At 40.1% G+C, this 43,432-nt stretch carries 31 protein-coding genes and 5 tRNA genes; 30 read left to right on the top strand and 6 right to left on the bottom strand.

The features are described 5' to 3' along the window. Positions 1-78 precede the first annotated feature (78 nt). The 8 genes from FC32_RS03310 to FC32_RS03275 all read left to right on the top strand — a co-directional run bounded on the left by FC32_RS03310 (position 79) and on the right by FC32_RS03275 (position 5,241). Positions 79-150 (top strand) — tRNA-Glu (locus FC32_RS03310). Between the two features lie 9 nt (positions 151-159). Continuing rightward, positions 160-232: transfer RNA gene (locus FC32_RS03305), tRNA-Thr, on the top strand. 357 nt (positions 233-589) lie between these two features. Continuing rightward, positions 590-2,059, top strand: coding sequence for a peptide MFS transporter (locus FC32_RS03300; protein ID WP_056957259.1), 1,470 nt, complete (start codon positions 590-592; stop codon positions 2,057-2,059). A 199-nt stretch (positions 2,060-2,258) separates the two neighbouring features. After that, positions 2,259-2,344, top strand: a tRNA-Tyr gene (locus FC32_RS03295). Between the two features lie 3 nt (positions 2,345-2,347). After that, positions 2,348-2,419 (top strand) — tRNA-Gln (locus FC32_RS03290). A 68-nt stretch (positions 2,420-2,487) separates the two neighbouring features. Further along, positions 2,488-3,291: a pyrroline-5-carboxylate reductase gene (gene proC, locus FC32_RS03285; RefSeq protein WP_025087745.1), complete on the top strand. Its 804-nt coding sequence runs from the start codon at positions 2,488-2,490 to the stop codon at positions 3,289-3,291. A 77-nt stretch (positions 3,292-3,368) separates the two neighbouring features. Beyond that, entirely contained in the window at positions 3,369-4,514 is a 1,146-nt protein-coding gene (gene nagA / locus FC32_RS03280; RefSeq protein ID WP_025087744.1) for an N-acetylglucosamine-6-phosphate deacetylase, read from the top strand. 28 nt (positions 4,515-4,542) lie between these two features. Beyond that, positions 4,543-5,241: a GntR family transcriptional regulator gene (locus tag FC32_RS03275; RefSeq protein WP_025087743.1), complete on the top strand. Its 699-nt coding sequence runs from the start codon at positions 4,543-4,545 to the stop codon at positions 5,239-5,241. A 56-nt stretch (positions 5,242-5,297) separates the two neighbouring features. On the opposite strand, the gene FC32_RS03270 is transcribed toward FC32_RS03275, so the two are convergent. After that, positions 5,298-6,032, bottom strand: a complete 735-nt coding sequence (locus FC32_RS03270) for a WecB/TagA/CpsF family glycosyltransferase (protein WP_025087742.1) — start codon at positions 6,030-6,032, stop codon at positions 5,298-5,300. A 146-nt stretch (positions 6,033-6,178) separates the two neighbouring features. Between FC32_RS03270 and FC32_RS03265 the strand changes: the two genes are divergently transcribed. Further along, positions 6,179-7,648 carry a nicotinate phosphoribosyltransferase gene (locus FC32_RS03265; protein WP_025087741.1) on the top strand — a complete coding sequence of 490 codons (1,470 nt, stop codon included), beginning with the start codon at positions 6,179-6,181 and terminating at the stop codon, positions 7,646-7,648. Between the two features lie 13 nt (positions 7,649-7,661). Next, positions 7,662-8,489, top strand: coding sequence for an ammonia-dependent NAD(+) synthetase (gene nadE, locus FC32_RS03260; protein WP_025087740.1), 828 nt, complete (start codon positions 7,662-7,664; stop codon positions 8,487-8,489). A gap of 22 nt (positions 8,490-8,511) precedes the next feature. On the opposite strand, the gene recQ is transcribed toward nadE, so the two are convergent. Then, positions 8,512-10,287 (bottom strand): DNA helicase RecQ, encoded by a 1,776-nt coding sequence (gene recQ / locus FC32_RS03255; RefSeq protein ID WP_025087739.1) that lies wholly within the window; start codon positions 10,285-10,287, stop codon positions 8,512-8,514. 127 nt (positions 10,288-10,414) lie between these two features. Here recQ and FC32_RS03250 point away from each other — a divergent pair, with 127 nt between their 5' ends. From FC32_RS03250 to FC32_RS03220, 7 genes are all read left to right on the top strand, one after another. After that, positions 10,415-12,601 (top strand): Tex family protein, encoded by a 2,187-nt coding sequence (locus FC32_RS03250; RefSeq protein ID WP_025087738.1) that lies wholly within the window; start codon positions 10,415-10,417, stop codon positions 12,599-12,601. Beyond that, complete coding sequence (locus FC32_RS03245; protein ID WP_025087737.1) at positions 12,594-13,040, top strand: SprT family protein; 447 nt, start codon at positions 12,594-12,596, stop codon at positions 13,038-13,040. The genes FC32_RS03250 and FC32_RS03245 overlap by 8 nt, the downstream gene beginning before the upstream one ends. 48 nt (positions 13,041-13,088) lie before the next feature. After that, positions 13,089-13,174 (top strand) — tRNA-Leu (locus FC32_RS03240). 111 nt (positions 13,175-13,285) lie between these two features. Further along, on the top strand, positions 13,286-14,269 hold the full coding sequence (locus tag FC32_RS03235; protein ID WP_025087736.1) for a beta-ketoacyl-ACP synthase III: 984 nt from the start codon (positions 13,286-13,288) through the stop codon (positions 14,267-14,269). Positions 14,270-14,388: 119 nt separating this feature from the next. Then, positions 14,389-14,610 (top strand): helix-turn-helix transcriptional regulator, encoded by a 222-nt coding sequence (locus FC32_RS03230; protein WP_155891495.1) that lies wholly within the window; start codon positions 14,389-14,391, stop codon positions 14,608-14,610. Between the two features lies 1 nt (position 14,611). Next, the gene (locus tag FC32_RS03225; RefSeq protein WP_025087735.1) at positions 14,612-14,917 is read left to right on the top strand and encodes a hypothetical protein; all 306 of its coding nucleotides are present in this window, start codon (positions 14,612-14,614) and stop codon (positions 14,915-14,917) included. A gap of 391 nt (positions 14,918-15,308) precedes the next feature. After that, positions 15,309-15,650, top strand: a complete 342-nt coding sequence (locus tag FC32_RS03220) for a hypothetical protein (RefSeq protein WP_155891494.1) — start codon at positions 15,309-15,311, stop codon at positions 15,648-15,650. A 118-nt stretch (positions 15,651-15,768) separates the two neighbouring features. Here FC32_RS03220 and FC32_RS03215 read toward each other — a convergent pair whose 3' ends face one another. Beyond that, positions 15,769-17,004: an LCP family glycopolymer transferase gene (locus tag FC32_RS03215; RefSeq protein ID WP_025087733.1), complete on the bottom strand. Its 1,236-nt coding sequence runs from the start codon at positions 17,002-17,004 to the stop codon at positions 15,769-15,771. Between the two features lie 231 nt (positions 17,005-17,235). Between FC32_RS03215 and FC32_RS03210 the strand changes: the two genes are divergently transcribed. From FC32_RS03210 to FC32_RS03200, 3 genes are all read left to right on the top strand, one after another. Then, positions 17,236-18,603, top strand: a complete 1,368-nt coding sequence (locus tag FC32_RS03210; RefSeq protein WP_025087732.1) for a threonine/serine exporter family protein — start codon at positions 17,236-17,238, stop codon at positions 18,601-18,603. A gap of 174 nt (positions 18,604-18,777) precedes the next feature. Then, positions 18,778-19,953, top strand: a complete 1,176-nt coding sequence (locus tag FC32_RS03205; protein WP_025087731.1) for a C40 family peptidase — start codon at positions 18,778-18,780, stop codon at positions 19,951-19,953. 121 nt (positions 19,954-20,074) lie between these two features. Continuing rightward, a complete protein-coding gene (locus FC32_RS03200) occupies positions 20,075-20,746 on the top strand; it encodes a 2,3-bisphosphoglycerate-dependent phosphoglycerate mutase (protein WP_025087730.1) in 672 nt (223 codons plus the stop codon). Between the two features lie 58 nt (positions 20,747-20,804). On the opposite strand, the gene FC32_RS03195 is transcribed toward FC32_RS03200, so the two are convergent. The 3 genes from FC32_RS03195 to FC32_RS03185 all read right to left on the bottom strand — a co-directional run bounded on the left by FC32_RS03195 (position 20,805) and on the right by FC32_RS03185 (position 23,333). After that, positions 20,805-22,139 carry a C1 family peptidase gene (locus FC32_RS03195; protein WP_025087729.1) on the bottom strand — a complete coding sequence of 445 codons (1,335 nt, stop codon included), beginning with the start codon at positions 22,137-22,139 and terminating at the stop codon, positions 20,805-20,807. Between the two features lie 187 nt (positions 22,140-22,326). Continuing rightward, on the bottom strand, positions 22,327-23,013 hold the full coding sequence (gene rpiA, locus FC32_RS03190; RefSeq protein WP_025087728.1) for a ribose-5-phosphate isomerase RpiA: 687 nt from the start codon (positions 23,011-23,013) through the stop codon (positions 22,327-22,329). Positions 23,014-23,045: 32 nt separating this feature from the next. After that, positions 23,046-23,333 carry a GNAT family N-acetyltransferase gene (locus tag FC32_RS03185; protein ID WP_025087727.1) on the bottom strand — a complete coding sequence of 96 codons (288 nt, stop codon included), beginning with the start codon at positions 23,331-23,333 and terminating at the stop codon, positions 23,046-23,048. A 134-nt stretch (positions 23,334-23,467) separates the two neighbouring features. Here FC32_RS03185 and FC32_RS03180 point away from each other — a divergent pair, with 134 nt between their 5' ends. From FC32_RS03180 to FC32_RS03135, 10 genes are all read left to right on the top strand, one after another. Next, positions 23,468-24,004 carry a dCTP deaminase/dUTPase family protein gene (locus FC32_RS03180; RefSeq protein ID WP_025087726.1) on the top strand — a complete coding sequence of 179 codons (537 nt, stop codon included), beginning with the start codon at positions 23,468-23,470 and terminating at the stop codon, positions 24,002-24,004. A gap of 88 nt (positions 24,005-24,092) precedes the next feature. After that, complete coding sequence (radA, locus tag FC32_RS03175) at positions 24,093-25,463, top strand: DNA repair protein RadA (RefSeq protein ID WP_025087725.1); 1,371 nt, start codon at positions 24,093-24,095, stop codon at positions 25,461-25,463. Between the two features lie 23 nt (positions 25,464-25,486). Continuing rightward, the gene (locus FC32_RS03170; RefSeq protein ID WP_025087724.1) at positions 25,487-26,596 is read left to right on the top strand and encodes a PIN/TRAM domain-containing protein; all 1,110 of its coding nucleotides are present in this window, start codon (positions 25,487-25,489) and stop codon (positions 26,594-26,596) included. A 122-nt stretch (positions 26,597-26,718) separates the two neighbouring features. After that, a complete protein-coding gene (gltX, locus tag FC32_RS03165; RefSeq protein ID WP_025087723.1) occupies positions 26,719-28,209 on the top strand; it encodes a glutamate--tRNA ligase in 1,491 nt (496 codons plus the stop codon). A 131-nt stretch (positions 28,210-28,340) separates the two neighbouring features. Further along, a complete protein-coding gene (cysS, locus tag FC32_RS03160) occupies positions 28,341-29,750 on the top strand; it encodes a cysteine--tRNA ligase (RefSeq protein WP_025087722.1) in 1,410 nt (469 codons plus the stop codon). A 1-nt stretch (position 29,751) separates the two neighbouring features. Further along, positions 29,752-30,150: a Mini-ribonuclease 3 gene (locus FC32_RS03155; protein WP_025087721.1), complete on the top strand. Its 399-nt coding sequence runs from the start codon at positions 29,752-29,754 to the stop codon at positions 30,148-30,150. After that, positions 30,150-30,890 (top strand): 23S rRNA (guanosine(2251)-2'-O)-methyltransferase RlmB, encoded by a 741-nt coding sequence (rlmB, locus tag FC32_RS03150; RefSeq protein ID WP_035460129.1) that lies wholly within the window; start codon positions 30,150-30,152, stop codon positions 30,888-30,890. Before FC32_RS03155 ends, rlmB begins: the two co-directional genes overlap by 1 nt. A 1-nt stretch (position 30,891) precedes the next feature. Next, on the top strand, positions 30,892-31,413 hold the full coding sequence (locus tag FC32_RS03145) for an NYN domain-containing protein (RefSeq protein WP_025087719.1): 522 nt from the start codon (positions 30,892-30,894) through the stop codon (positions 31,411-31,413). Positions 31,414-31,705: 292 nt separating this feature from the next. Further along, positions 31,706-41,083: a mucin-binding protein gene (locus FC32_RS03140; protein ID WP_025087718.1), complete on the top strand. Its 9,378-nt coding sequence runs from the start codon at positions 31,706-31,708 to the stop codon at positions 41,081-41,083. 436 nt (positions 41,084-41,519) lie between these two features. Beyond that, positions 41,520-43,432, top strand: a 1,913-nt coding sequence (locus FC32_RS03135) for a pectate lyase-like adhesive domain-containing protein (RefSeq protein ID WP_156399004.1), incomplete at its 3' end; no start/stop codon positions are given.

Raw genomic sequence — 43,432 nt, 5'->3', positions numbered from 1 at the left:
TAGAGCACCTGACTGTTAATCAGGCTGTCGACGGTTCGAGTCCGCCTGCCGGAGTTTTTTGATTTAAACAAAAATCATGGCCCGTTGGTCAAGTGGTTAAGACACCGCCCTTTCACGGCGGTAACATGGGTTCAAATCCCGTACGGGTCATCTTTTTTCGCCGGTTTAGCTCAGTTGGTAGAGCATCGGTATCGTAAACCGAGGGTCACAGGTTCGAATCCTGCAACCGGCAGTAGGTTTTATGCGTGAGATAAAGAGCTTTAGGTAGGTCCTAAAGCTCTTTTTTTGTATATTAACATTAATTTTTTAGATAATTATCAAAAAATATTTTATGACTATTTATACATAAAATGTGCAATTAATCCAGTTTTAATACAAAAAATATTGGATAAAAGAGTATTTAATGGGAATAATATGTTATAATTATTAATAAATCATTATATACTAAGAGAATAATTTAATATTAATTTGACGTCTCATTCTTTAAAACTTATAATAGTAGTGTTATGCATTGCATTTTTCTTATTAATTATTCAATGTATTGTAACAAACAATTGAATGTGTTTTGGCACTGTTTGGAGGAATATAAATGACAGATAAAACACAGGAGCCCACATTTTTAGGGCATCCACGCGGTTTATCCACGCTTTTTTTCACTGAAATGTGGGAAAGATTTAGTTACTATGGTATGCGTGCTATCTTACTTTACTATATGTACTATTCTGTTTCTCAAGGTGGTTTAGGATTTGATAAAACTACCGCTGCTTCGATCATGTCGATTTACGGTTCACTCGTATATTTATCCAGTGTGATCGGCGGCTTTGTCAGTGACCGTTTATGGGGTAGTCGTAAGACCGTTTTTGTCGGTGGGGTTTTGATCATGTTAGGGCATATCGTCTTAGCAACTCCATTTGGTAGAATGGCACTCTTTATCTCGATCGCTTTGATCGTGATCGGGACTGGGTTGCTCAAACCAAACGTTTCTGAAATGGTCGGTGGTCTTTATGGACCCGATGATCCTAGACGTGATGCAGGTTTTAGTATTTTTGTTTTTGGTATCAATATGGGGGCCTTTATTGCTCCACTTACTGTTGGTTGGTTAGGTCAGCAAGTTAACTTCCATTTAGGATTCTCACTTGCAGCTATTGGGATGTTCTTTGGTTTAGTTCAATATACGATCGACGGACGTAAGTATCTTTCAAAAGATAGCTTATATCCAACTGATCCGCTTGAACCGGAAGAAATGCATCGTTTGATCAGACAAACAACAGTCTGGACTGTTTTATTTGCCTTGATCATCGTTTTAATGTACTTATTCAACATGTTTACGATCATGAACTTTATCAATCTTTTGACGATCGTAGCTGTGGTGATCCCTGTTTATTACTTTGTTAAGATCTTATCTAGCAACAAGATCAATAAAGTTGAACGTTCTCGTGTTTGGGCATATATCCCATTGTTTATCGCTTCGGTTCTTTTCTGGTCGATCGAAGAACAAGGCTCTGTTGTCTTAGCTTTATTTGCTAATGAACAAACCAGACTTTCGATCTTTGGCTTTAGCTTCCCATCCAGTTGGTTCCAAAGTATGAATCCACTCTTCATTATGTTGTATGTGCCATTCTTTGCTAAGCTTTGGACAAAATTAGGTAAGAAGCAACCATCTTCACCAGCCAAGTTCTCTTATGGGTTATTCTTTGCTGGGGCTTCATTCTTATGGATGATGTTACCAGGATTACTCTTTGGTACAAGTGCTAAAGTTAGTCCATTATGGTTGATCATGAGTTGGGCTCTTGTTATCGTAGGTGAAATGTTGATCTCACCAATTGGTCTTTCTGTAACGACTAAATTAGCTCCACGTGCATTCCAAGCACAAATGATGAGTATTTGGTTCTTAGGTGATGCGGTGGCTCAAGCATTTAATGCCCAGATCGTTCGTTTCTACGACAACGGTACCGAAGTAACTTACTTTGGTGTGATCGGGATTGTAACTGTGGTCTTTGGTGTATTACTTCTAGTCTTAACACCACGTATCAAAAAACTAATGGAAAATGTAAATTAGTTATTACTACTTATTAACTGTAATGTTGAATGATTCAGCATTACAGTTTTTTTGTGTCAAAAACAATTAGGAAAAAGAATAAAAATATGTCAGAAAAAAATTATTAAAAAAGTTTCGAAAAAGGGTTGCATTTTATCCAGTAACAGGGTATTATAATTAAGTCGGATGCGTTAAGTCATCTGATATGAGTTATGGATATGGAAGGGTAGCGAAGTCTGGCTAAACGCGGCGGACTGTAAATCCGCTCCTTCGGGTTCGGTGGTTCGAATCCACTCCCTTCCACCATATTGGGCTATAGCCAAGCGGTAAGGCAACGGTTTTTGGTACCGTCATGCGCTGGTTCGAATCCAGCTAGCCCAATGACTGATAGGTCGCGACTTTAACGGTCGCGACCTTTTTTAGTACTTTAAACAAAGTGGGTGAAATTGATGAATTTAGGTTTTATTGGAGCCGGTAATATGGCCCGGGCAATTATCAATGGTTGGCAGACAAAGGAACTAGACGCAGAAATTTATTTGCATAGTGCACATAAAACAAGTTATGAACCTTATGCAAAGGAAAAGGGCCTTAAGACTTGTGAAACTAACTCTGAAGTAGTTTTACAAGCTGATTACGTTTTTTTAGCAGTTAAGCCAATTATTTTAGGTGAAGTTTTAACGGAGATCAAAGCAGCAGTTAAACGACAAAAACCAGTCATTGTTTCGATGGTAACTGGTGTTTCTGTAGCTGAGATCGCTGAGCACCTTGAATTAGCAGAAAATGAAGTTGAGATCGTGCGAATCATGCCTAATGTCAATGCTGAGATCGCTGAAGCTATGACAGCTTTACATGCCAATCAAGCAGTGACGCCGGCTCATTTTGAAATTGTGCAACAATTATTTGAATTGATCGGTAAGACAGAGATCATGGCGGAACGTGACTTTAGTACATTTGTAGCGTTAGCAGGTAGTTCCCCAGCTTATGTTTATTTCTTTATTGATGCAATGGCCCGTGCTGGGGTCAAATATGGGTTGAAAAAAGAGCAAGCAACTAAGATCGCAGCGCAAGCCGTTTTAGGAAGTGCCAAGAAAGTTTTAAGTGATGAAAAGACACCAATGCAACTCGTTGATGATGTATGCTCTCCTGGTGGAACGACGATCGCTGGGCTTTTAGCCTTAGAAGAAGCCGGCTTTATGACTGCAGTAGTTAAAGGAATGGATGCAACGATCAATAAAGATCAAGGTAAAGCTTAAGTGTAAGTGCTTGTAATTTTGGTCTATACCTATTACTATTAAAGTGTATTCAAAATATGAGAAAGCGGGTTCAAACCATGAGTAAAGTTATCAAGCATGCGACTGTTTATACTGGAGAAGAGAAGATTTCTGATGCATATATTCGTTTTGATGAGCAGATTAAAGCCATTGGACCAATGAGTGAATATCAAGTTTTACCGGAAGATGAAGAAATTATTGATGCTACTGAAAAATTGATCATTCCTGGCTTTATTGACGTTCACAGCCATGGTGGCTATAATTTTGATGCGATGGATGGCAACGCTGAAGAATTGAGTGAAATGGTCAACGATATGGTCTATGAAGGGGTCACAACTTATTTTCCAACGACGATGACTCAATCCCCAGAAAATATCGCTAAGGCTATGGTTGCGATCAAAGAAGCTGCCACAAAAAATCCTGTGATCAAGGGGATTCACTTGGAAGGCCCATTTGTTTCTCCCGTCTTTAAGGGAGCACAACCAGAAGAATATATTCAAGCACCAGATACAAAATTATTTGATCATTGGAATAGCTTATCAGGCAACATGATCAAGTTAGTGACCTATGCTCCTGAACATGAAACTTCCCCTGAATTTGAACAATACTGTCTTGAACGTGGGATCGTTCCTTCAGTTGGGCATAGTAACGCTACCCGTGAACAAATGAAGCATTCGCGCGCAAGTCACGTAACGCATCTTTACAATGCTCAACGTGAATTTAAGCATCGTGAACCAGGTGTCACTGGTCATGCTTTGCTAGAAGATAACATTTACTGTGAATTGATCGCCGATGGATTCCACGTTTGTCCTGATATGATCAAATTGGCTTATGAGTTAAAAGGCCCCGATAGAATCGAATTAGTTACTGATTCAATGCGAGCAAAAGGAATGCCAGAAGGTGAATCAGAACTTGGGGGTCAAAAAGTTATCGTTAAAGATAAACAAGCTCGCCTTGAAAGTGGTAATTTAGCTGGCAGTGTTTTAAATTATCAAGATGCATTTGTTAATATTATGAAATTTACCGGTTGCTCGATCGAAGACGCAATCAAGATGACTTCATTAAATCAAGCTAAGGAATTTGGCTTAGATACCAAAGGAACGCTTGCTGTCGGCAAGGATGCTGATTTTAACGTCTTAGGGCGTGACTTTGAATTAGAAGAGACGTACAGTTACGGACGGTGCTTTAATAAAAATAAGCGCTAGGCACTAATCTATGGAAGGAAAAATAGGCATGAGCTCACCCATTTATATCCAAATCCACAATAAAATCAAACAAGAAATCGAAGATAACCGTTGGGCAGTTGGGGATCGAATCCCTTCTGAGCGTGATTTAGCGCTCCAATTTGGTGTTAGTCGGATGACTTTACGGCAAGCGATTCAAACACTGGTCGATGAAGGGATCTTGGAACGTCAAATTGGTTCAGGGACATTTGTGGCACGTAAAAAGGTGCAAGAAAAAATGTCTGGGGTCACAAGTTTTACCGAATTGACGGAAGCTCAAGGCAAGACGCCTTCAAGTAAGACGGTCTCGTATTTAGTAACGTCAGCTTCGATCAGTGAAAGTGAGCATCTTGCCCTTAAAGCAGGGGAAAAGGTCTTACGAATGGAACGGATCCGGTACGCTGATGATGTGCCGATCTGTTTTGAAGTTGCTACGGTACCGTATGAATTGATCAAGCACTATAATCGTAAACAGATCACAAGTTCGTTATATCGTACGTTAGAAGAACATGGGCTCAAAATTGGCCATGCGCAACAGACGGTCAGTTCAATGTTAGCTTCGGAAAAAATCGCCGAATATTTGGAACTAAAACGCGGAGCTGCGATTTTACGCTTGCGTCAGATCACGCGGTTAGGTGATGGTCGGCCCTTTGAATATGTGCGGACGCAATATGCGGGCGAAAGATTTGAATTTTATTTAGAAAAATAATAAAAAATGCTCAGTACTATGGTTTAGTAGGACTGGGCATTTTTAGTGGCCGATAATTATTTATTAAAAAACTTTTTGCGATAGACGAGCAATAAATATTTGGGTAAAGCCAACATGCGGATAAAGCGGGATGGTTCTTTGACTAAACGGTAGCCCCACTCAAGATGATGGTCGATCCACCACTTAGGTGCACGTTTGGTCATACCAGAAAAAACATCAAAGCTACCGCCGACACCCATCCAAATTGCGGGGGTAAGCTCGCGGTGTTTAGCGATGAAAAATTCTTGTTTGGGAAAGCCCAAAGCAGCAAAGACAAAATCAGGGTGAGCCTCTTTGATCAACTGCGCCACTTTATTTTCGTCTTTAAAATAACCATCACAACTGCCTGCGATTTTTAAGGTTGGGTACTTTTCTTTAGCTTTAGTTAGGACCTTTTGTAAAACTTCTGGCTTAGCCCCTAAAAAGAAGATACTTTTATCGTTTTTAGCCGCCCAGGCGATCAAAGCCTCCATAGTGTCATAGCCAGTCACGCGCTCCGGTAAGGGTTCGCCTAAGATTTTAGCCCCTTTAATGATCCCGATCCCATCGGCAGTGATATAATCTGCGGTTGCTAGGGTTTGCGCGTATTTAGGGTCGTCTTTAGCCGCCAAAACGATCTCAGGATTAGCGGTGACAACGAAGCGATTTTTATGTGCTAATGAATCTTGGGTGAGTTGGGATAAAAATTGTGCTTGAGTTGCTTTGATAAAATCAAGCCCCAAGACATTAACGGTTTCAAATTTTTTTTGCATAACAGGCCTCTTTTTAATTTCAAACTATTTTTTCTTATTATATCAGTTAATTGGTGTTTTGGCGTAAACGTGATAAAATTATACGCATATGGTCAAGTTCGGAAGCTTTTTTCGGAAAAAATAATTGACCGATGAAGAGGAATGAAATGGTTAAATTATATCCAGACGACAGTTATACATTGCACACAGATGCTTATCAGATCAATATGATGCAGACATATTGGCGCCAAGGATTGGCAGATCGTAAAGCAATTTTTGAAGTTTATTTTCGGACGCTGCCGTTTCAAAATGGGTATGCGATCTTTGCAGGTTTAGAACGAATCGTTGATTATATCAATAATCTTAAGTTTACCGAAACTGATCTCGCATATTTAAAAGAAGTTGGGGGCTATCCAGCTGATTTTATTGAGTATTTGCGTAATTTCAAATTTACGGCAACACTTCGTTCAACGGTTGAAGGTGAAGTTGTCTTTAATAATGAACCTTTGATCCAAGTTGAAGGTCCTTTAGTCGATTGCCAATTGATCGAAACGGCACTTTTAAATATTGTAAATTATCAAACGTTGATCGCCACTAAGGCAGCTCGAGTTCGTTCAGCGTGTGGGGATGATGCCTTGCTTGAATTTGGAACGCGTCGTGCGCAAGAATTTGATGCAGCTTTATGGGGCACAAGAGCAGCTTATATTGGTGGTTTTGATGCCACAAGTAACGTCCGTGCAGCTAAGATCTTTGGGATCCCAGCGAGCGGGACGCATGCACATGCCTTAGTGCAAGCTTATCGCAACGATTACGATGCCTTTAAGGCTTATGCTTCAACGCATAAAGATTGCGTCTTTTTAGTTGATACTTATGATACTTTACGTTCAGGTGTTCCTAATGCGATTCGGGTCGCTAAGGAAATGGGTGACCAGATCAATTTCTTAGGTGTCCGGATCGATTCCGGGGATATGGCTTATATTTCTAAGCGTGTCCGCGAACAATTAGATGAAGCAGGCTTTACTGAAGCTAAGATTTATGCTTCAAATGATTTAGATGAAAAAACGATCACTAACTTGAAGATGCAAGGCGCTAAGATCGATGTTTGGGGTGTCGGGACGAAGTTGATCACGGCTTATGACCAGCCAGCATTGGGCGCGGTTTACAAAATGGTAGCGATTGAAAATGAAGATGGGGTCTTAGAAGATACGATCAAGATCTCAAGTAACGCAGAAAAAGTTTCCACGCCAGGGCGTAAGCAAGTTTGGCGGATCACTAAAAAAGCCGATGGTAAATCAGAAGGTGACTACATTACGATCGCCGATGAAGACCCGCGGACAAGTGACACACTTTATATGTTCCATCCACAATACACCTATATCAATAAAAATGTGACCGATTTTGAGGCACGGCCTTTATTAGTGGATATTTTTGATAAAGGAAAACAAGTGTATGATTTGCCTAGTCTAGCTGAGATCAAGGAATATTCGAAAACCCACTTAGATAGTTTGTGGGAAGAATATAAACGGGACTTAAATCCACAAGATTACCCAGTCGATCTGTCACAAAAATGTTACGATAATAAGATGAAGATCATTAAAGAAGTGCGTGAAAGCATCACGCAAAAACTTGAAAAATAAGAAGGTCAAAAGTATGCGAAAATTACAACAAGAAATTATTGCAGAACTTAAAGTACAACCAGAAATCGATCCAACAGCAGAAATCAGACGCTCAGTCGATTTTATTAAGAGCTATTTGCGCAAGCATCCATTTTTAAAGACCCTTGTGCTCGGAATTTCGGGAGGCCAAGACTCAACATTATGTGGTAAATTGTGCCAAATGGCAATCAGTGAGTTACGCACCGAAACCGGTGATGACACTTACCAATTTATTGCGGTACGTTTGCCATACGGAGAACAAGCTGACGAACAAGATGCGATGGATGCGATCGCTTTTATACAAGCTGATCAAACTGCGCGTGTTAATATCAAGCCCGCCTCCGATGCAATGGTTCAAGCAGTAAGTGAAAATGGTGTGACTGTGAGTGATTTTAATAAAGGTAACATTAAAGCGCGCCAACGCATGATCGCACAATATGCGATCGCGGGCGCAAATTCCGGGGCAGTTGTTGGAACTGACCATGCTGCTGAAGCAATCACGGGCTTTTATACTAAGTTTGGTGATGGTGGTGCTGATATTATGCCACTATGGCGCTTAAACAAACGCCAAGGACGCAAAATGTTAGCCGTATTGGATGCACCAAAACATCTCTACGAAAAGACACCAACTGCGGATCTTGAAGAAGATCGCCCAGCCTTACCAGATGAAGTGGCTTTAGGCGTGACCTATGATGACATCGATGATTACCTTGAAGGGCGCGAAGTCCGCACAGATGCCGCTGAAAAGATCGAAAATTGGTTTATGAAGACGCAACATAAACGTCATTTACCGATTACGGTTTACGATACATTTTGGAAATAAAAAATAAGGAAGGTATCCATTTTTAGATATCTTCCTTATTTTTTTCGTATTCTTTGATCTCGTCTAAAAAGATTTGACCATATTTTTCTAACTTGCTGTGGCCTACACCTTTGACTTCGAGAAATTCGAACTCATTTTGGGGTAAGAGCACGCACATATCGTGGAGTGATTGATCAGAAAAAATCACAAATGGTGGCACATGTTGAGCTTCAGCCAGTTGACGCCGTAATTTGCGTAAATGTTCAAATAAACCACTGTCGGTAACGGTTTGTTCTTTTTTCGTAACTTTTTCACTCCGAGCATAGACAGAAGCGTTGCCTCGAAGTACATCATAGCCCTTAGTGGTGACGTGAAGCGTTGGAAATTGTCCACTACTTGTCGTTAAATAACCACTGGCGGTCAAAAAGTCGATCGTAGTTTCGATCTCTTTTGTTTTTTGACGCATGATCCCATAAGTTGAGAGTTGATCAAATTCTAATTCTAAGATCCGTTTAGCTTTAGAGCCCGCTAAAACTTGGGCGACGATCTTTTTGCCAAAATTACTGCGGACGCGGATAACACAAGATAAGATCATTTGAGCTTCTTTAGTGATATCTTGTTTTTCACGGGTATCAGTACAGTTCGTACAATGCCCACAAGCAGCACAGTCTTGACCAAAGTATTGGACTAAAAAGCGCTGAAGGCATTCTTCAGTATTAGCATAGCGAGTTAGTGCTTGTAATTTTTGGTAATCGTGTTCGCGGTGCGCTTCATCGGCGGATGAATTGTCGATAAAGAAACGTTGGATCTGCAAATCAGCATCCTTATAAAATAAAATAGCTTCACTTTCTAGTCCATCGCGCCCGGCCCGCCCAGCTTCTTGATAGTAAGCTTCCAGACTACCAGGAACTTGGGCGTGGATGACAAAGCGCACATTACTTTTATCGATCCCCATTCCAAAGGCATTTGTCGCCACCATAACAGGGGTTCGATCGTAAAGAAAGTCTTCTTGTTTTTGTTTACGCACCTCTTCGGAAAGCCCAGCATGATAGATTCCAGCTTTGATACCCATTTTAGTTAATAAAGCTCCTAGTTGTTCGACTTTCTTACGGGTCGAAGCGTAAATGATCCCCGAATCATGGGGATTTTGTTGTAAATAGGTCAATAAATAATGCTCAAAATCACTACCTTTGACCAATTTAAAGCTCAAATTAGGACGCGCAAAGCTTGTTTTGACCTCGTTTTCAAGGGGAATGTGTAATAATTGCTTAATATCATGGGCAACTTGAGGCGTGGCAGTCGCAGTCAAAGCAATGACAGTCGGTGAAGTGGTGAGGTTTTGCAATAATTCGGGTAATTTTAAATAACTAGGGCGAAAATCATGGCCCCACTGAGAAATGCAGTGGGCTTCATCGACCGCCACTAAAGAGACCCGGAGCGTTTGTAAAAGCTCTAAGAAAAATTGATTTTCTAAGCGTTCCGGAGCAATGTAGAGCAGTTTTAATTCATGGTTACGTGCTTTGGCTAACACAGCGTTAGTTGTCGCAAGATCTTGTGAACTATTGAGATAAGCCGCTTTGATCCCATTTTGTTGCAAACTATCGACTTGATCTTTCATCAGCGAGATCAACGGAGAGATCACGAGGGTCAAGTCTGGAGCTAATAAGGCGGGAATTTGGTAACATAAAGATTTTCCCCCACCAGTAGGCAATAAGGCTAAGGTATTTTGTTGGGCTAAAACCAGGTCAATGATCTGCTTTTGCCCTACTTTGAAGGTGTTATAACCAAAATAATGATTTAAAGCTTCGGTTGGAGTCACACTAAGTCGCCGCCTTTCTTTTTTACAATATTTATCTTAGCGGTTTATGTCTTGAAGCGCAAACTTGTCCCACGACAAAAAAATCTCTAAAATAGAGGTAAAAGATTAGAGAAGGAAGGCACCGAGTGTGGAAGAACAATATTTAAAATTAGTTGAAAAACAATTACCGTATCGGTCCAAACAGATCGCTCAAGCGTTAACGCTCTTAGATGAAGGCAATACGATTCCGTTTATTGCACGTTATCGTAAAGAAGCGACTGGAAGTTTAGATGAAGTACAATTGCGCACGATCGCTGAAACTTATCAACAAGTAGAAAAACTAGAAAAAAGGCGCCATGATGTGAGTGAAAAAATTGCCGAACAAGGTAAACTAACGGCTAAATTAAAGCAAATGATCGCTCAAGCCCAAACTTTGCAACAATTAGAAGATATTTATCTACCTTTCAAACAAAAACGTCAAACTAAGGCGCAAGTGGCCAAAAAGCGGGGTCTTGAAGGCTTAGCCAAGTTTTTACTAGCTTTTGGTGCCCAAGATGTGGTCGCGGAGGCAAACAAATATGTTGATCCTGCTAAGGAAGTCATGACCAGTGAAGAGGCTTTGACTGGGGCACATGAGATCTTAGCTGAAGCTTTTGGCGAAAATGCCAGCTTGCGTGATTGGGTCAGAAAACAAGCTCAAACAAAAGGCAAGATCACCGCTAAAGTTAAGGATGAAACGCTTGATGAAAAAGGAATCTATCAAGATTACTATGATTTTAGCGAACCGGTCAAAAATATTTTAGACCACCGCATTTTAGCGCTTGATCGAGGCGAAAAAGAAAAGATCTTACGGGTGAAACTTGAACTGGATGATGATTATGTCTTGCGCTATTTTCATATGCGGATCATCGGGCAAAAACAAAGCCCTAGTGAAAGTTACGTTGAAGCGGCGTATAAAGATGCTTACAAGCGTTTCATCAAACCAGCGATCGAACGCGAGATCCGTAAAGAATTGACCAATCGGGCCGTGCAAAGTGCGATCAACGTTTTTGGGGATAATTTATATCATCTCTTAATGCAAGCACCATTAAAAGGTAAGACTGTTTTAGGGTTAGATCCAGCGTTTCGGACGGGCTGTAAATTAGCTGTCGTTGATCCTACGGGAAAATTTTTAGCTAAAGCAGTAATTTATCCTCACGAAAAAGCAAAGGGCAAAAAGCCTGATCCGGCTAAGCGTAAACAAGCCAAAGAAACACTTTTGGCGTTGATCGAGAAGTATCATGTTGAAATGATCGCGATCGGTAATGGGACTGCTAGCCGTGAATCTGAGAGCTTTGTAGCTGAGATCTTAGGTGAATTAACACAAAAGACTTACTATGTAATTGTTAATGAAGCTGGGGCCTCGGTTTATTCGGCCAGTCAAGCAGCCCGTGATGAATTCCCTGATTTTAATGTTGAAGAACGTTCAGCGATAAGTATTGCTCGGCGCCTGCAAGATCCTTTGGCAGAATTGATCAAGATCGACCCTAAAGCGATCGGGGTCGGCCAATACCAACACGACCTACCTGAAAAAGAACTCGATGAAACACTTTTGACCGTCATTGAAACTGGAGTAAACCAAGCCGGGGTGAATTTAAATACGGCTAGTCCGGCTTTACTAGAACATATTTCCGGGTTAAATAAAACGACCGCTAAAAATATTGTGGCTTATCGGGATGAAAATGGGCGCTTTATTTCGCGGACGCAGTTGAAAAAAGTTGCGCGTCTAGGACAAAAGGCTTATGAACAAGCAGCGGGCTTTTTGCGGATCATTGACGGCAAAAATGTCTTTGATAATACCGATATCCACCCTGAAAGTTATCCGTTAGCAACTAAGATCTTAGCCGAAGTGGGGATCACCCAAGATGAAATCGGTACTCCACAAGCTGAGGTCAAGTTAGCTGATTTTAATGCTAAGGAGTTTGCTTTGCGGGAAAATGCTGGGCTAGAAACGGTTCAAGATATTGTGGCAAGCTTACAAAAACCGGGTAAAACGCTACGTGATTCAATGCCAGCGCCACTTTTAAAAGCTGATGTCTTGCACTTAGAAGACTTGAAAAAAGGGATGAAACTTCAAGGAACTGTCCGTAATGTCGTGGACTTTGGCGCCTTTGTCGACATTGGTGTCAAACAAGATGGTTTAGTGCATATTTCACAGATGAGTAATAAATATATCAAACACCCCAGCCAAGTTGTAGCGGTTGGTGATATTGTGGATGTGTATGTGTTAGACGTTGATCTTAAACGAACACGGATCCAATTGAGTATGTTACCTGTAAAAGAAAATGATGAGTAATGAACAGTTACAAGCACTAGTTGAACAAATTTCCCAGGAATTTTTTGGGCATCCGTTTACGCACCGTGCTTATTTTAATAATCGCTTAAAGACAACGGGCGGGCGCTATTTGTTAGCTAGTCATGATATTGAACTAAACCAAAAGATGCTGACCGAACATGGGTTAGAGACCTTGATTGGGACGATCAAACATGAATTATGCCATTATCATTTGCATCTTACTGGTCGGGGATATCGGCACCGCGATCGTGAGTTTAAAGCGCTCCTAGCACAAGTCGGTGGCTTACGTTTTGCTCCGGCTAGTCAAAAAAGGGCAAAGTACTGTTATCGCTGTGAAAAGTGCCAGACAGTGTACCAGCGCCAGCGTCGGATAAATTTGCAGAAATTTGTTTGTGGGCGGTGTCGCGGGAAATTGGTTTTTGTCGAAAAAAATTTATAAAAGTAGTTGCGTGCTTTAAATATGTCTGCTATAATTAACTCTGTTGTCGCGGGTATGGCGGAATTGGCAGACGCGTCAGACTAAGGATCTGGTGAGCAATTGAGCTCGTGATGGTTCGAATCCATTTACCCGCATCGAATAAAAGGGCTGTGAATTATTCGCAGCTCTTTTTTTATTTTTAGTGAAAAAATTCACTTTTTGATATAGTAAAGATATCAGAATCAACTGGAAAAGAGGTCAATAAAATGACAGCTGTTAAGTTTATTGCAAGTGCAGGTTATTTGCCAAACAGAATTGTAACTAACGAAGAATTGAGCCAATTTTTAGAAACATCAGATGAATGGATCGTTTCGCATACTGGAATCAAACAAAGGCATTACGCAATTGATGAAAATACTTCTGATCTGGCCACTAGAGTAGCTGAAAAGCTGTTGCAACAAGCTAACTTAAAAGCGACAGAGCTTGATTTGATCATTGTTTCTACGATCACACCCGATGCGCTTACACCAGCAACAGCAGCGATCGTTCAACGTAATATTGGCGCAACTGATGCGTTTGCTTACGATTTGTCGGCTGCTTGTGCGGGGTTTATTTTTGCGCTAGCGACGGCGCATAAATTTATCAGCAGTGGTGCTTATCGCCGTGCCATGGTGATCAGTGCGGAAACCAATTCTAAGATGATGGATTTTACCGACCGGACTTCAACGGTCTTTTTTGGGGATGGAGCTGCCGGTGTGATCATTGAAGCAAACGCTGACTCAGCCAAAGATGCCTTTTTGGCTGAAAAACTTTGTACACTTGGCAACGCAGAAGTGATCCACAGTGGTCGGGTTGTGCCTTTAAGCGAAGTCAAAGCAACAAATTACCCTAAATTAGACGCATTTTACCAAGATGGTCGTGCAGTTTATAATTTTGTGACTGATGAAGTGACGGCGCATATTGACCAATTTTTAGCTGAAAATGAAATCAAACCAACTGAACTAGATCTTGTGATCACTCATCAAGCTAACTTACGACTGATCGAAAAAATTGCAGCTCATCTAGGTTTAGGGATGGATAAATTTATGATCGATGTTGATGAAGTTGGTAATACGTCCTCAGCGGGAATTCCATTATGTTTAGCTAAAGCTTTACAACAAGGCAAACGCCCACAAAAAGTGCTCTTAACTGGCTTTGGCGCCGGGTTAGCTTACGGTAGTATTTTATTAGATCTAAGTAATTTTGCTTAAATTACCGAGCGCACTCGAATTTCTAACCGAGATTTGGGTGCATTTTTTTAGTCTGTCAATGTAAAGTTTGCTTGACAAATAGAAAAACTAGCTTTACTATTATGGTGGGAGTGTTGATGATGACAAGTAACAAAGACGTTGTAGTAAATAAATTGTATGAATATCGGGTGTTGGCAAAATTATCACAAGAGAAGCTAGGTGAGCTGATCGGTGTGTCTAGACAAACAATCAATTCGATCGAAAAGAGCAAGTATATCCCTTCATTGCCAGTAGCATTGAAGTTGGCCAGTTTTTTTAAGGTAAAAGTAGAAGATATTTTTCAACTAAAGGAGGATCAGTAAAATGACACAGGTAATTGAACTTTTAGCAACACCGCTAGCTCAAGGTATTTTAGGTGGTTTAGCCTTCTTAGCAGGTGCACTCATGTTGTATCTAAGTAATAAAATGGGAAAAAGAGACGAGCGGATCAAGTTTCTTGAACTAAAGGGAACCAATGTAGTTTTAGGGGCATTTTGTAGCGTGATCTTGCTCTTATTTTTGTTAAATCCAAATGATGTTTTGCTTTATCGTCAAACGATACTAAGTGCGTTGTACATTGCAATGATCGTTGGTGGTAGTTATTCGATCTATCAATATAAAAAATATTAAATATTAAGCCAGTTATTTAAATTATTGGCTAAAAAGAACATTAACAATTTTACTTTTGTTAATAATGTTGGATACAATAATTGTGAAAGGGTATTTCAAATGTAACTATTATTCTGTTACAAAATATACTTTGTAAGTACAAAAAAGCTATACAAACATAGAAAGGCTGTCATAAACACAGTTGGATTAATTTCAGTTAGAATAGTAGCTAATCAAGTAGATAGATATTATGGAGCCATGTAAATGTTCTAAAAGCTTTACTGAAATGGAGTGAAGTTCTAGCAAAAGCAGGTTATGATTCTGTATATAGAAACGTTAAAAATGCTAGGACTTCCAATAGTGTTGCTACTAAGGTGGCTCTTGCAATCGGAGAATCGGTGAGATGGATATTATGAATTTAAATGAATACGCACTTTCAAAATTAGAAAATCAAATGCTTCTGAAAGATTCAATTATTGACCTAGCAATTCTTATGGGGCATACAGCCACTGAACCTATTTCATCACATATTTTTTGTTTAGAGTTTGATTTTACCCAAGAAGAACATGATAAAATACTATTACGTCTAAATTTACTGTCTGATAAAAAGAGTTTAAAACTAAAAGAAATACGAACAGAACTAATAAAGGTTGTTCCAAAGACGGCAGAATTATCAAATGATATTTTCAGAGGCATGCTTAAGATTTTTCTGAAACAATTCGATATAAATTTGGAAGTTCCTGACTTAATTTAGATTAACAATATTAGATATATATCCGATAAACACAAATAAAAAGAAGGCAACCCGAATTTTCAAAAATCGGGTTGCCTTCTTACTAAATTAAGTTTTATGTCACAGACTCTTTTCGCTATTAATAATATCCGTTTGAATAGCCGTTGCCGTAACTATTGCCACCATAGTCGCTAGTTCTACCATAGCTATTGCCCGAGCCACCACCAGATGATGAACCGTACGAGTCATAAGAACCATATGATCCACTTGAACCTGAACTAGTCGAGCCTTTCGATGAGGAACCATACGAACCTGAGCTATACGAGCCATAAGAATCATCATCAGATGAAGAACTGCTATCTGAGTCCTCAAAGGTCTTAGTAGTATTTTTAAGTCCAAGTTGTTTTCTGATCTTGTTAGAGATCCGTTTCTTTTCAGCAGCAGAAGCAACTTGGTAAGAAAGGCCATCGATCGTAGCATCTTGACCTTGTAAGGTATAAGATTTAATGTTTTGAGCGGCATCTTTATAGTTTGTCACTAAAGTAATGATGTCGTCATAAGTTAAGTCAGTTTGCATGTTTGAGCCTAAAGTCTTGAAGATCTTTTGGTAATTGCTGATCCCTGAAGCGGAAAGAGCTTTATTAGCGATTGCCGTGATAACTTGGCGTTGCCGTTTTTGGCGTCCGTAGTCACCAAGTGGATCGTCATAACGCATCCGAGCATAAGAAAGAGCTTGTTTACCGTTTAAGGTCACGGTCTTACCCTTAGTTACACTAACGTCACCATATTCAAAGGTCAAAGTTGGGGTAATTGTGATTCCGCCAACAGCGTTAACGAGTTGTTTTAAACCACGCATGTTGACTAAAACATAAAAGTCGATCGGAATATCCAATGTATTTTGGACGGTCTTGATCGCAGTTGAGACCCCACCGATCGTATAAGCTGAGTTCAATTTATCATAAGCATTTTCCGAGCCAGGCACAGTAACCTTTGTATCACGCGGTAAACTAGTTAACGTTGTCGTTTTAGTCGAAGGGTTGATCGTGGCAACGATGATCGTGTCAGTCCGACCAGTATCGCTTCGCCCTAAGTCACCTGTATCAGTCCCTAAAAGTAAAATTGAGATCGGTTGATTTTTTTTCAAGACCGAAGAAACATTTCGGCTTTTAGTAACTTTAGAACTCGAGTAAGTTTTGCTGAGTGTGCTTTTGGCGGAGTTTAAAATATTATAGAGATATGCTCCCACTCCAAAAAAGGAGAACAAAGTAAGCACTAATAAACCTAAGCAAATGCGTTTGCGTAAGCGGGGATCACGTGACTTAGCATGTGAATGACTCTTACCTCTACGCGAACGGGGATTATTTTCATTATTCATATTATGTACAAAACTCCTTAATTTTTGCTTCTTCCATGAATTATACACGCTTAATCTAAAATTTTAAGTGCTAAAACTGAATTTTAACTTAAATTAAGAATTAACACAAGCACAGTTTTCCTTGAAAAAATAAATTAAGCTTGAAACAATGTGCTATAATCGTGATGTTACATATTGATCAAAGTATTTTTTGGTAATTTTTATTTAAGAAGATGGGGTGTTAAATAGTAAATGAAAAAGCAAGGTAGCTTGAGTAAGGGACATCCAAAAAAGCGTGCGCCTCTATCGAGAAAACATCATATGGCGATTCATTGGGATGAATTTTTAGGGGATTCACGCGATGAATTGGCATTAAATGCAAGTCTAAAAGAACGGGCGGTTATCGTTGGTCGAGTAGGACTATTAATGCTTGCCTGTGGGACGGGTGCTTGGCGTGTCCGCCATTCAATGAACAGTATTGCACGCGTGTTGGGATTGACATGTGCCGCTGATGTGGGGTTAGTTTCGATCGAATATACTTGTGTAGAATTTGATCAAAGTTACACGCAAACCATGTCTTTACCAACATCAGGTGTCAATACGAGCAAATTGACCGATCTTGAATGGTTTGTTAACGAATTTGAGCGCTATGGTCAAAAGATGACTTTAGCCGATATTCATTATTTGTTAGATAAGATCGAAAAAAAATCAGGGCTGTATCCACCAGCACTTTTAGGATTAGCTTCAGCTGTAGCGTGTGGCGCCTTTGTCTTTTTGCTTGGTGGCGGTTTGATCGAGATGTTTTGTGCATTTATTGGTGCTGGGGTCGGAAATTTTATCCGGGCTAGCATGAATAAAAAACACATCACGCTTTTTGCGGGAATTATTGTTAGCGTAACGGTTGCATGTTTAATGTATATGCTCTCATTTCGTCTCTTAGAAGCGATGTTTGCCGTTTCGGGACGACACGAGGCTGGTTATATCGGGGCGATGCTTTTTGTGATTCCAGGTTTTCCTTTCATTACAAGTGGTTTAGACATTGCAAAACTTGATATGCGTTCTGGGATCGAACGGATGGTGCATGCGGTAACGATCATTGTGGTAGCAACTTTAGTCGGGTGGATCATTGCCATGACTATCAACTTTAAACCAGGCGATTTTGTCGCCCTAAAACTTAGCGCAAGTCAATTATTGCTTTTGCGGTTACCAGCAAGTTTTTGTGGGGTCTTTGGCTTTTCGATGATGTTTAATAGTTCACCGCGCTTAGCTGCAACAGCGGGGGTGATCGGTGCGCTCGCTAATACTTTGCGCCTTGAATTGGTTGGTTTGACTACGATGCCCCCGGCAGCAGCGGCGTTTATTGGCGCCTTGCTAGCTGGATTGTTGGCTTCACTTCTAGGGCATTGGAACGGTTATCCACGCATTGCTTTGACCGTGCCGTCGATCGTGATCATGGTCCCCGGACTGTACATGTATCGGGCAGCTTATAATATTGGGTTAAATTCGATTAGTGTTGGTGCATATTGGCTGACCCAAGCAACGTTGATCGTCTTGGCATTACCACTTGGTTTGATCGTTGCCCGGATCTTAACTGACCCTCGGTGGCGGTATAATAATTAAGACAAATAAGATGACTTTTACTTAAAAAAGGTAAAGTCATCTTTTTTATGAAATATAATTGTAATATTAGTCGCAGTTTGAACGAAATTTGTAAATGTACTGTAATAGCACAGCCTTAATAACATGGTAAAATGGTTTAAGTAATAATAAGGAAATTAATGAGGTAAAAAACCAGTGAAAAGTTTTAGTTTTACAAAGACAATCTTAGCCGTTGCTACAGCGGTAACATTTGCGGGCGTTAACGTAGTCGCTCACGCAGACGATACGACCCAACAAAAGCTTGATGCGATCAACACAAAGATCCAAACAACAGAATCAAAAGTAGACGAAGGTCAAAAAGAATTAGCTAAATTACAAGCGCAACAATATGAAAAATCAACTGAGATCCAAAAATTGCAAAAAAATATTGATGCTCGTTCAAAGCAATTAGCTAAGCAAGCACGCGCAGCTCAATTGAACGATACAGGTTCAATGCTTGAATTTATTACCAATTCCAACAGCTTGTCTGATGCAATTGGTCGTACAGTTACAGTTGCTACACTGATCCGAGCTAACAACCAAACTTTAGCTGATCAAAAAGCAGACCAAGAAAAAGTTGCTGCAGCTAAGAAAGCTGTTGATAAAGCAGCAGCAGACCAAGAAACAACTAACAAACAATTACAAAACGATATGGCTGACTTAGCGGTGCAACGTACTCAATTAGCAGCCCAAAAGGCAAGTGAAGATGAAGCAGCTAAGAAGGCTGCGGAAGAAGCTCAAAAGAAAGCTGAAGAAGCTGCTAAGCAAGTAAAAGAAGCTAAAGATGCCGAAGCTGCCCAAAAGGCTTTGGCTACAGCTAATGAAGCTGCTGAATCAGTTTCAACTACAAATGATACGCAAACAGCAGGTGCAAGTAGCTCAAGTGAAAGCACACAAACAGTTACTACAACAGCAACAACAACTGCTACAGCTGCAACATCATCAGCTTCTTCTACTACGCAAACAGCAGTTCCCGCTTCAAACTACGGTAGTGTGACAGCTTACGCACAATCATTTATCGGTGTACCATATGTTTGGGGTGGTTCCACACCAGCTGGTTTTGACTGCTCAGGTTTAGTTCAATATGTTTATGCTCAATTTGGTAAGAGTTTGCCACGTGCAACTACTGGCCAAGAATACGCTGGTACACAAATTTCAGTTGAAGAAGCACAACCAGGTGACTTATACTTCTGGGGTTCACGTGGCAGCACATACCATGTTGCGATTGCTTTAGGTGGCGGTAGCTTCGTGCACGCACCACAACCAGGTGAAAATGTTAAGATCGGTAGCGTTTCTAGCTTCCGTCCATCATTTGCCGTTCGTTTGAACTAAGATTTAAAACAACTTAAACTTTTCACGAAAACTAAAGAGACGTTTGGGACTTCCCGAACGTTTCTTTTTTAGTTATGATAGATGTAATGAGTAGTAATTAGAGGGTAGAAGGGATCACAGGATGGTAAAACTAGTATTAGTCAGACATGGACAAAGTTTAGCTAATCAAGAAAATGTCTACACTGGCTGGTCAGACTCGCCACTGACAGAGAAGGGTATTGCGGAAGCTAAGCTGGCAGGGCGCAAATTAAGTGGGACAGATATTTCATTTGCCCATGTGCATACTTCGGTGCTCAAAAGAGCGATCAAAACTGCTGATTTGATCATTTCAGAGCTTGATCAAGCATACTTACCGCTGACAAAGACCTGGCGCTTAAATGAGCGACATTATGGAGCTTTGCGTGGATTAAATAAAGATGTTACCCGCAAGCTCTATGGTGAAAAGCAGGTCGCTTTATGGCGCCGTTCGTATGATGCTGTGCCACCATTGTTAAAAGAACGACCAAAAGAGCGACGCTACCAAAGATATCCAGCCAGCATCGTCCCTAAAGCGGAAAGTTTGAAAATGGCTTCCAAGCGCATCATTCCTTACTGGGTAGATCACATTGCGCCTGAATTGTTGCGTGGCAAAAATCAGTTGGTCGTGGCACACGGTAGTACTTTACGAGCTTTGGTCAAATATTTAGAGGCAATTTCGGATGAAGGGATTGATGGCGTAGAAGTTGCTAACGCCGCACCGATCGTATATGAATTAGATGAAAAATTACAGATTATTTCTAAAACGATACTATAAAAAATAAGCTTTGGCCAAATGTTGTTAGCCAAAGCTTATTTTTTAGAATGTATATATCTTAAGCAAGTGAACCCATTGGATCCCAAGGGGCTAAGACTTTAGGTTCTTCGTCTAGGATCGCTTTTAAGTCATCAGGCAAGAAGTTTTTGTTGACCACGATTTGGTAACAATATTCTTCCATCCAGTCATCTGTCATCACAAAGAATCCTTTAGTACCAACTTTGTCGCCCCAAGAATTTTCAACTTTCCATTTCTTAGGTTGCCCATCAACTAGATCGACCCCAGTTAAGACCATAGCGTGAGTCATCAAGCTTTCGCCGTAGTCAAGGCGTTCACCCTTGGACATTGAAAGGTCAACATCAAAGAGTTGATCGCGGTGATAAAGATCGGTGTCCATGATACCTTGTTTGCGGTCAGAAGATTGACCAACATCACAGCCAAACCAAACACTTTCGTTTGCTTCAAGTTGTTTGATCGCAAGCTTTTTGAAGGTATCCATGTCAACGTTTAAGTGACGCACTTCACGCCCGCCAACAACATTACCTAACATGTCAACGGTATACATGTGGTTAAATGGTTTGTCATCGGTTGGCCCATTGATGATCGAAACATAATCTTTAGTATTCCAACCAAGATATTTGTCGAAAAATTCTTTTGGTGTTAAATCACGGTCAAGGTGGTAGTTATTATCCTTGTCGCGGTATTCAAAATCAAAAGTTGCTGGTGGTTCACCAAAGCTGTAAGCAGCCATCCGATAAACTTCAGCGAGCATTTTTTCTTTGCGGGCTGCGATTTCTTCGCTAGTAGCACCGTTGGCTACTAATTCTCGCAATTCAACTGCATCTTTACGTAATTTAAGGTTCAAAACATCGTTAAATTCACGTGAGGCTGAAGAGTTATGGGTTTCAGGCATGGCACTCTTAGGTACGACCCCATATTTTTCGATCAAGCCCATGATCATATCCCATTGTCCACCGTCTTGTTGTGGAGTAGCTAACAGCCAAGCAACTTTACGATCAGAAGTAGGGAAACTTGCAGTTTTTAAAATGTTTTCATAAAAATAATTTGCTTTTTCTAGTTTGTCCCAAAAGAAGGTGTAATTTTGAGATAATTCGAAATCATCGGCTAAGCCATAGCGTCCACGCAAGTCATGGCGTAGCGTATTTAAGGCAGCAAACATCCAGCAGCGCCCGGATTGTTTTTGGTTAGCAACTTTACCAGTATCAATATCGATCGAAAAAACTGGCGTTGCCTTAATTTCAGCCCGATAATCACGGCTAGAAGCAAGGATTCCATTTTGGGTCACAGTCCGTTCTAATACGCGATGATTGTTGCGTTTTTCAAGTAATTTTTTGAAGTTTTTGAGTTGAGCAGTGCTGATTTCTTTAGTCACTGAAAATCATCCTCCTTTAATGAACTATTAATAGTGTATTCCACTTTTTAGTTGAAGTAAACAACGAATTTAGTCATAATTATTAAATATATAAAGCTAAAAATTAGGTTATAGTGATAAAATAGAAAAGTTATTTGTGATAAAAAAGAAGCCTTGCTACTTTGAGCAGACTTCTTTAGTTAAATTATTAATCACGTGCGTGTAAGACAACCGGCCCGAGTTGTTGTCCCACGATCACATCGTTGACCATGTCTAAGAAAAGTCCATGTTCGACGACCCCGACTTGTTTGTCTAAGTAATCGGCTAAGGAATGTGGGTCATCGATTTGTCCGAGATGAAGGTCAATAATGTAATTGTCTGAATCCGTTAAAAGTAGGCTACCATCTTCTTTTTTACGGAAAGTTGGATTAAGTCCTTTAGCTTCAAAGCGTTCAAATAATTTTTGGCTACCATAAGGAATAACTTCAACGGGAAGTGGAAATGCGCCGAGTTTATCGACCATTTTACTTTCATCCACGATCCATAAAACTTTCTTTGAGTTGACAGCAACGATCTTTTCAAAGAGTAACGCAGCACCGCCACCCTTGATCCCTTGGAAATCACGCGAGATCTCATCGGCACCATCGATCACGAGGTCGATATGATCTACTTCATCAACGGAACGTAGCGGGATGTTTAATTCAGTCGCTTGCTTAGCGGTAGCATTTGAAGTAGTTACCCCAGTGATCTTTAGGCCTTCTTCAACGACTCTGCGTCCTAGTGCATCGACCATGTAACGTACAGTAGAGCCAGTTCCAAGCCCAACGATCATGCCATCTTTGATCCATTCAACTGATTTTTCACCAACAAGGCGTTTCAACTCATTTTGATTCATCTTAACTTTGATCCTTTCACAATAACAAATGATTATTTAGTTTGTTTAAATAATAAATTTTCGAGTTCTGGATGGGATGCAAAATATTTTTGCGTATAAGAACATAACGGTAAAATATTTTTGTGTTCGGCTTTAGCATGGTCTAAGAAAAAAATCGTCATTTTTTCAGCTAGACCTTGACCACGAGCAGCTTCAGCGACCCAAGTGCGTTCGATCACATAAGTTTGATCTTGGTTGATCATTTTAAAGCCGATATTTCCTAGCATCTCTTGTTGTTCATTTTGATAGATCAATTGGTCATCTTGCCAAATGAAATTCATGCAAATCCCCCCAAAAAATTAAATGATCGTGACAAAAAACATTCCGTTAAAATCATGCGAAATGCTGTTTGTCCTCAAATTTAATGGTATCATATATAGGTACTGACAACTACTAAAATGAATGGAGTTTGAGAATGAAACGTGGATTTAAAATAGTCTCAAAATATGAAAATGAAGGTCTTACATTACCTGTACGCGCGACACAAAATGCAGCGGGTTATGATTTTTGTGCAGCTAAAGATTTTGTCTTACCTAGTATTTGGAAACGTGATTTCTTAAAGATCTTACGGACTTTACGTAAGCAAAAACAGTACACACAAGAAGACTTGACCGCTGCCAATAAAGTTTTAAAGCCTTACTTAGTTCCTACTGGGATCAAGGCTTATATGCAACCAGAAGAATTTTTAATGTTGGCTAATCGTTCCAGTAACCCCCTAAAACACGGCTTGATCTTGCCAAACGGGGTCGGGATCGTTGATGCTGACTATTATGATAATGAAAATAATGAAGGTGAGATCTTTTTCCAATTAGTGAACTTTGGTTTGACTGATAAAGTCATTAAAAAAGGTGAACGCTTAGGTCAAGGGATCTTTTTACCATATCTTTTAGCTGATGATGAAAAAACACCTCTTTCAACGCGGACAGGTGGCTTTGGTTCATCGGGACGTTAAGCAATTTAAGTATATCTTATAAAATTTTGTTATAAAATTCAGTTATACTATACTCTTAATAAAGTGGTGTTAGAAGGGGGAAAAATAAGTGGCAAAGGTTAAGACTAAATTTGTTTGTCAAAATTGTGGTTATGTTTCGCCACGCTATTTAGGACGTTGCCCCAACTGTAGTGAATGGAATACGTTAGTTGAAGAAGTTGAACAAAAAAGTGTTACGCTAAAGGCGTCGCCCAGAGTAGCCATCTCAGGGGCAAAAACGACGCCACAAAAGATCGACACAGTCACAGTTTCAAAAACACCCCGCGTTGACACTAAAAATGGTGAGTTAAATCGCGTTTTAGGTGGTGGGGTCGTTCCTGGCTCAATGGTCTTGATCGGTGGTGATCCTGGGATCGGGAAATCAACGTTACTTTTACAAGTTTCTGGGAGCTTATCCGATCAAGGCGGGAAATTACTTTATGTTTCTGGTGAAGAGAGTGCTAGCCAGATCAAGCTCCGAGCCGATCGCTTAGATGTCTCAGGTAGTGAGTTTTATCTTTACCCCGAGACCGATATGGGGAGTATTTTACAAAATATTGAAGATTTAAAACCAGACTATGTCGTGATCGATTCGGTCCAAACCATGCAGATGCCTGAGATCACTTCGGCAGTCGGCAGTGTGGCACAGATCAGGGAAGTGACTGCCGCTTTGATGCAAGTTGCTAAAACTAATGGGATCACGATCTTTATCGTTGGTCACGTGACTAAAGGCGGGGCGATCGCTGGGCCAAAGATCTTAGAGCATATGGTCGATACCGTACTTTACTTTGAAGGTGATATGCACCGTAGCTACCGGATCTTACGGGCCGTAAAAAATCGATTTGGTTCGACTAATGAGATCGGTGTCTTTGAAATGCGTGATGGTGGGTTAGTCGAAGTACCTAATCCATCTGAGATCTTTTTAGAGGAACGATTGAATGGTGCGACTGGTTCAGCAGTGGTCGTTTCGTTAGAAGGAACGCGACCAATTTTAGCCGAGATCCAAGCTTTAGTTACGCCAACAGCCTTTGGTAATGCTAAACGAACAACTACAGGGCTTGATCATAACCGAGTTTCGTTGATCATGGCAGTACTTGAGAAACGCGCCGGTTTATTATTACAAAATCAAGATGCTTACTTAAAAGCTGCTGGTGGGGTTAAATTAGATGAACCCGCAATCGATTTAGCAATCGCGATGAGTATCGTTTCAAGTTACCGTGATCAACAAACTGCGCCTGATGATTGTTTCATTGGTGAGTTAGGGTTGACTGGAGAAATCAGACGAGTAACGCGGATCGATCAACGGGTTGCCGAAGCTGCTAAATTAGGATTTAAACGGGTTTTTGTGCCTCAAAATAATTTAGCCGGTTTCGAGTTCCCAAAAAATATTGAAGTTGTTGGCGTAAAAACTTTAAGTGAAGCTTTACGTCAAGTATTTTAGTCAAAGTTGGAAAGGAGATAATTATGCGAAAAAGAATAATTAGAGTGATTTTTGCCTTTTTAGGGATCGGTGCAGGTTATTCATTTTTACCGGTCTTATGGAGAATATTAAATCTAGATGTTTCAGGAATTCATAATCCGATCGTTGATATGTTTATTGGCTTTGTCATCATGATGCTATTGTCATTAGTTTTGACCGATCCGTTAGCTAAGCTATTAAAGAAAGTTGAAGAATCATTAACGCATCAAAAACCAGAACTGATCATTTCTGAGAGTATTGCTATTATTGTATCGCTGGTACTTGCCGTCTTGATATCAACTATTTTTTGGCAATCTTCAATGTTCTTTGTGAATACGATCTTGCCTTTGATCACAATGATCATTTTTGCTTACTTAGGTTGGTTTGTGGGCCGGACGCGTGTTGGTGATCTGCCTAAATTATTTTCTTCTCGTAATAAGAAAAAAGAGACTGAAGAAAATACCGTTTTAGAACGTAAAGTTGGCGATAATTTTTATAAATACAAGTTGTTAGATACTAATATTTTGATCGACGGTCGGATTTATGACCTCGCTAAAACTGGTTTTTTAGAAGGAACCTTAGTCGTGCCGAACTTTGTGTTATATGAATTGCAGTATATCGCTGATTCTGGTGACAGTATCAAGCGTGTGCGGGGACGGCGTGGCTTAGACATTTTAAATAAATTACAAAATGAAAAAATCGTGCCAGTTGAAATGTATGAAGGCGACTTTGAAGATATTCAAGAAGTCGATTCTAAGTTGATCAAGTTAGCTAAATTGTTAGATGCGGTGATCGTAACTAATGATTATAACTTAAATAAGGTCAGTGAATTTCAAAATGTTAAGGTCTTAAATGTCAATGCTTTAGCTAAATCCCTTAAGCCACGAGTTATCCCAGGTGAACGCTTAAATGTAATGGTCATCAAAAATGGGACAGAACGTCAACAAGGGGTCGCATACTTGGATGATGGTACGATGATCGTGGTCGAAGATGGTCGTTACTACATGAATAAGACGATCGAAGTTGAAGTAACGTCAGCCATTCAAACAGATGCTGGTCGAATGATCTTTGCCAAACCGTATCATTCAAAGAAGAAGTTACGTGAAAAAAACTAAGGAATTAGCTGAGAGCAGTTTATTTTTTACGGTATTCATTGTAAAATTGTAAAGTATCTATTAATGAAAAACTAAGAGATCATTCTTAGCTTTGGAAAAATAATCAGAAAGAGGCGCTAAAATTGGCAAAAGATAAGATTCGCGTTCGTTATGCTCCAAGTCCAACGGGACACTTGCATATTGGTAATGCACGTACAGCTCTATTTAACTATTTATTTGCCCGTCATAATAAAGGGACATTTGTATTACGGATCGAGGATACTGATACAAAGAGAAATATTGCTGATGGTGAACAAAGCCAGCTTGACAACCTTAAGTGGTTAGGGATCGATTGGGATGAAGGTCCAGATAAACCTGGGAAATATGGTCCATATCGTCAATCCGAACGCAAAGATATTTATCAACCACTTATTCAAGAATTGTTGGACAAGGGCTTAGCGTATGAATCTTACATGACAGAAGATGAATTGCAAGCGCAACGTGAAGCTCAAAAAGCTAATGGTGAAGCTCCACGCTATGTTTACGAATACGAAGGCATGACAGACGATGAAATCAAGGCATCACAAGCAGAAGCTAAGGAAAAAGGCTTAAAACCAGTTATTCGGATTCGTTTACCACATGACAAGACATATGAATGGGACGATATCGTTAAGGGTAAAGTTAGCTTTAACTCCGACACGATCGGGGGCGACTTTGTTATCCAAAAACGTGACGGTATGCCAACATATAACTTCGCCGTTGTAGTTGATGACCACATGATGAACATTACCCATGTTTTACGTGGGGATGACCATGTGGCAAATACTCCAAAACAATTGGCTGTTTATGATGCCTTTGGTTGGGAAGCACCAGTCTTTGGCCATATGTCACTTATCATCAACTCTGAAACTGGTAAGAAATTATCCAAGCGTGACGAAACAGTGCTTCAATTTATTGAACAATATCGTTCACTTGGTTACTTACCAGAAGCAATGTTTAACTTCATTACCTTATTAGGATGGTCACCAGTTGGCGAATCAGAGATCTTCTCACAAAAAGATTTCATTAAGATGTTTGATCCAAAACGTTTGAGCAAATCACCAGCTGCTTTTGATGGTAAGAAACTTGAATGGATCAATAACCAATACGTAAAATCTGCTGATAGTGATGAAATTACGGATTCTTCCTTAAAACAATTGATCAAAGCAGGTAAGATCAAAGAAAATCCTGACGTTATGATGATCCAATGGGTTCGCCAATTAGTGAACCTTTACAAACGTCAAATGTCTTATACGGGACAATTGGCGGAAATGGCAGAGATCTTCTTTACAGAACCACCTGTTTTAGATGATGAAGCTAAACAAGAATTAGCCGATGAATCAGCTAAAGTAGTTTTAGAAGATTTTGCGAAGAAAGTCAAAGAACTCCCAATTTTTGATGCGGTCTCGATTCAAAAGATGATTCGCCAAATTCAAAAAGATACTGGTGTTCGTGGACGGAAACTTTACATGCCGATCCGGATTGCAACGACCCGCGAAATGCATGGTCCAGAATTGGCTCCATCAATTGAGTTATTAGGACGTGAAAAAGTTTTACGTCACTTAGAACAAACTCTAGCTGAAATGAATGCTTAATATTAAAAAAGCTGCGATAAAAAGACGTTTGTTTGCGCAAGGCAGCTAAAATCAAGGGCTGTGACATAGGTTACGGCCCTTTTGTTATTATATATAGAAGAAATCTACCATAACTGATGAGGGGGGTTAATATGATCCAGATCTACAATACATTAACGAATCAAAAAGAAGAGTTTAAACCACAAGTTGCCGGTCAAGTGACGATGTATGTTTGTGGTCCTACAGTTTATAACTACATTCATATTGGAAATGCCCGGTCAACGATCGCCTTTGACACGATCAGACGTTATCTAGAATTTCGGGGCTATCAAGTTAACTATGTTTCCAATTTTACCGATGTGGACGATAAGATCATTAAGGCAAGCCAAGAAACAGGGTTAAGTGTTGCGGAAGTGACCGAAAAATTTATCGCAGCTTTTTATGAAGACATTGCTGCTTTAAACGTGAAAAAAGCAACGAAAAATCCACGTGTGATGGAAAATATGCCAGAGATCATTGATTTTATTCAGGTCTTAGTTGATAAGGGCTATGCTTATGAATCCGCGAGGGATGTGTATTATCGTGCTCGTAAATTTAAACACTACGGTCAACTGTCTGGTCAATCGATCGATGCATTAGAACAAGGTGCAAGTCAACGAGTACAAACGACTGATCAAGGCAAAAAAGAAGATCCCCTTGATTTTGCTTTGTGGAAAGCAGCTAAACCAAATGAGATCTCCTGGGATTCACCTTGGGGAAAAGGGCGTCCTGGTTGGCATATCGAATGTTCAGTGATGGCAGGTAAATATTTGGGAGAAACAATTGACATTCATGCTGGCGGTCAAGACTTAGAGTTTCCACACCATGAAAATGAGATCGCCCAAAGTGAAGCTAAAACTGGGAAAAAATTTGCTAACTATTGGATGCATAACGGGTTTGTGACGATTGGAAAAGACGATGAAAAGATGAGTAAATCTTTGGGTAACTTTGTAACAGTTCACGAGATCGTTAAAGAAATTGATCCCCAAGTTTTACGCTTTTTAATGGCAACGACACAGTATCGTCATCCAATTCGTTATAGCCAAGCTAGTTTGGCGGAAGCTGAAACTAATTTAAATAAATTAGCCACAGCAGTGCAAAACACTAAGTATCGGTTAAACGATGCACTAGATGGTGAGCTTGATAATGAGATCAAAGAAAAAGTTACTTCATTAGAGAATAAATTTATCCAAGCTATGGATGATGACTTTAATACGCAAAACGGGATCACGATCTTATATGAATTTGCTAAGGAAATGAATGTTTATGTAACTAAAGAAACGGTTACAACAGCAACACTAGATTATTTGTTAGAGCGATTTACGCGTTTAGCCCAAATTTTTGGCATCGAATTTAGCGAAAAAGAAGCTGGCGATGAACAGATCGAAGCATTGATCAAACAACGTGATGAAGCGCGAGCTAACCGTGATTTTGCAACGAGTGATCAGATCCGTGATCAATTGAAAGCTCAAGGGATCATTTTAGAAGACACACCTCAAGGAACAAGATGGAAAAGAGGATAATATGGCAGCAGACTATAAACAAGTAAATGGGATCGCGTTAGCCTACATGGGGGATGCGATTTATGAAGTTTATATCAGAAAGCATCTATTAGATGAAGGAATGACAAAACCAACACGCCTTCATCACCGAGCAACGCACTATGTTTCAGCTAAAGCACAAGCAATGCTGATCAAAAAAATGGAAGAACAGGAACTCTTAACAGAACAAGAGCAAGAATATTTCCGTCGCGGAAGAAATGCTAAAAGTTATACTTCCGCTAAAAACACCTCGGTCGTGACTTATCGGATCTCAACGGGGTTTGAAGCGTTATTTGGCTACTTATATTTAAGTGGACAAACAAAACGTTTAGATGAATTAGCTAAATGGTGCATCAAAACTGTCGAAGAGGAGGAAAAATAATGCCAGAAAATGAAGATTTTGTGATCGGACGTCATCCAGCGGTAGCTGCCTTAAAGAGTAAGCAAGCCGTCAATAAAGTATTTTTACAATCGGGCTTAAAAGCCGATGCGATCAAAGAAATTGCCCTCTTGGCAAAGAAAAAAGGCGTGATCGTTAATCAAGTTCCCAAGGCTAAGTTAGATCTTTTAGCTGATGGGCAAAATCACCAAGGGGTTGTCTTAGCAGTGGCAGCTTATGAATATGCTAGTTTAGATGAACTATTCCAAGTAGCACAAGCTAAAAACGAAGATCCATTTTTTATCATCTTGGATGGAATTGAAGATCCACACAACTTGGGTTCGATCATGCGGACCGCAGATGCAGCCGGAGTTCATGGAATTATTATTCCTAAACGCCGTGCAGTTCAATTGACTTCAACGGTAGCTAAAACTTCGACTGGGGCAATTGAGTTTGTGCCTGTTTGTCGGGTTACAAACTTAGTCCAAACTGTAGAAGAATTAAAGAAGCGAGGACTTTGGGTCTTTGGAACTGATATGCAAGGAACTGATTTTAGAAAATGGAGTGCTAAAGGACCAACTGCTTTAGTGATCGGTAATGAAGGTAAGGGGATCGCACCCTTATTAAAGAAAAATTGTGATGAGATGTTGACGATCCCAATGGTCGGGCACGTTCAAAGTTTAAATGCGAGTGTTGCAGCAAGTCTTTTGATCTACCAAGGTTTTACGTCACGAGGAAATTAAGATGAAAAAGCAGATTTTGATCGTCGATGCCTATAATATGATCGGTCATTGGCCAGAGTTAGAAAAATTAAAAAAAGATGACCGCCTAGAAGAAGCTCGCCATGAATTATTGCATACTTTATCTGACTACCAAAAGCAAGCAAATACTGAGATCATTGTGGTTTTTGATGCGATGTATGTCGCTGGTATCGCTAAAAGTTATGAGCAATACGGCTTAGAGATCGTTTGGACTGATGAAGGTCAAACTGCTGATACTTATATTGAAGCGTTAGCGCGTAAGCTTCAAAGTCGTTTGACACAAGTTACCGTTGCGACAAGTGATGGTGCTGAGCAGTGGACGATCTTTTCTCAAGGGGCATTGCGAAAACCAGCTTGGGAGTTGTATCAAGATATCAAACAAGCCAAACAAGAAGTTCATGTAGCAGCACGCGAATATCAAGACCAAGCTTTGGTCAGAAGATCACCATTTAGTTCGGAGCAATTGGATAAATTAGCCCAATTACGCGATGATTTATCAAAATAATAAAAAAAACAAGGTCTAATAGCGATGTTAGACCTTGTTTTTTTAGATATACCAAAAAACGTGAAAGCGGTGCCTTGGAAATAAAGTTAAATGTATTATATGTTTATTTTTATATGTTTATAAATTATAAAAAATATAAAATTTTTCAATTTTTGCGGAATAATGATATATTTTACCTAAAAGTGAAAACGGTTTTATCCTTGTTTTGTTGAAGAGTTCATTCTCTAAAAAGGCTAATAAAGTTATACTTCATATGTATTAAAAAAATTAGCTAAAAGGGGAGAATAGGACGATGGTTTCGAAAAAGAATAAAAATTTTTATTTAAGAAAATCGGCTAAAAAGGTCTCAAAATATGCGATCAAAAAACTTAGTGTCGGTGTTGCCTCAGTTTTATTGAGTACCGCATTTTTTATGGGATCAACCAGTGGTGTCAAGGCTTCAGCAGATGTTACCGAAACGGCAACAGAAGTTTTAGCAGACAGTACAGCTACTAGTGAAGCGGTTTCTAATGAAGAAGCTGCAGTGGTTACTGATAGTTCAGCGACAGAACAGGCACAAAGTGAAGCAGAACAAGAAACAGCAAGTTCTGCTGCAGTAACGAATTCTGCCACTTCAGAAAGCGCATCCAGCGAAGCGGTTTCTGAAGCTCAATCAGAAGCACCAGCACAAGCTACAAGCGAAGAAAATGCTACTAGCGAAGCGCCAGCATCACAAGCTACGTCAGCATTAGCTACAGCAAGTGAGGCATCTCAAGCAACAACTGAAGAAACAAAAGCAACAGAAGCAAATGTTGGCTCAGAACAAGCCACTGTTGCTACTTCAGCTGAAGAAACACAAACAGCGCCAGCAAGTGAAAATACTACTTCTGTATTTAGAAGTGTAGCTGCAACGACACGTGCGGCAGCAGACAGTACAGCTAGTGATGAAACAACAGTTAATAGCTGGTCACAATTAGTTAATGCGATGAGAAATTCCAGTGTTACTAATATTAAAGTAACTGGTACAATTACAGCTTTAGGTAGTGGGAATATTGGTAGTACTGGACACAAAGTCACCGTTAAAGGAGAAAACGCTAAGCTCAATTTAGGCTCTAATACGTTAGTTGCTACCGGAAGTGGTTGGGACATTACTTTTGATGGTTTAACAATTACAACAGGTAACGCTAAAGGTGTTATTGATTTAAGCAGTTCATACGGCTCAAATAAAGTTACATTTAAAGATGTAACGCAAAGTGGTACTTCTCTTTACGGTGGTGGTGGTAACACTGAAGTCATTATTGATGGGACGACAGTATCAACCGTTAATAATGCTAGTGCGGGGAAAGCTAACACTTATGATGCTACAAGTCGTGAAGCTAATATTCACAGTGCAACTAAAGTCACTGTAGCAGAAGGAGCTAATTTTACTCTTAATCGTTCATCAATTGGGGATGCAATCAACTTACCAAATGGCTCAACGGTTGAAGTTAAAGATAAAGGTACTTTGACGATCAATATGAATACGTCAAATGCAACAGATTCAGCGCGTTATCACAATGCTGGGATCTTTATGTTAGGTGGCGGTACAGTTAAAACTGGCAAGAACTCAACACTTAATATTAATTCAAGCATTGGACAAGCAATTTCGATTGCCATCACACGTCCAGCAGACACTACAACAGATGCGGATCGCTATGGTGGTTATGACATTTCCCACTCAACTACTGTAGATGATGAAAATACTGCTAAAAAGGGTAGAATGCAAGACGGACCAGTAGTGATTTCGATCGGTGAAGATGCTAACTTTAACTTTACCGGCCGCGATGGTATTATTACAGGTCACAATGCTACTTTTACCACGGGTGAAGGCTCTGTTACTCACTTTAAGAACAATGGTCGTGGTGTTGCGATTGATATGGGTGATAATTCACATATCAAATTTGGTAAAAAATCGATCAACACCTTTGAATCTGACGGCAAAGGGCCACGTAAAGGCGCAACGGCACCTTCTGGTGGATACGCAGGATACAACTATATTGGGGTTGATGAAGGTGGTACGATCACAGTAGATGATTACGCTACTTTCCGTGTTTACATGAATAATCGTGGTGCTAACCCATGGGATGATGTTATCTCGCTTGACACCCGTAAAACTGGGGGCTATCCATTATTTGTAGTTAATAAAGGTGCAATCGTTGATATTCGTGATGACAATACTGACTATTATGCCGAATTGATCTCAATTCCGCTCGGAAATGCACAAAACACAGGTTATCAATTTAATAGCCCATTATTTGTTTCTTTCCAACGCTACACTTCATCAAATGGCTGGGTAAGTTCAGATATCACCGGTAAGTTGCCAGAAAATGTACCACAGGGGAATAATCCGGAAAGTATTACGCGAGCTAGCTCAAACATTTTATACGTTTCTAATAAGGCAGCAACAGGTAACACTTATTTAGAATTTAATGCGTTAGAAAATGGCGGAACTTATACTGTTTACTCGTTAAATATCGGAAATGCTGCTCAAAAAGATGTAAATAAGCAAAGTTCAGTTTGGACTAATATCAATAGTGGTAAATTCTCAATTTGGGGTTTCCAAAATAATAAAAAAGATATCACACCAGCTGATGCACTTTCAGAACAAACAGGCTCATCAACTGGTGGAGTTCCAGCGACAAGTAAACAAGGGCTATATGATATCGACCCTGTTTTAAAGAATCGTCAAAACGTCTGGATTCCAAACGAAACGGTTATTTCACCAGAAGCTCATCATACCAATACGATCAAGTATGTTTATGAAGATGGTAGTCCAGTTTTAGATGAAAATGGTAATCCAATTGTTAGCGTACAATCTTCAGATTGGGAACGTACGATGAAAATCAAATTGGCGCTGGAAGATTTCCGTAAAAAATTACGTGCTAACAGTGTTAGAACAGCTGATGAATTCTTACGTGTTTATAACCAAGCACTTTATGAATTAGGAACAGCAGCTGGGGATGATACTGGTTGGGTCGTTAAAGGTACAGAAAATACGAAGGCAACCTATGATACCGTGGTTTCACCAAAAGCTGATCGAGCTGGAAATTATGTTTTAACGGTTAAAGATACTAATGCTGATGGGGTAACTGTTGGTGCTAATGGCTCATCTGTAACTGCTATTTTGAATAAAGATAACATTACAGATACACTTACATCAGATTTAAATGGTGCCAAAGTTGTTTCGCAATCATATTGGAATAACTTTTCTAATGTTGGATTTACTAAAGACTATGTCACAACAGTCGTCTACAAGAAGATCAGTACGCAAGTGTTAACTTATACTGTGATCGATGACACAACTAAGACAACTTTAGTTGATGCTGCTAAATTAGCAGAAGGTGACAGCTCAAGTGCCGTACCTGCTTCGGTAGCAACTTCATATGAAGCTATTCAAAAGAGCTACACCGATAAAGGATACGTGGTCAAGAGTGCTGATGCATTGCCAACAACCTTTGATGATGACGATGCAGTGAACCAAAATGTGACGATCCACTTAGAACATGCAACGGTTCCAGTTACACCAGAAAATCCACAAACACCAGGCACACCGATCAATCCAAACGATCCAGATGGACCAAAATGGCCAAACGGTACGGATAAAGATAGTTTGCAAAAAGTTGTCAAAGAAACAGTTAGCTATGTTGGTGCTAATGCCCTAACACCAACTGAAGTTGTTCAAACTGCAACCTATACTAAGAGTGTCACAGTTGATAAAGTAACGGGTGAGATCGTTTCTCAAACAGATTGGACCCCAGATAAGACAACTTACGATGAAGTCAAAACACCAGTCGTTCCAGGTTACTATGCTGATAAAGCTACAGTACCAGGTAAAGACGTTGTGCCAAACGACATTGTAGAAACTGTAACTTATAAGCCATTAGGCCATATCGTGCCGGTTGATCCAGATGGTAACCCAATTCCAGGTGCGGATACACCGATCTACAACAATGACCCAACAGATCCAACGAAGGTCGTGCCAAATCAACCAGTACCAGAAATTCCAGGGTACACCCCACAAGTTCCAACGGTCACACCAAATGATCCAGGTACAGATACAAAGGTCGTTTATGTGAAAGATGCTGATCAAGTTGCCAAAGTAACTTATATTGATGATACGACTAACAAGACTTTAGAAACAGCTGATCTAACCGGTCAAGCTGGCGCAACAAGTGATTATCGCACAGCTGATACGATCGCTAAATATCTTGCACAAGGTTATGAACTAGTTTCAAATAACTATCCAGCAAATGGTGTAGTCTTTGATGATGACGACAATACTGTGCAAAGCTTTGAAGTTCACTTGAAACATGCGGTTGTACCAGTAGGGCCAAATGATCCACATACACCAGGTACACCGATCAACCCAGATGATCCAGATGGACAAAAATGGCCAAGCGCAGATCAATACACCAAGGAATACACTTCAACGGTTCACTTTGTAGATGAAGCAGGCAATAAAGTCTTTGATGATAATACACAAACATCAACTTGGACACGTACCTTGTTAGTTGATAAAGTTACTGGCGAAGTTCAAAATCCAGATGAACCATGGACAGCTGATAAAGCCCAATACGATGCAGTAACAGTTCCAGTTAAAGAAGACTACTATGCCGACAAGAACCGTGTTGTAGCTAAAGATACAGTTCAAAAAGATCTAGAAGAAACTGTTGTCTACAAACCATTAGGGCATATCGTTCCGGTGGATAAAGATGGCAACGAAATTCCAAAGGCACCAACACCACAATATAACAATGATCCAAACGATCCAACGAAGGGTACAACAACATCAGTGCCAGATATTCCTGGTTATCATCCAGAAGTGCCAAGTGTCACACCAACTGACCCAGGCAAAGATACACCAGTGGTTTACGTCAAAGATGAAGATCCAGTTAAACCAGATCCAACGGAAAATGATCAAAAAGCAACGATCATTTACCGTGACATCACAACAGATACAGTCTTAGATTCTGTTTCCTTAACTGGTAAGTCTGAAACTGCGATCAACTATTCAACAGCTGACAAGATCAAGGAATTGACGGATAAGGGTTACGTCTTAGTAAATGATGGTTTCCCAAGTGATGCAACCTTTGATAACAACGATGACGTTGATCAAACTTACTATGTGACCGTAAAACACGGTGAAGAACCAGTCGGACCAAATAATCCGCATGAACCAGGCACACCGATCAATCCAAACGATCCAGACGGTCCAAAATGGCCAAGTACAGATGAATATTCAAAAGAATATACTTCAACGGTTCACTTTGTAGATGAAAATGGCAATAAGGTCTTTGACGATGATGTGCAAACATCAACTTGGACGCGGACATTGATCATCGACACTGTTACTGGTGAAATTAAGAACCCACAAGAATCATGGAAAGCCGACAAGGATAAATATAGTGATGTACTTGCTCCAATCTTGCCTAAGTACTACGCTGATAAGAATCGCGTAGTTGGTCAAGTGACTGAACAAAGCAACTTGGAAGACACGATCGTTTACAAACCATTAGGCCATATTGTGCCAGTTGATGAAGATGGTAACGAAATTCCAAAAGCACCAACACCACAATATAATAATGATCCAACTGACCCAACTAAGGGCGGCTCTACTCCGGTACCAGATATCCCTGGCTACCATCCAGAAGTGCCAAGTGTCACACCGACTGATCCAGGGGCAGATACACCAGTTAAGTATATTAAGGATAAAGATCCTGAAAAACCAACAACACCAAGTGAAAATGATCAAAAAGCAACGATCATTTACCGTGATTTAACAACTGATACGATCTTAGATTCAGCTTCCGTGACCGGTAAGCCAAATACAGCGATCGAATATTCGACTGCTGCTACGATCAAAGAATTGACGGATAAAGGTTATGTTTTAGTAAATGATGGTTTCCCAAGTGATGCAACCTTTGATAACAACGACAATGTTGATCAAACTTACTATGTAACCGTAAAACATGGTGAAGAACCAGTAGGACCAAATAATCCACATGAACCAGGCACACCGATCAATCCAAACGATCCAGATGGACCAAAATGGCCAAGTATCGATGAATACTCTAAAGAATATTCCTCAACTGTTCACTTTGTAGATGAAAATGGCAACAAAGTCTTTGATGATAATGTGCAAACATCAACTTGGACGCGGACATTGATCATTGACACTGTTACTGGAGAAGTCAAGAATCCACAAGAAACATGGAAAGCTGACAAGGACAAATATAGTGCAGTAGTTGCACCAGTCAAAGAAGATTACTATGCTGATAAGGCTAGTGTAGGTGCTAAAGATGTTGTCCAAGACAATTTGGAAGATACGATCGTTTACAAACCATTAGGACATATCGTGCCAGTTGATCCAGATGGTAACCCAATTCCAAATGCACCAACACCGGAATACAACAACGATCCAAAAGACCCAACTAAAGGTGGCGAAACACCTGTTCCAAATATTCCAGGATATCATCCAGAAGTACCAAGCGTAACGCCAGATAAACCAGGCGAAGATACACCGGTCAAATATATCAAAGATGCGGTAAATTACAGCTTGACAGAAAAATTTGTGGATGAAAATGGTAATGAACTTTCACCTACAGTAGTCAAAGGCTCAGATTACAAGCAAGGTGATAGCTACGATGTTTCTGGTGATGCACAAGTTATCAAGGGTTACTACTTGAAAGCAGTTTCTGACAATGCTAAAGGTACGTTTGGCGAAGCTGATGTAACTGTAACATTTACCTATGCAAAATTAGGTAACATTGTGCCAGTTGATCCAAGTGGTACACCAATTCCTGATGCACCAACACCACCTTACAAGAATGATCCTAACGATCCAACTAAGGGTGGCGAAACACCAGTCCCAGTGATCCCTGGATACAAACCAGAAATTCCAAGTGTCACACCAGACAAACCAGGTGAAGATACACCGGTAGTCTACGTGCCAGTAACACCAGAAAAAGATGCGCAAGCAGTGCGGATCATTTACCGCGATATCACTAATGATATGGTCTTGGACAGTGTTGATCTTTCTGGTAAAGCAGGTGAAAAAGTTGAATATTCAACGGCTGACAAGATCAAGGAATTGACGGATAAAGGTTATGTTTTAGTAAATGATGGTTTCCCAAGTGATGCGGTCTTTGATGATGACGCTAATGTTGACCAAACTTACTATGTAACCTTGAAACACGGCGAAGAACCAGTGGGACCAAACAATCCACACGAACCAGGGACACCAATCAACCCTAACGATCCAGACGGTCCAAAATGGCCAAGCACAGATCAATACTCCAAGCAATATACTTCGACAGTTCAATTTGTTGACGATAAAGGTAACAAGTTACGCGATGATGATGTGCAAACATCAACGTGGACACGTACTTTATTGATCGATACAGTAACTGGTGAGATCAAGAATCCAACTGAACCATGGACTTCTGATATTGCTAAATATGCTGATGTTACCGCACCAGTGATCAAAGACTACTACGCTGATAAGAGTCGTGTCACAGGTAAGACAGCAGTTGAAGAAAACTTAGTTGAACAAATCGTCTACAAACCATTAGGACATATCGTGCCGGTTGATCCTGAAGGTAATCCAATTCCTGGCGCCGATACACCACAATTTAACAATGATCCTAACGATCCAACTAAAGGCGGAACAACACCAGTGCCAGAAATTCCGGATTACACACCACGAGTACCAAGTGTAACGCCAGAAAATCCAGGTAAAGATGTGCCAGTGATCTACGATAAGAAGGAAGATCCAAATAAACCAAACATTCCAAATGATCACAAACAACTTGCTAAAGTTATTTATCGTGACATTACTACGGATACTGATTTGGTTACAGACAAATTTACTGGTGAAGCAGGTGCTAAGTTAGACTACAGTACAACTGCTACAATCAAAGAATTGACGGATAAGGGTTATGTTTTAGTAAGTGACGGCTTCCCAAGTGATGCAGTCTTTGATGATGACGCTAATGTTGATCAAACTTACTATGTAACTTTCAAACATGGTGAAGAACCAGTGGGACCAAATAATCCACATGAACCAGGCACACCGATCAACCCTAACGATCCAGATGGTCCAAAATGGCCAGCTAAAGATGAATATTCAAAAGAATATACTTCAACCGTTCACTTTGTGGATAAAGATGGCAACAAGTTACGGGATGATGATGTGCAAACATCAACCTGGACCCGGACATTGATCGTGGACACTGTCACAGGTGAGATCAAGAATCCAAATGAAGCATGGAAAGCAAATAAAGCTAATTATGACGAAGTGACTGCACCAGTGATCACTGGCTACTATGCCGATAAAGATAAGGTAGCAGGTTTAGAAACTGTCCAAGCTAACCTTGAAAACAGTATCACTTACAACAAGTTAGGCAATATCGTGCCAGTTGATCCAAGTGGAAATCCAATTCCAAATGCACCAACACCAAGCTACAATAATGATCCAAAAGACCCAACTAAGGGTGGCGAAACTCCAGTACCAGAAATTCCAGGTTACCAACCACAAGTACCAAATGTAACACCAGAAGATCCAGGTAAGGATACGCTAGTTGTTTATGTCCCTGTAACACCTGAAAAACAAACCCAAACTGCTAAGATCATCTATGTTGATGAAACTACGGGTAAGACGCTTGAAACAGACGTGGTAACAGGTAAATCAGGCGACAAGATCGACTATAGTACTGCTCCTAAGATCAAAGAACTTAAAGAAAAAGGTTACGTTGTAGTTGAAAATGGCTTCCCAACGAATGCAATCTTTGATGACAATGATGCAAAAGATCAAGTATATGTAGTTAAATTAGGTCATGATACCGCACCAGTCGGACCAAACGATCCGCACGAACCAGGCACACCGATCAATCCAAATGATCCAAACGGACCAAAATGGCCAGCCAAAGATGAATATTCGAAAGAATATACCTCAACCGTTCACTTTGTGGATGAAAATGGCAATAAGCTTCGTGAAGATGATGTGCAAACATCAACTTGGACACGGACATTGATCGTTGATAAGGTAACAGGTGAAGTTCTCAATCCTTCTGAAACATGGACAGCTGATAAAGCTAACTACGCTCAAGTGAAAGTTCCTGTTATTACAGGTTACGTAGCTGATAAAGCAGTAGTTCCAGCTCAAGCAACCCAACAACAAGATCTTGAAACAACAGTAACTTACAAGAAGATCGGCATGATCGTTCCGGTTGATCCAGCAGGTAACCCAATTCCGGGTGCACCTACACCACAATACAAGAACGATCCTAACGATCCAACTAAAGTTGTTGTAACTTCTACACCGGATGTGCCAGGCTATAACACAGATACCCCAAGTGTTGACCCAGCAGATCCAACTGCAAATACGCAAGTTGTTTACAAGAAGGTTGTTACACCGGCTGAACCAGCTAAACCAACACCAACAGCTCAACCAGAAACTAAACGACCTGTTGTTGAACCAACAGCAACAAAGACACAACCAAAACAAGACACTCCAGCCAAAAATGCTGAAGAATTACCACAAACTGGTGATTCGGAAAATAATGTATTAGCAGCGCTTGGTGCGACAATGGTTGCAAGTTTATTAGGCTTAGTTGGTTTGAAAAAAAGAAGAAAAGATGAACAAGACAGCTAGACGATAGTCGAAAGAAGAGATCCATTTAGGGTCTCTTCTTTTTTTGTGTCTCAATTAACGACATTTTAATTTTTAATTAATGAAATGAATAGGGACATAGACCGTTTGAGTGCTGAATGAAAAATGTTAAAGAATTTTATAAATCGAAAAATATTGATTTTACAGGGTTTGTAACGCTAACATTTTTGCTTAATTAACCATTCGAAAAATGTTATTATACTTAAATTTAATTAAATTTATATAATAACATTTTAAGTGCTTTTTTCATCTATTTTGCTGTTTTTTACATTTTTTGAGTATTTTTTCATTTTTTTCTAAAAAACAAAAAGTGTTTTGTACAATTTTTTGGTGAATTTTACATTCTAAAAATATTTTTTACCCTTTATACTCAATAGCGTAAAAATTACTTATAACTTATGAAGGGGAGAAATGACAAATGGTCTCAAAAAATAATAAAAATTTTTATTTGAGAAAATCTGCCAACAAGGTTTCTAAATATGCTATTAAAAAACTCAGCGTAGGCGTTGCCTCTGTATTATTAAGTACAGCTTTCTTTCTAGGCACAGCAACAGCAACTAATGCTTCTGCAGCTGAAACTGAAGTCGAAACCAAGACTGAATTAGCAGTTTCTGCCTCCGAAGATTCTTCAGACTCTAGTAGCTCAGCAACAAGCGAAGCAACTACCGCAACTGAAGAATCAACAACTGAAGTCGAAACCGCTGACTCAACTGCACAAACAACAAGTGAAGCAGCTGATGCAAAAAACGATATCCAATCACAAGCATCACAAGCGTCTGAAGCAGCATCTGAAGCAACAACAACAGCAACAGAAACTGCACAATCAGAAAGTGCAACTCAAGAAAATACGGCAACATCAGAAGCAGCAACAACTTCTGCAGCTGATACTGTAGCTTCAGAAAGTGCCGTTGAAACTGCATCACAAAACGAAGCAAGTGAAGCAGCAACATCAGAAGCAGCACAAACAACTTCTGTTTTCAGAACAGCAGCAACAGTAACCGCAACTGCCGCAGCAGCTGATACAACAGAAGATTCAACCTCGATCACGGTTTCTAGTTGGGCACAATTAGTCAGCGCTATGGGGAACTCCAGCTACAACACGATCAATGTTAATGGTGCGCTTACTGCAACAAGCAATAACAGCATCGGTAGTGACGGACATACAGTTACCGTTAAAGGTGCTGATGGCGCAAGTATTGACTTTGGTAGCTACAGCTTGACCGCAACTGGTGGTACTTGGAACGTTACTTTCGATAACTTAACAATTTCTACTGGTGTTGGTACTGGTGTGATCGACCTTAACGCTACAACAGGTACAAACACGGTAACCTTTAAAGATGTTACTGCAACAGGTACTTCTTTATACGGTGGTGGCGGTACGACTGATGTTATCATCGATGGTACGACAACATCCACAGTAGACAATGCAAGCACTGGTAAAACAAACACTTATAGTGCAACAAGTCGTGAAGCAAATATTCACAGTGCAAACTCTGTAACGATCGCTGATGGTGCAACATTTACTCTTAACCGTTCATCTATCGGGGATGGAATCAACTTACCTGATGGTTCAACTGTAAAAGTTGGCGATAACGCAACATTTACAGTAAACATGAACACCAACAATGCAACTGATTCTGCTCGTTACCACAATGCCGGTATCTTTATGGAACAAGGTGGTAGCTTCATTACTGGTCGTAACTCAGTTGTAACGATGAACACAAGCATCGGTCAAGCTGTTTCGATCGGGGTAAAACGTCCAGCCGACTCATATACCGATACAGACCGTTGGGGTGGTTATACTGAAAACCCAACTCGTTACGATGGACCAACCGTAGTAACATTTGGTGAATACTCAACCTTTAACTTCACTGGTCGTGATGGGTTCATGTTAGGTGATAATGCAACATTTACTTCTGGTGAATATTCAACTGTTCACTTCCAAAACCAAGGTCGTGGGGTTGCGTTAGATCTTGGGGATGACTCAAACATTGTTATTTCCAAACACTCTAACACATTGTTTGAATCAGATGGAAAAGGTCCTAACAGCACAACTTCAAACATGTCTGGTGGTTATTCTGCCTATAACTACATCGGGGTCGATGAAAACAGTAATATCTTGATCGACGAATATGCAACCTTCCGTGTAATCTTAACCAACCGGAATGGTAATAGTACAACTGGTAACAACTGGGATGACGTAATTTCGCTTAACTCTCAAAAGACAGCTTCAGTTGTCTCATTTACTTCTAAGCAAGGTGCCGTAGTTGATATTCGTGATGATAATACTAACTTCTATGCCGAATTGATCTCCTTCCCATTAGGAACACC

The sequence above is a fragment of the Ligilactobacillus apodemi DSM 16634 = JCM 16172 genome (assembly GCF_001434405.1).
Classification (GTDB): Bacteria; Bacillota; Bacilli; order Lactobacillales; family Lactobacillaceae; genus Ligilactobacillus; species Ligilactobacillus apodemi.
This window is presented reverse-complemented; position numbering and strand designations above follow the sequence as displayed.

Bases quoted from the DNA above. Each gene is read 5' to 3' on its own strand.
- proC (WP_025087745.1), top strand. From the start codon at position 2,488: ATGAATTTAGGTTTTATTGGAGCCGGTAATATGGCCCGGGCAATTATC.
- FC32_RS03180 (WP_025087726.1), top strand. From the start codon at position 23,468: ATGAAACGTGGATTTAAAATAGTCTCAAAATATGAAAATGAAGGTCTT.
- FC32_RS03265 (WP_025087741.1), top strand. From the start codon at position 6,179: ATGGTTAAATTATATCCAGACGACAGTTATACATTGCACACAGATGCT.
- FC32_RS03220 (WP_155891494.1), top strand. From the start codon at position 15,309: ATGAATTTAAATGAATACGCACTTTCAAAATTAGAAAATCAAATGCTT.
- FC32_RS03170 (WP_025087724.1), top strand. From the start codon at position 25,487: ATGCGAAAAAGAATAATTAGAGTGATTTTTGCCTTTTTAGGGATCGGT.
- cysS (WP_025087722.1), top strand. From the start codon at position 28,341: ATGATCCAGATCTACAATACATTAACGAATCAAAAAGAAGAGTTTAAA.
- FC32_RS03140 (WP_025087718.1), top strand. From the start codon at position 31,706: ATGGTTTCGAAAAAGAATAAAAATTTTTATTTAAGAAAATCGGCTAAA.
- FC32_RS03235 (WP_025087736.1), top strand. From the start codon at position 13,286: ATGACAGCTGTTAAGTTTATTGCAAGTGCAGGTTATTTGCCAAACAGA.
- FC32_RS03215 (WP_025087733.1), bottom strand. From the start codon at position 17,004: ATGAATAATGAAAATAATCCCCGTTCGCGTAGAGGTAAGAGTCATTCA.
- FC32_RS03145 (WP_025087719.1), top strand. From the start codon at position 30,892: ATGAAAAAGCAGATTTTGATCGTCGATGCCTATAATATGATCGGTCAT.
- FC32_RS03185 (WP_025087727.1), bottom strand. From the start codon at position 23,333: ATGAATTTCATTTGGCAAGATGACCAATTGATCTATCAAAATGAACAA.
- FC32_RS03275 (WP_025087743.1), top strand. From the start codon at position 4,543: ATGAGCTCACCCATTTATATCCAAATCCACAATAAAATCAAACAAGAA.
- FC32_RS03300 (WP_056957259.1), top strand. From the start codon at position 590: ATGACAGATAAAACACAGGAGCCCACATTTTTAGGGCATCCACGCGGT.
- FC32_RS03230 (WP_155891495.1), top strand. From the start codon at position 14,389: ATGACAAGTAACAAAGACGTTGTAGTAAATAAATTGTATGAATATCGG.
- nagA (WP_025087744.1), top strand. From the start codon at position 3,369: ATGAGTAAAGTTATCAAGCATGCGACTGTTTATACTGGAGAAGAGAAG.
- FC32_RS03245 (WP_025087737.1), top strand. From the start codon at position 12,594: ATGAGTAATGAACAGTTACAAGCACTAGTTGAACAAATTTCCCAGGAA.
- FC32_RS03270 (WP_025087742.1), bottom strand. From the start codon at position 6,032: ATGCAAAAAAAATTTGAAACCGTTAATGTCTTGGGGCTTGATTTTATC.
- FC32_RS03155 (WP_025087721.1), top strand. From the start codon at position 29,752: ATGGCAGCAGACTATAAACAAGTAAATGGGATCGCGTTAGCCTACATG.
- FC32_RS03225 (WP_025087735.1), top strand. From the start codon at position 14,612: ATGACACAGGTAATTGAACTTTTAGCAACACCGCTAGCTCAAGGTATT.
- nadE (WP_025087740.1), top strand. From the start codon at position 7,662: ATGCGAAAATTACAACAAGAAATTATTGCAGAACTTAAAGTACAACCA.
- FC32_RS03210 (WP_025087732.1), top strand. From the start codon at position 17,236: ATGAAAAAGCAAGGTAGCTTGAGTAAGGGACATCCAAAAAAGCGTGCG.
- rlmB (WP_035460129.1), top strand. From the start codon at position 30,150: ATGCCAGAAAATGAAGATTTTGTGATCGGACGTCATCCAGCGGTAGCT.
- FC32_RS03200 (WP_025087730.1), top strand. From the start codon at position 20,075: ATGGTAAAACTAGTATTAGTCAGACATGGACAAAGTTTAGCTAATCAA.
- rpiA (WP_025087728.1), bottom strand. From the start codon at position 23,013: ATGAATCAAAATGAGTTGAAACGCCTTGTTGGTGAAAAATCAGTTGAA.